This is a genomic window from Paenibacillus sp. 2KB_22 (genome assembly GCF_052115745.1).
GTDB lineage: Bacteria > Bacillota > Bacilli > Paenibacillales > Paenibacillaceae > Paenibacillus.
In genome coordinates, this window is the sequence record NZ_JBFRHG010000004.1 from 115,344 (window position 1) to 173,014 (window position 57,671).

Genomic DNA, 57,671 nt, shown 5'->3' on the forward strand with positions numbered 1-57,671 from the left:
GAGCTAACAAAGAAGAGATCGCTTCTGTCGCATATCCTTTTCCCCAGTGTGATCTGGCAATGTCATACCCAATTTCTGCTTTAAGATTGTCAAAATCCAGTGAATTATAACCACAGGAACCTATGATTTCGTTGGACTGTTGCACAAAGATAGAGAACCGAATGGCCTTATTATCCTGAGAAAGATCATTCAGAAGATTAATCATGGCTATGGCTTGATTTTCATCCGTAAAATGACTGACATTCATAAATTCAGTAACATCCGGATCAGACCAAATCTTAAACAAGCTGGCTGAATCTGATACTTTCATTTTTCGCAAATATAACCGTTCTGTGTGTAACTCTGTAATCAATACTCTTACCTCCATTAGTTTATTAATAGTTGGGTTTAAGATATTGATATCTGCGCATAGTCCAGTCCCTTCCGTGTATGAATCATTTCATTATACAGAGACTTCAGCAATCGTTCACCCTTTCTGTCCACGAATCTGTTCATAGAGCAAAAAAAGAGCTTACCACTTATAACACTTAAAAAGTGTTTCATAGGGGTGCTCTCCTGTCCATTTAACACCTATTCCCTTTAAACATCATTGGCACATCCGTCCACTTCACTTCCAATACCCACCGACCTGGAGCAAATTGTACAAAATAGGTCTATGCTTCGCCTGAACACGTTCCATCTCGGCCACCAGTGCCTTGAAGTGACGTTTGGTCCCCATTGAATCATGCAGACGATAACACATCAGGGGCTCATTGTAATAGAACAGCTCATACATCGGAAACAGTCGCAACCACATCTCGTAGTCATGGGTGTAGCGGAAATCGGTATCGAACATGCCAAACCGCTCAAATGCATCCATCTCTAACATGACAGTACAGCCGTTGATCGGACAACCTTCCAGCAGTACCTGCAACATCTCCAGACGACTTCCCACTTCCGGATGCACCGTATCCAACCATTCACTCTTCTCATTCACATAATGGTAGGCACCATGACAGAATGAAGCCTTGACCTCGCGCATAAACTTCAACTGTTTCTCCACCCGGTCCAGCAGCATCACATCATCTGAACTGAGCCAGACAAAGTAATCCCCTGTTGCCTGTTTGATGCCCTCATTCAATGCTGTCGCGGTTCCACCGTTTTCTTTGTGAATATAATGGATAGAATCCATGAATGGCTCTAGCCGCTCCACATGCTCGGTTGACCCATCATCCACCACGATCACTTCAATATGCGGATACGTCTGGTGAATGGCACTGTGAACAGCCTGCTCGATGTACGCACAATTATAAAAAGGGATGACGATCGATACTTTCGGCTCCATTCGGGGCCCCCTTCCTCCGCTTATCTCTGCATAGCGATTGCTTTCCTATATTTTATGAAAATCCATTCGATCGGTATTGGACATCTGCGGTGTCGCGGAAGCACATTTCAATCTGATACAGGATGCACCACAACTCGGTCGCTAACCTTGGATGCTTAGACCTCCGATAGAAGAACCGTTAGTCGACTTCCCCCACCTTTACTGTCTTAGGGTAAAATGCTGCGCAAAGAGGGCGTCAATCAGCCACCTTGTGGCCTCATAACTGCCCTCCTTACGCTAACCGCCAAGCGCCGCTATACGCTGCAACAACGGATCGCGATATCTCGACCATACCATGGATGCTTCTCTGCCGATGACATCCGCATGACGAACTGATCCCATTCCCCCATGCCACCGATATGCCGTAAGTGGTTCGTTCAGGTATGGGAACCGATGACCATTCAGTATAATCCGCATCCAGAGATCCAGATCATGCGTGTAGGGCAGAAGTTCATCGAACAGCCCAACTCCGCTGAACAGATCCTTGCGAATCATCACCGTGCAGCCATTGACCGGATTGCCGTGGACAAACCGCCGCAGTAAGTCCAGATCCGACATCGGTTCAGGTCCACCATGCATTTTGGTAACGGCCGAATGCTCGTTGATATAGTGAAAGTTCGTATGAGAGACGAGCACATGCTCACGCTGCATAAACTCCAGCTGATAACGGATTTTATCGGGATAAAGAACATCGTCCGAACTAAGCCAAGCTACATAATCACCAGAGGCATGACGGATACCATGATTAAGTGCCGAAGCCGTCCCGCCATTGCTTTTGCCAAGCACATTAATATAAGGGAGATAAGGCTGGAGCAGCTCTGTATGCCGGGTGGAACCGTCATTCACGACAACGATCTCCACATCGGAATACGTCTGGTTCAGCGCACTCTGAATTGCCTGAGGCACATAAGGGCAGTTGTAGAATGGAATGACAATGGATACTCTCGGATTCAACTTGTCGTCCTCCCTTGCTGGGCACGAACATCACTCAGGATATCCTGAAGTGATGTGGCGAATGGAATCATCGGTTGCCAGCCAAGCTTGCGCAGCAGTGATAATTCCTCCTGTTTCCCCGAACCGTCCGGACCAGAAGATGCTCCATCCCAGCGAACAGGGACTTCCGCTTCTGTCATGGACAAGAGCAGATCTGCAATTTCACCTAGACTGCGCTCGACGCCAGACACCACCGGGTACACTGTACCGCTGGATCCTTGTATCAGCAGGGTTGCATACGCTCTGACTGCATCCCGCACATCGAGAAAGTCACGGGTATTGTCCCGTCCGGACAGACGGAATGCCTCCGTTTTGCCCGCCTGCTCACAGGCAACAACATGGCGCGCAAGCAGGGAACAGATGCCTGTAGAAGGACCCGCACCAATCAGATTGCCCGGCTCCGCCAGCATGATCTGTTGTCCGAAGAGCGACATCCACGACAAGGACACCATCTCTTCCAGCGCTTTGCTGAGGCTGTATGGGTGCGGAGGCTGGGGAATCCGGCCAGGTTCCTGCGTATATTTTAACCTCGATCCAACAATAACGGTTCGTGCTGCCGGACAACTGCGAAGCGCATCCAGCAAATACAGCACGGCCATCACATTGGTCTCCAAGACCAGTAACGGATCAGACCATGAATCAGGCACTGAATTTTTGCCAGCGAGATGCAGCACATAGTCGGGCTGCACCTCGCTGATCAGATGACGTACTTGCTGTTTATCGTTCAGATCACAGACATGGACTTGAGTACCTTTACCAAATGAATGTACATCCGGTCTCCGGACTACCGCTGCAACCACTGCACCAACTTCCCGAAAATAAGATACAGCATGTCGCCCGGTAAAACCGGAGGCGCCTGTAATCAGTACTTTCTTGCCCGTCAGCTCTGCTCCATCCATAATGCCAACTCCTTCAGCATTGTAGAATAATCCGGCAGGTCTGTCTTCACATCCTCGCGAGTGGACACCAGCGTACGGTCCTGCACAACACTGTCATCACGTACAATCGTCACATCCTGCTTATTCCAGGTCTGCTTGAACAACACAAGCAGGTCATGCTTGCTGACAGGTGTTGGATGAGCTAGATGGATCAGACCACTAATGGATGAGGCCAGGTAATGGTCAACCCATTTGGCCAGCTCAAGTGTGGTTACACCGTTCCAGAATACGCGGGTATACCCGCCGACTTCACCTGTGCGGGACATAAACCATTGCATCAGACCAATGCCGCCTTGCCGAATTTCGGGTCCAATGATGGACGTACGGATCGTCAGATGACCTTCATCCTGAACTTCACCAAGTGCTTTGGTAATGGCGTAAGCTGAAGTCCCATCCGTAACATCATCTTCCCGGTATGCTCCCCGATCCCCGCTGAACACACAGTCTGTGCTGATATGAATCAGGCGTGCACCAATCGTATCCGCAACCCGCCGCAGACGATGCGGCAGAAACCCGTTAATATGATAGGCCGTAATTTTGTCCTCATCTGCAAAGCTGTTCAACACACCTACTGCATTAATAATCACATCCGGGTGCACCGCTTCTACCAATCGATCAACCATGAAGCTGTCGTTCACATCCAGGAGCAGACCATTGGGGTCCGTTACATCACGAGTTGTGTAGAAGACGCTGTGCACACCTTGACGGCGGAAATAGTCGACCAGAATATGGCCGGCCATTCCGTTTCCACCAAGTATCAGCAGTTTCATGACAAGAATCCTCCGCGCTTGAGAATTTCACGAATCTCCTCTTTGGTCATCAGTTGGTGTTCAGAACTGAAGCTGTTAAAGGAGACCGGGGGACAATTGGTATAATGTTCACGCAGACCTGGTATACCCAGGGTAGGAAGAATAACCAGGTACTGCTCATCGTAGACAACGGTGGTCATGCTCTCGAATTCACTCATCAATATTTCATGGATTTTCTCACCTGGACGAATGCCTCGTTCCACAATGCTCACATTCTCCACACCGGAATCCTCAATTAACACTTCCGCGAGATCAACGATTTTGCAGGTTGGCATCGTCATGACAAAGATCTCTCCGCCGACACTTTCCACCGAAGCTTTGAATAACAGGGTAATTGCATCCTTCAGCGTGAGAAAGAACCGAGTCATGCTCATATCCGTGATGGAGACCTGCCCTTTCTGCCGGATCTGATTCTTGAACAGATGTACCACACTACCGTTCGTTCCCAGTACATTCCCACCCCGTACCGTAACAAACTTGGTATCACTGTGTAACAAGTTGGCATATACAATTAATTTCTCGCCGATCGCTTTGGTCATGCCGTAGAAGTTGGACGGATTGGCAGCCTTGTCAGTTGAGATATAGATTACTTTCTCCACCTTGTTTTCAATCGCAGCTTCAATCACGTTTTGTGTACCAATCACATTGGTTTTGAGTGCTTCGTACGGCTGGTCTTCACACACCGGAACATGCTTGAGCGCCGCCAGATGAAATACATAGTCCACATGCTGGCAAGCCGCCGTCAAGGCATCCTTGTCACGAATATCTCCAATCCGGAAATGAAGACGTGGGTCTTCAAATTCACGACTCATAGCCACTTGGCTGGACTCGTTCCGGGAATATACAATAATTTCTTTGGGCTGCTGGGGCAGCAGTTGAGCCACAAGTTCATAACCCCATGATCCCGTACCGCCAGTCACGAGTATACGCTTATTTTCAAACATGCATTTTCCCTCCAAGCAGAAATTTAACCACTTTACCGGATACATCTGTTGCTTTGTAACCTTGCGGGCAATCCCAATCAGTAGACATCTGCGTCATGACTTTTACGCAATCAGCGATGCGTGTCGCGTCCAGACCGGAGACCACATTGCTGCCGCAATCCACCGTTTCCGGCCGTTCTGTCGTTCGACGCATGGTTACGGTCGGAACGCCCATAATGCAGCACTCCTCCTGCACAGTACCACTGTCCGTGAGCGCACAACGTGCATGACGTTCGAGCATTACAAAGTCGAAGAATCCAAACGGCTCGTGAAACTCCACCAGCGGGTTCATCTCCAGTTGCAGATGCTCCGCAATCCGGATCGCGGTACGCGGATGAATACTGCAGATCACACGCAACCCGTGTTCCTCTGCGACCTGGTTCAGTCCTTTCATAATCTCCAGCAAATGAGGGGCATGATCCACATTCTCGGCTCGATGCGCAGTAACCAGGAAGTATTGCCCGGACTTCAGCTTGAGCTTTTTGAGTATTTTGCTGGAACTTACTTGCGCGTCGTAGTGCTGCATCACTTCATAGATGGGATTTCCCGTGAGCACGATGCGCCTGCTTGGTACACCTTCGCTGACCAAATGTTTCTTGCTCTGTTCCGTGTAAGGCATATTAACAGTGGAGATGGCATCAATAACCTTGCGATTCTTCTCTTCAGGCACATCCAGGTCGAAGCAACGATTGCCTGCTTCCATATGAATAACAGGAACACCCATGCGCTCAGCCAATATTGCACATAATGCACTATTGGTATCACCGAGCAGCAGCAATTTATCGGGCTTCTCCTGCAATATCAGATCTTCCATCTGCGTAAACATCGAGGACAGCTGTCGTCCCAGAGAGGCCGCTTCATCCTGAAGAATGTAATCCGGTGCGCGCAGGCCCATTTCCTTGAAAAAGAGACCACTGAGACTTTCCGTGAAGTTCTGTCCCGTGTGCACCAGAATATGTTTGGAAGCGTACTGGTCCAGCTTGGAGATGATCAGGCTGAGCCGTATGATCTCAGGTCTCGTACCCAGCACCGTCATGATCTTCATCGTAATCCCTGCCTTCATCTTGTATTGGAACCCTTGCGCCCTACTCGGCTACGTCCCGCCTTGGCAGATTTGCGTCTGCGGCTAGCCGATTTCCCCATATGCGGACGCGGTCCCTTCGTTGTACGGGTTCTCCCCTTCCGTCGGCCAGTTCCGGAAGTACGTTTCAGTCCCTCACGGTCTCGGCGAGAATGAGGTGCAAGTGACTTGCGACGGCGTTTCCGCGTTTTGCCCCTCTGTTGTATCAGCTTTGCAGCTGGGCCAGTACCTGAGGCAACAGGAGCATCGTGACCCAAGGCGATCGGAGGTAATGAGGAAAGTGGCAACGCCTGTATGACAGTTAGCGGGAATAACAGTGCCCGAACCGTGACCGGCTCCAGAACCAGTACCGTGCGTAGTCCTCCCTCCCCATGGGTGTACACAGGTCCATTCGGAGGTTGGATATAAGCAAACCATCCGGGAAAACGCAATAACCACTGTGTCACCATCGTATGCAGTTTCGTCCGGTAGGTTTCAACCCCGTAGAGCCTTTCCGCTTCTGTCCGATTGCGCCACCCCGTATTCGAGGCCAGCTCTGAATCATTCAGCAAGGTTGTCGCCAAGGTGACAAGCGCTTCGGTATCACCCGGCGGGGCCAGAAATGCACCACTGCCTACGGATTCCATTAATTCCTTCAGTCCACCCTGAGCGAAAGCAATGACCGGTTTGGCAAAATAGAGACCCTCCAGTGCGGTCATGCCGAATCCTTCTTTGACCATGCTTGGGATGACCACGATATCCATTGCGGTATACGCCAGAGATACGTTCTCTTCAAATGTAGTGAAGGTAAATCGGCGTGAATACCCTGATTTTTTCACCCGTGATACACACTCGTCGTAATACTTTTTATCCGCTGGTGCCCCGATGATCCAGAAGCGACAGCGCGAATGCGTCTCACAGATCCTCAAGGCCATATCCACAAAAGGTTTCAAACCTTTGGCATCATATATAAAGGAAGAAATATAACCGATACAAGTCTGTGATGCCTTAAAACCAAGTTCCTTGCGCTTGCGCTCGCGCAGATGAACCCAGCGGTCCGGAGCGGGCAGCGCGGGTTCCCAGGTCGGCGAAATGACGGTTAGTTTGTCACTCATGCCAGCTTGATGAAATGGAGCTACCGCTGTCTCGGAGATACCGATAATCCAGTCTGCGTAACGACCAATCATCTGGATCGCCTCGGTTGTATGGTCATTCGTATGAATGATCTCGGTAATCTTCCAGATAACCGGAATCTGAAGCGACTTCGCCGCTATTGCCGGCATCACATTGACACAGGTATTCGTTAACACGAGATCGGGAGCAGTCTCCCGTATTAGGGAGACTGCTTCCTGATATGCTGGTGTGTGGCGAAGATGCTCCGCATCATTTGCAATGCCCAGGTAAGGTGTGTACACACCGTGAAGCATCGGCAGAGTGCATATTTTGACCTGAATGCCGAATCTTCGCGCTAGCCCCGCAAGCTTCCCATCCTGGGGAACAATGAGTACACATTCAAAGATCGTACCGATCTCTCTCATAAAATGAAGCAGCAGCTTCTCTGCACCTGTAATGCTGCGAGTATTGCACACATGGGAAAATAACATCATCTTTGGTTTCGTTGCCATGGCCGCACGGACCCTGTATGCGGATATCCGATACAGGGTACTGTGCACACCTCCTCCCGGCCAGGATTAAGGAAATATGATGGTTAACATTTCATTAATTCTTTTGCCATACGTGTGGTCTTTCAGGGTACGTTCGAGTCCACGAAGGGCAATCTCACGGCGTTCCTTCTCATGCGTAAGATAATATTCCACCTTGTCGAGTAACTCCTGCGGCGAGGAATAGGTCTCAATCTCCACACCCGGTTTGTAGAAACGCGCGATGTCATCCCGTGCGTCGGTCAACTGCAGCGTTGTGGAAGCGGCAATTTCAAACGTTCTCGGGTTCGGTGAGGCTGGCGGGATTTTGAGGTGATTATTATTGACGGAATCATCTTCGTGGGATCGATGCAGGTTAATGACAATTTTGGTGCCATTGTACACATCATTGGTCTCCTGCGGACTCATCCAGCGGCCGAGTTCAATCTTCTCGCCATAGGCAGTATAGTCAGGCAGACGGTCCCACCAGATTCCGTTAAATACTGTATTGTGTGACATCAACTGAGGCATGATCGGATTGAAGAAGTATACCCGGTTCCAGTAGGCCGAGCCGATAAAACTGATTTCCCGTTTTAATGGAGAAGGGGTTGTAATCGGAAAATAATGATTGGTGAATGCGGCAAAAGGGAGGTAGTGAACCGACGCGCAGCCGATTTGTCGATATAGATCGATGCAGTTCAGTTCCAACGTGAATACATGGTCAAAATGTTTGACGATATCAAGCGTCATGTCTGTATAGTACGGGTCATCGGTCAGCCAGATTGCCGTCTGAATGCCGGCTTGGCGAATCGCATCGATATGCTCGATGGGAATATCCATTCCATCCAACACAAGCACCAGATCAGGACGCGTCTGCAACGCAATTTCAGAAACCGGTTGACGCGGATCCGTGAGGGTTACCTGAGCTACCATTCCCTGTAGCGTGGCCATGATGGCCTCATCCAACGGGGAGTAAGGGAACCCTTTACCCGAAGATACATACAAGACGTGAATTTGCCGGAAAGGCAACGGTTCCTGTGCACAATTCACAATATAGTTGGCGCGACCGCGCAGGTATCCTTCTTCCTTACCTGCGTCATATCCGGCATGTTGCCCATTTTTGCGCGCTTGATCAGCCAGGCTCAGTACAGGTGCATGAACCTTTTTGGTTTTACGGTGTTTGAGAGACATACCGCCACTCCTTTATTTTTTGGGATAGGTTACTCGTTGGTGCTGTACTTCAGATGGGGATTACAGATGTTCCAGCAACTGAGCGATGCGACGAGTGAATGTGTGCTGGTTCATCGTGGTGAGAAGTCCCCGCCATGCCATCACCTGTCGCTCTTCTTCATGCTTCAGATAATAGTGAATCTTGCGCTGAAGCTCTGCTGCGTTGGTGAAGGTCTCGATGTCATATCCCGGCTTATAATAACGGGGCAAATCCGCACGTGCATCCGTAATCTGCATTGTGCCGCAGGCGCTAATCTCATACGTGCGTGGGTTAATGGAGTGACCTTCAAGATGATGGGTGTTGCGATTGTCTTCCCCATTCTCGCAAGTCCGGTGAATGTTAATGACAATCTTGGCGCCATTGTAATAATCTACTGTCTCTCCCGGAGCAATCCATCCTTCGTGGATGAAACGGCCTAGTACATCAAAACGTGCCAGTCGATTCCACTGGCTACCCGCAATGAATACCTTTTTGTCCGCAAGAAAAGGAGCCAGCTCATCAAACAAGGCAATCCGGTTCCAAAATCCGGTACCGATAAAACAAATGTCGTACTGATGCTGCGGTGCCGCGCGACGCGGTTGAAACATCCCCGGATTCACCGCAAGTGGCATATAGATAACCCGGTTCGCTCCATGTCCTTGATAGAATGGCACAGCGGCCTCTTCATGCGTGAACACGACATCATAGTGTTGACACAGGGACACTGTATCTTCGGTGAAATACGGATCATCCACAAACCACACGGCTGTTCGAATACCGAGTGCACGTATGCCCTCCACCTGCTCCAGATGATCCGGGGGAAATACATGCAGACCATTCATAACGAGCACAACATCTGGCCGATGCTGACTGGCTTCCTGCAACATCGTTGCTGGCGATCCAACAACGCATTCACGTACAGACTGCTGCAGGGCCAGGGTGACACCTTCATCAATGGCATCGAACCCTTGCGGAATGTACAGCACCTTCATGTCCCGCAGGGTTGGTTCAAACATCTGCACCCGCTCCATCATGGCTTGACAGCCGCCAAATCTGCGGCCTTCTGCATATCCGCCGCGGTAAGCTGTCTCCGCTTCAGTTAGCGGACGGTGTCTTCGTTTTGCCACATTCTTCACCCTGTCTTCCTTCAGGAGATCTCACTTCCAGACTCTCCCCGAGATTGGTCTTCCCTCTAAAGGATATGCCTCGGGGTCAGATGCATCATGGACGGGTGTCCTGCAAGGCGCAAAATTGGCGCTTGCCCTCCACATCCGCCTGTACGGGCATGTCCGCTTTTGCGGCGATGCAAATAGCCCGGAGGGATCTGTCCCCCGGGCTATCATCATTTGTTAGAAGATGTTCAAATAAGTCCGCTTTTGATTACGAAGGATGCCTATCGGCATCACCAGCATCAAATATGGAAATCAGCCGAAATAAGCGGGAGGCTTACGAAGTACGTTTCCTTTGGAAACATTGCGGTTGCTCACGTAGTCTTCCCTACACTCAGCACTCTTGGATAGGTATCATTCCATGCAGGAATAACCGTGTCTACTCGGTTACTGAGCTTTGTACGCCAGCTGATGTCCGTCCTCGAATCCCTTGGCGAAACCCGCGTTGAATCCCTCGTTGTACGCCTCGTTGTATCCCTGGCTGTACGCACCGTCCGGATTCGGATCGGTAGGGGTAGCCGGGACGATGGGTTGTACGGGCTTCGGACTCCGGTGCCGCCGTACCGTACGTTTCTTTTTTTTGAGCCACGCACTGCGTCCTTTAAGTGGGCGTTTGTGAAGAACACGTTTGGCTCTGAGCGCACGCAGCTTGCGAATCTTGTGCAGACGGGCTCCACGAGTTACCAAAGCTCTTTTGGTTCTCAGTCGTATTTTCTTCTTCTTTAACATGTCATCATTCCTCCTGTATGTCCCGAACGATACGTATCGCACACCCGGGGTCTTTGAGCCACGGCAAGCCAGGCTCCCCATGCTGGATTCGGGCCAGCCTGATTCCCGTAACCATACGAGACATTTCTCCCTGATAACGACTCAGCAGACGAATGTTCTCGGCCAGACTGCGGGCGGATACTTCCGAATGAGCGGTTACACTGGCTACACTGTCCAGAATGCGTGCCAGCGCCTGCTGACTGTGTGCAATGGATTCAATGAGGGCCAGTTTAGCTTCCTGCTCACGCCGCATCAGACTCATTTTCCCATGTCTCCCAGATCCATGCCGCCAAACATGCCACCGTCCATACCGCCGCCATCTTCGCTATCGTTCTGTACCATCACCGCTTTGAGATTGTTGCACAGTCCGGTCTCCATTCGGGTTAATCCTTCCAGCAACTCCACCAGCTGATCATGCATTTTGAGTGGCTCGCCTACCTGATCCCCGTGCGTCAGAAAGGTATCCCCATTCAGATGATTCAGCGTCCAGTTCCGTACCTTCTCGGCCTCAATCGCTTTTGCCTCCAGGATTAGGGCAATATTCCACTGCATCTTGGCTGCTGCGTCCAGCATCAGAATGAGGCTCTGTTCTCTACTCATGTTCCATCACCCGCCTTCCGGGCTTATTCTTCCTCTTGAACTGCAATCTCCCGCATGACTTGGGTCAGCGTTTCGGCTACCGCCTCTTCCAGATCTGCAAGGCCTCCCAAGTAAGAAATAATGCTTTTGTTGATTTGCCCAGAGCTATCCAGCAGACCCTCAACGCCATCCAACTCCGGTTCGATATCTGGCAAATGATTGATGATTTCAGACATGCGTACAGCGACTTGGCGTTTGGCATCCAGCACACGTGCGATCTGCTGGTGAGAATGTGCAATATGTGTGATGATTTCATCGATTTTGCTCTGCATGGTCCTCCTCCTTACCGTCACGGCCTGCTTCACCCATAGAAAAACCCGGCCTATCAGCATTTGCCTGTTACAGCATATGCCGGGCCGGGATCGTCAGTTACTACAGCTTGCGCCTATATCGTCAGATGACATAACTCCAGTCAGAAGAATACCGACTGAGGAATTGGCGAGTACGTTCCTGCTTGGGACGCACAAATACCTCTTCCGGGGTTCCTTCCTCTACAACGGAACCTCCATCCATGAAAACAACCCGATTGGCCACCTCACGGGCAAACCCCATTTCATGGGTGACTACAATCATGGTAATCCCCTCTTGAGCAATGGAGCGGATGACAGACAACACCTCACCCACAAGCTCAGGGTCTAGCGCCGAGGTCGGTTCATCAAACAAAATCACTTCGGGATTCAGTGCCAGTGCCCTAGCGATGCCCACCCGTTGCTGTTGTCCACCGGACAACATACTCGGGTATTCATTGATTTTGGCAGACAGTCCGACTTGTTCAAGCACACGCAAGGCACGAGTACGGGCATCGGCTTTGGACATTTTCTGGGCAATGATCAACCCTTCCGTGACGTTATCCAGCACAGTCTTATGTTTGAACAGATTATAATGCTGAAACACCATCGCCGTTTTTCGTCTCAACTGCACAATGTCATGTTTGCGTGCATGCTTGCAATCTACGGTCAATCCACTGATCTGAACCTCACCCTCATCGGCACGTTCCAGAAAATTGACGCAGCGCAGCAGCGTTGTTTTGCCTGATCCACTCGGTCCAAGGATTGCAACGACATCACCCTGTTCCACGGTCAGATCAATTCCCTTCAATACTTCCTGCTTGCCAAATGTTTTGTGTATGTTCGTTAGTGTAATCATGACACGCCTCCTTTGCTGTACACTGCAACTCGACGCTCAAGCAAAGCGGTGATCCGCTCGGCAATGATGGTCAGCCCCCAGTAGATAAACGCGGCGGCGATAAAGGCCTCCAGAAATTTCAGACTGACGGATGCCACCACATCCGCTTTACCGAGGATGTCCATCTGAGATACGGTAAAAGCGAGTGTTGATCCATGCAGGAACCCAACAAACATGCTGCACAGATTAGGCAAGACCGCCCCGATCGCTTGAGGGATGATGATGCGCCTCAAAGCCTGGAATGTGCTCATACCCACAGCGTGAGCGGCTTCCATCTGGCCGATATCTACAGCGAGAATACCTGAACGGATAATCTCGGACATATAGGCACCCGCGGTGAGCGAGAAGGCAATCAGTACAAATACGAGAATTGGGATCGATGAGGATTGGAAAGCCCAACCGTAACGTTCCGCCAGCTTATCAATGATCATCGGAATACCATAATAGATGAGGAATAGATGCATCAGCATCGGTGTTCCACGCAGGAAAGAAACGTAGAATTCAGCAATACGGTGAATCCACCGCACACGATATATACGGATCAGAGCCGTAGCGAGACCGATTCCGAAGCCTGCAATCAACGGCACAATCGTAATGACGAGTGTCAGTGGCAATGCCTTCAGAATTTGAAAAAAAGAGGTATAGATAAAATGGAGATCAATCGACATATACTCACCCCGCTATTCGTTTCAGTGCGAGTTCAAAAAGTCTGGTTTTCAGTACCGAGAAGATGGAATGAAGTTAGAAATGGAGTAGCGGAGCGTAGGGAAAACTACGTGAGCAACCGCAATGTTTCCAAAGAAACATACTTCGTAAGCCTCCCACTTATTTCGGCTGAATCTCAACTTCGATGCTGATGATGCCACCAGGCATGATTCGTAATCAAAAGCGGACTTTTTGAACAACCTCTTTCAGGCGTTTGGCTCGAATTGCCGGTTTGTGTACGACCCTCTTGCGTTCATGACGTTGGAGTCTGCGTTCTGCAACGGCAAATCCTTTTTCAAGCACAATAACAATGACATAATAGACCACAGACAGACTGATATACACTTCAAGTGCATGCGATGTAGCCGAAATTAACGTCTGCCCTCTGCCGACCATATCCATAACACCGATGGAGAAGGCCAGAGAAGTATCCTTCAATGAGCCGATTAACGTATTGGCCATGTTTGGAAAAGCAACAATTAGTGCCTGCGGAACGACAATCCGCCGAAAGGACTGGAATGTCGTCATCCCCGCAGCATAGGCTGCTTCCGTCTGACCTTTATCCACACTGCGCACTGCTCCGCGAAAGATCTCGGCAAAGGATGCCGCATCACTAAGCGCATAGGTGACAATGACAAATAACAACGGGTCGGTTCTTGACAGGTCGATGCCAATCGGTTTGAGCAACTCGGGAAATCCGTAATACACCAGGAACAATTTGATCAGGATCGGTGTGCCCCGCATGAATGAGACGTACAGGGTAGCCAGCTGGCTTAGTACCGGAATCCGATACAGCCGGGGAACGGCCAGAAGCACGCCGCCCACCAGTCCCAGCACGATGGAACCACCCAGTACAATCAGTGTTATATGCAAATATCGTAGCAGTTCCGGGATGAAATCCAGAACCAATGACAGATCAAATGATTTTCCCATTACCGCTGCACACCTCTCTCAGACTACTCTTCAACCGTATAGTCAGCTCCAAGCCACTCTGTGCTCAGTTTGCCTAATGTTCCATCTTCTTTGATCGATTTTAGTGCTTCATCCACTTTGGTTTTGAGCTCCTGCTCATCTTTGTTCAGAATGAAGTACACTTTGGAGTTGGAGAGCGCATCTCCCACCGTTTTCAACTGAGCATCAACCGCTTTATTCTGATAATCAATGGCAAATTGAGTGCTGATGGTTGCATCGACCCGGCCTGTTTTGATCTGGGTAATGGTATCCTCACCTGCTCCGGAATATACGATATCAATCCCGTTACCGTTCGCTGCATTCCATTTCTCAGCAAGTACAGCCGCATTACTCGTAGCACCAACAATCAATTTTTTACCCTTCAGATCCTCAATCGATTTTACTTCCTCATTTTTCTGACTGACGACAATTTTATTTGGGAAAATATTATAGGCTTCATCATTAAACAGGAACTTGGCCTGTCGCTCATCATTTACTTCCATCTGGTGCGCGATCAGGTCAATTTTTTTCGTTTCCAGACTCAACAGCAGGTTTTTGAAATCCATGGTGCTGAATTCGAATTCATACTCAGGCAAACGTTTATCGATCTCCCGGATCAGTTCCACATCATAACCTGTTAACTTGCCATTCTCATCAATGAAGCAGACATTCGGGAACTGTGTACCTGTTCCTACAATGATTTTTTTCACTTTTGTGTCGCCTGCTGCCGAAGCAGATTCTGACTCATTGCTTGCAGTACCTGTGCTGCATCCAGCCAGGACCGCCAGCATTGTAATGAACAGCAGTGCTGTCCGGAATTGTTGAATCCCCCGTTTTTTAACCATTCCCAATCTCCTCCACAGGCTGTTATCACAGCGAATATGATGTGTACTCCCATTCCTATATCCTATTAACAAACCATTCTTACTTGTATAGTCGGAATTAGGTTGAACAAAGAATATCATTACAAGTTCTCTTTGGGCAATAACTAAACTAATAGGACATCCTGATAAGGTTATAGAACTTCTCTATAGTAGACGAAAAAGCCATCCCCAATATCCATTGGCGGATGGCTTTTTCATGTATGACTCTCGTTAGATTATATCCTGTTGGCGTTACACCACTTCGTACTTTACTCTCTCATCTATCTGCGACTTGCCCATTTAATTTTACGCGCAACTTCCACTCGTTGTAATTGCAAGAGACCGATCCGTTCCTCGAACTTCTTGCGTTCATCCATGGAATGAGCGGCATGAATCTGATGGCACAGACCTGTTAATTTGCTGTTAATATAATCAAAGCGTGTCCATAATTCCTCTTCAGGTGTGCGCTGCTGCTCCGTTGCCGTCTGAAATATTTTGAGTTGGTGGATTAAGGATTGCTGCCATTCCTGATCTTGAATTTGGATGGCAAAATGCAAAAGATCCAGATAGTCATCGATTTGCAACGAAACGCCGCAATCAGGTTTAGTGTTCATCGTCGTCTCTCCTTATTTCAGTACTTGGCTGGAATCAATTACTTCTATCTTACAGGAACAAGCCCACTGAAAGCGAGTGATGAATGATTAAATTTTGGTATTTTTTTTATTTTTTTATGTTAAAACAGCTTTACATTTCCATTCGTTCCAATTCGGTTAACATTTGATATTGATGCATATGAAATATATGATAAAAACCCGCGTTAAGGAAGAACTTTTTCCCTTAAAACGGGTTTTACGTCATGATATATATCGTACACATATTTAAATCTCAGTCGTTTTTACCATCTCGCTGCTGTCTGGTCATCAATAACATGATAAACGAGATGATGATAATGGAAACAGTCCACGCCCAAGCCATAGTCTGATTGCCTGAATCCACAGCGACATAGATTGCCGTGGGTACCGTTTGTGTTTTGCCCGGAATATTGCCTGCAATCATCAGTGTGGCTCCAAATTCCCCGAGTGCCCGGGCAAAGCCAAGGATGAAGGCAGTCATCAGTGCTCGCCCTGCGAGCGGCAAGGAAATGTAACGAAAGACCTGCCACTCATTCGCCCCAATCGAACGACCTGCATCTTCCAGATCCCGATCCACACCACTGAATCCCGATTTCATCGTCTGATACACAAGTGGAAAAGCAACCACCACCGCAGCAATCACCGCAGCCCACCAAGTGAAAATAACCGGTGCGGAGAATATGGCTTCAATCCATTGTCCAAGCAGACTTTTACGCCCCAGTATGACAAGTAACAGAAATCCGACCACCGTTGGTGGGAGAACTAGTGGCAGCATAAATGCCGTTTCCAGCAGAATCTTTCCCCGAAATGAAGTACGTGACATCTTCCAGGCTATCGCGATTCCGAACACAGTGGCCACCACGCTGGATAACAGCGCAACCTGAAGCGACAGGCGCACCGGTGACCAGAATACGGACCAGTCTATGGCGTTCATATTCATTCCGGAATTGTGAATCCATATTTCGCGAAGATATCCAGTACTTCAGGGGTTTGCAAATACGCATAGAATTGTTCGGCCTCTGTGCGGTGTTTCGTTCCTTCAATAATGCCTATCGGATAATTGGCGGGTGTGTAGCTGTTCTTGTCCACCTCAAACGCAATTTTCACCTGATCTGAAGTAAGAGCATCCGTTTTATATACAAATCCGGCATCTGCATTACCTGTCTCTACATATTGAAGAACCTGTCTAACGTCTTTCCCCTGCACTAGCTTGCTTTCCAGTTCATCCCACAGCTTGGCATTGGTCAGAGCTTCCTTGGCATAGGTTCCCGCAGGCACACTTTCCGGAATCCCAATCGCTACCGTCTTGATGGAGTCATTGGTGAGATCCGTTTCGCCGGTTACGGTATTGGTCCCATCTGCTGGCACAATCGCCACCAGTGAATTCTGTAGCAGATTCTTCTGATCGCCCGATGCAATCAGATTCTCATCCACTAGCGCATTCATATTTTTCGTTGCCGCCGATACAAAGATATCAGCCGGGGCGCCCTGTTCAATCTGCTGTTGCAAGGCACCCGAGGCGCCAAAGTTGAAATTAAGTTCTATATAAGGATTAGCTAGCTCATAATTGGTTTCAATCTCTTTCATCGCATCGGTCAGACTGGCAGCCGCAGAGATCGTCAGATCTACCGTTTCCTGAGGATCACTGTTGCCCGCTGATGAACTTTCACCTGATGCCGCTGGTGTTGAAGTCGTTCCTTCTGCACCCGTGGATGTATCCGTAGTGCTCGTGCTTGCGCCACAACCAGCCAATACTAAAGCCAGTCCCAGTGACATACTTCCCAAAATATATCCGATTCTCTTTCTCATTCATGTCTCCCCCAACGTTATCTTTGGTTATAATTAGATATAATTAATTATATCTAATTATACACAAGACCAAAAAAATGGGAAGGTGATTTCAATCACAATTGATTTTTGTTACCTGTCTTCTGCGTTTCTTGCGTGTTCTCAGGTTTATGGCATCCCTCAATTAATGGTATAGTACAAGAAACATTCCATTACGATAAATGATCGGATCATTACCTTTGAAGGAGGATCTTCACTTATGACGGAGGAGCAATCCTACACAACCGAAGAAATATCCAAGCTGCTCAAAATATCGAAACTGACGGTCTATGACCTGATCAAAAAGGGAGACCTTGTCGCATACCGTGTGGGTAAACAAATGCGGATTGATGCAACGGATCTGGAGGCATATAAGCGTCGATCCAAGCAACTCCAGTCCTCAGGTCAGCGTATCCCGAATCCGGTTCAGACCTCGGGATCAGGGACTCAGCAAGTTCATGGTGATTCTCAAGAAAATTCCTTACAAGCGACTTCACCCGTTGGGTCTGCATATGCGACTACATCAGCGAGTTCTACCCATACAATGACTTCTGCACCACGGCATCTGGTCATAACAGGTCAGGATGTCAGTCTGGATATCCTAATGCGCCATATAGAAAAACAAACCCGGGACATCCGTCCGCTACGCTCGTTCATGGGCAGTCTGGACGGGCTTATCTCGATGTATCGTGGTGAGTCCGATCTGGTCAGCACTCATCTGCTCGACGGGGATACGGGTGAGTATAATCTGCCGTATATTCGCAAGATTCTGACGGGACGGTCCTATGTTGTGGTGAACCTGCTATCACGTCCTGCCGGACTGTATGTACAGCGTGGCAACCCACAGAACTTGCAGCATTGGACGGATCTGAATAAGGCTGAACTCAGACTAGCTAATCGGGAGAAAGGTTCTGGCGCGCGAGTATTGCTGGATGAGCAACTTCGGTTGCATGGGATTTCTGCCGCAGGCCTGATCGGATATGAATTGGAAGAAACCAGTCACATGGGCGTGGCTGCCAAAGTCAGTTCTGGCGAAGCCGATGTCGGAGTTGGCATTGAGAAAGCTGCACGACTTGTGGGCCAGGTTGATTTTGTCCCTCTCGTTCAGGAACGCTATGATCTGGTCATGCTGAGGAAGCAAGGTAATGAAGTCTGGACAGAATCAGTACTTCGAATTCTCCAATCACCGGAGTTCAGGCAGGAACTGCAATCATTCGAGGGCTATGATGTATCGCGAACAGGTGAAATTTTGTACGAAGCATAGGTATACCAAATGCAGTCCATAACAGCCCATGCTTAACGTGTGTTACACATCGCATCATGCATATACCAAACGCCTTGCAATGGATGCAAGGCGTTTTTGGGTTCTTTCTATATATAAGTCTGATATGGATCAATGGATTTTTTAATATGGCAAATCGATCTCAAAAATGAACACACCATACGCGGGCATGTTGATCTCATTCTGAAGTGTTGTACCCGACAGCAACTCTTTGGCTTGCTTTTTAAGCTGGATAGCCACTTGGTGATCCGAGTAGTTGAGTAAAAATACATAAGCTTTATCCTTACTGGAACGGATTCCGAGCTCAACTTCGGACGGTGCCTCTACCAGGTCACCCACAGGTGAGACTAGCCCGATTTCATCAAGAAGAGCATCGACGACCGGTTCATTGTAAGCCGCCCCATAATACCATACCTGCCCCTGGCCTACCCCACGCTTGGTCAATGCAGGACTACCTGCATAATATTCGGATGCATACTCGGCTACGACCTCTACGTCGGGATGCTCCACATGAAGAACTTCATTAAATCCGGCTGTTGGCGTTCCTTCCTGAAGTCGCTCACTCTCCCCAGTCCATTGCAGTTCGGCTGCTGGAATGGTTCCTTTGATTAAGGTGAAATCTTCCACGGTTACACCACACAACTCAGCGACAGCCCCCGGGAACGGTCTCATATAACAATGCCCCTTAATATCCTTATAACCGGTGCGTGCGCCGAAAAACAGGGTGCCCCCCTGACTGACATAGGCTTGCAGAAGTTCTGCTGTCTCGTCTGTCATGATGGCCGGGTGAGCATAGATGATCACCTTATATTCGGATAACGCCTCCAGTGTTGTCGTTGATTGCAGGGTTACCAGATCCGTCGGAATATGACGATACTGGAGCTGCTTATACCAGGAGCGTACACTCTGTTGCTGAAGCGGACCGTGCCACTCGTCCAACTCTCCGTCCCAGATGTTATCGTAATCCTGCAGGATCGCAACATTGGCTTGATATGTAGTGCCCGCAATAGCGCGCCCTATCTTGGCAAACTCTTCGCCGACTTGTGCAACCTCGCGTACCCTTCTGTTGGGTTGATTATGGTAATCATTGATGCCATGCCAGTACATCTCGGTGCCAAATGTTGCCGTCCGCCAGCGGAAGTAGACGAGCAGATCTGTTCCGTGAAGAACAGATTGATATGACCATAATCGGATCTGCCCCGGTCTTGGCGTGCCCATGCCTATACTATCGACCCAGCCTCCTGGCCCAGACTGCTGTTCCATGACGCAGAAGTTCGGTGACATGTTGCGTACGTTCGACATTTTCATGCTCCAGGCCCGGTCCTGTAATGAGTTATCGTCTGTCCCTGGGAAGATCGTGGCAAACTGCGGATACGAATCATAGGAGAAGAAATCCAACAGGTCTTCTGTCATTTCATGATTATCCAAGTGTCCAAACGTACCGTTCGTTGTGATCCAATGTTTCGGATCCAGTTCCCGAATGATGTCCACCTGAAGCTTGGCAAATGAAATGGTATTAGCTGAGATGAATCTCTTTTCATCCAATGCCAAATGAGGATTTGGCGATGGACTAACCATATTTCGGGTAAGGTGGACTTGCTCCCAGTCGGTATAGGTCTGACTCCAGAAAACGGTTCCCCAAGCCTGGTTCAGGTTCTCCAACGATTCATAACGATCCTTAAGCCATTCACGGAAAGCGACATGGTCCGCCTCAGCATAGAAAACATCCATATGACAATTGAATTCGTTATCGATCTGCCAGCCAATAAGAGCCGGATGATCTTTATAGGCAATCACCATATTACGCACGATTTTTTCACATTGCTGTCTGTAGATGGGGCTGCTGTAGTTGGTATGGCGCCGCATGCCGTGTTGATACAATACGCCGTCCTTATTTGCATTTAATACTTCAGGGTATTTTGAGGTTAACCATGCTGGTGGAGTTGCTGTCGGTGTTCCCAAAATAACGCTTAAACCATATTGATGTGCCAGATCCAGCGCCTTCTGGAAAAAACTAAAATCGAACTGGTCTTCTTCCGGTTCAAAGATGGACCATGCGAATTCAGCCATTCGAATAACTGTAATATTCATCTCTCGCATTCTGCGGAAATCGTCCTCCCACAACGCTTCCGACCAATGCTCAGGGTAATAACAGACCCCCATTTTCAATTCATCCATATGTATTGATTTTGCCATCTTTAATTGCCCCCTTAACCTGCCATATTGCCTCCATTCTATTGGAACCTTCACATATAATAAATGACAAGATTATGCGACTTATAATAAAATATTGTCATTGCTATAGATTCAAATCACAATTGGCTGAATCTATTTGAATTGATTACATAAAAATATTGCGTTCAAATGGAGGATGCACGTGAAAGAACATATCTTTCTTCCCAAGCCGATTTTCCCCAGACATGTATGCTTTCCCGATTTTATTGGAGGGTACAGTGACTTTCCGAAGCATCGTGTGCATCGAGAATATGGCACCACTGAAATTAACTTGGATCAATGCTACAATCTGCACCTTGTACTCAGCGGCAAAGGATTCCTTGATACTGGAACCACACGATATGAGTTAATGCAAGGGCAGGGATTCCTCTATGGTCCCGGTCTCAGACAAACCTACTACTCCGATTCGGATGAGCCTTGGAGTATTCGTTGGATTCATTTCTACGGCGTTCGTCTCGAAGAATTGTTAAATGGAAAAGGCGTTGACGAGCCATGGATTTTTCAATGTTCCAACTTCCCGGTGGTTACCGCGCTCATGGATCGATTGCTGGAGGTAGGCAGAGGCTATCAAGTGGAAGACGAACACAGTGTGGCAGCTACTCTATATGAGCTTCTGACCCGATTGCAATCCGCAGCGAGCCAAATCAATGTTTCGCTCAATCACACTTCAGAGCGAATTCGTGAAGCTGGGAATTATATTCGTTCCCATAGTAACGAGCACATCACACTTGACCACGCTGCCGGGATTGCCGGATACAGTACAACATACTTTAGCCGCAAGTTCAGTCAGACGTTTGGCATCTCCTTCCCGGAATTCCTCTTGGAATCCAGGCTACTCCATGCGAAGCAGCTGCTCGCGACAACGAACCTTTCCATTAAACAAATTACGCTGGAAACGGGATTCTCACAGTCAAGCTACTTCATCCGTTGTTTTAAAACCCAGGAAAACGTAACGCCTATGCAATTCAGAATGATGCACAATCATTCGTTATAGGCACGGCATGCATTCCTTGATCAAGGAATGCAAAAGAAGACTCTGCACATAACATGCAGAGTCTTCTTCGGTCATTTTTTCAGGAATGTTCATTCGTATCTTCATCCTAGTCGGCCTCACTCACGCCAGAACAGCCCTGCCTCATCCCGTTCAACCTGTTCAAGCATATCCTCAAAATCAGAACAAGGTGTAATAATATCTACCGGGTTCCAGCTGCTTTGTTCATCTCTGGCATACACTTTCCACTGATTTTCTTCCCAGTAGAATCGGGCAATGTGCATCTTATCCCATTGATACCGTTCCTCGGCGGGTCTTTCTTCGGTCAGGATCAGTTCATTGTCATTCATCTCATATGTCAACTTCACCATCGTACGCAGTGGCGCAGGTACCTTCTCATGAATATATCCGTTCATTACGGACTGAATTCTTCGTAACGTAAACAAGTCCAACATGAAGATGCACACCCTTTCAGCAAAATAACACCCTGCTCTACACACCGCATGTAGCCAAACACACAACAATCTGCCTTCATGCAAAGAGGGTCAGCCACATCCCTTGATCATTTTACCAGCTGGATTTAGTTACACCTGGAATCTGTCCTTGATGGGCCAGTTCTCTGAACTTGATTCGAGACACCTTGAACTTGCGTAGATAACCCCGCGGGCGGCCCGTCACTTCGCAACGGTTCTTCAGTCTGGTCGGAGATGCATTACGCGGCAATTTCTGCAAGGCTTCGTAATCCCCTTTTTCCTTCAATTCCCGGCGCAGATCCGCATATTTCGCCACGATCGCTTGGCGTTGCTTCTCACGTACCACTTTTGATTTTTTAGCCATGAAATCCAGCTCCTTTATCCCTTGAATTTAGTTTACATGGTGATACCGCTCTACTCCAAATACAGAACATCATCTTCCGACTTATACAGCTTCCACAGGCCATGGTAGGGGATTATCAAAATGGCCCCAGTCGGCCAGCATTTCTTCATCACTGAGCAAGCACTGGTCCAGCTCATCTTCAATACTGACACGTTCCATGTCGATTCCAATCATGACAAGCTCCGTCTGGCGATCTCCCCACTGGGCATCCCATTTCTCCAGAACATCCGGCTCGTTACGCAAAATTTCTTCTTTGTCTGCTTCCGGCAAAGCCGCGACCCAATGTCCCGCAGGACCAAATTGAATGGATGGTCCTGCCTGACTCAGGCTTGCAGCAACATCTCCTTGGGCGGCAAGCCATACCAAGCCTTTGGCACGTACCACTTCTTCCGGCCAGTAACTCATGAATTCAGCCAGACGGGAAGGGTGGAATGGCTTTCTGCGGCGATAAACGAAGGAAGCAATGCCATATTCCTCCGTTTCCGGTGTATGCGACTCCTTCTCCAGCTCCTGAATCCATCCAGCGGACATGCTCACCTTTTCAAAATCAAAACGGCCTGTATTCAGAATCTCAGACGGATTCACCTGTCCATTCTCAGTGCGAATGATTTTGGCATTAGGCTGTAGCTTGCGGATGATGCCTTCCAGCTTGTTCAGCTCGGTGTCATCGACCAGATCACATTTGTTCAGCAGCAGTACATCACAGGTTTCGATCTGATCAATCAACAAGTCTACGACGTCACGTGTGTCCTCATCTCCGGTCGCCTGATTACGATCCAGAAGACTCTGTCCTGATCCAAAATCATGCCAGAATCGATTGGCATCCACCACAGTTACCAGACAGTCCAGTCTGGCCAGGCTAGTCAGGTCAATGCCCGACTCCTCATCCGCATATGTAAAGGTCTGTGCGACAGGTACAGGTTCACTGATACCAGTGGATTCGATCAAAATATAATCATACTTGCCTTCATTCACCAACTTCTCAATCTCCTGCATCAGATCATCCCGCAAGGTGCAGCAGATACAACCGTTCGATAACTCCACCAGCTTCTCTTCGGTTCGAGACAAGCTTGCCTCCCCCTTAACCAGCGCAGCATCGATATTAACCTCACTCATGTCGTTGACGATTACGGCAACCTTAAGCCCTTGTCTGTTGTTCAACACGTGATTTAAAACGGTTGTTTTCCCTGAACCGAGGTAACCACTTAGTACGGTTACCGGAATTTGCTTTTGTGTCATAGAAATCTACTCCTTATATGTGCAGTCTGCGTAATCCAGACTTTAATAGTAATTATTACGATTAACAACATTGACTATAATCCTGTTGCACAGTCGTTGTCAAACTATTTTTACGAAATACTCCAGGAAAATGGATATGAGAAACATCTATCAACGTACTTTCAGAGAAGGTAGACCGTCTTCAGTTGAAGTTTTTCTTAAGATAATTGAACTGTTCAGATCCTTTGAAAACTTATAAATTTTAAGATATAAAAAAGACCCATGATCTGTCTCCTGCCGCTTGTATCCTGATGATACGTGCCGGAAAATTCAGTTCATGAGCCTTTACTTTACTATTCAGCTTGCTGCCACAGATCTAGCCTTATTGCCCGCTTCCATCCGTTGCCTGAACACCAGCACCAGAACCATCGCTGCAATAGACAGCAACGTACAGATCATGAACATGGTCGAATATGAACTCACCTGCACAATAAACCCCATTGCCAGTCCACCCAGAGAGAATCCGAGGTCATACGAGGACATGAAGATGCCCATGAGTACATATCTGGAATCCGCAGGCAGCACAAAAGACAAGTATGTGGTTAATGTCGGGTACAACAATGCCAGAGCAAAACCGCTAAATACAGCAGAAAGATACACCAGTGGCCCGATGGTCTCCATGAGACTGAGCAACTGGGTTCCCATTGCTGCACACAGCATAAGCCCTGCCATAAGCCAGGTATTCCAGCTGCCGTCAGACGGAATTTTTTTACGCAAAATAAACCTGCACAGAATGACAACCAATCCCTGAATCGTCAGAAACACGCCTGCACTTGCCATTCCGGTGGATACCATATACAAGGGAAGGAAGGTCGCTGTTGCCCCAAAAACGCAGGACGCAAATAACATCACTACACTGCTGATCAGCAGTGGTGTACTGCGCCAAATGCCGCCGAATGAACGAAACATGTCACCCAAGGTATACGATTTGTTCTGCACGGTACTCCGTGGCAGATCCACATTATATCCAATCAGAAGTGGCAGAGCAGCCAGTCCGATCATCAGCAGCGTAAACGCCAGATCACTGGCATTTTCCCAGATTTGTATGGCGAGGATCGGAATAACGAGAGAAGGAACCATCGTAAACAGGGTGTACATGGACAGCCCTTGTGCCCGGTCTTTGTCCTCCAGCTTTTCCACAATGCCTGCCTGCATCGTCATGGAGAAAAAGGCCGTAGCCACCCCTTGCAAGGCCCGCAGCCACAGATACGTCTCCACACCAAAAACAACAAATAACAGCAGCGTTCCGGCATGCAAAAGCAATAACCATTGCATCACACGCAGCGGCCCATGCTTGCCAAGCAACTGGGCTGCGAAAGGTCTCAAGAGCATACAGGTGAACATATACGCCCCCATCATCAGACCAATCTCTGCCTGATTCAATCCGGCGGCTTCACTTCGCAAAGGCAGAATAATCGTCAAAGCCGAATTCGCCGCAAAAAACAAAAAGGCCAGCATATAAAACCGGATAAACGAAAAGGATACCGGATTTAATTTTCCATTGGATGTTGCAGTCATCGAAGACTTCAAACGTTCGTCACCACTTTCTCTTCTGGCAGTCAACTCACAGATGTACCTGTCACGGGTCTACGCCGTTCATAGGCAAAAACGATCATTACCGCTCCTAGGATAGCACACATCCTGTACATAAATGAATAGGAAGAGAAGTCAGCGACGGGTCCCATAATCACACCACCTAGAGAAATACCCAGATCCGCCATCGCGATAAATAACCCGATCAGAACGTTCCGGTTCAGCTTAGGCAACACAAAAGATAAATAGGTCGTGAGTGTCGGATACAGGATCGCCTGACCGATTCCCATGAATACAGCGCCCACATAGAAAAAGACCACCCCGCCTGTCACGGCATAACTGACACATTGCGCAGCTACGGCGAGCAGACACATGGTGCCCATCATGAAAGGAGAATGCCAACTGCCATCAGACGGAATCCTTTTCCTAAGCATGATTCGAGCCAGCACCACCGTCCCGGCCTGAAGCATCAGATACACACCCGCATTCCCATTTGGTACTTGACTCGCATACAGCGGGATAAAGGTGGTAATCGCACCAAACACAACGGAAGCGGCGAGCATTAACACACTGCATCGAAACAGAAACGGATTCTTCACCAACTGACCAAAGGATTCCCACATACTGACGTTCTGCTCCGAAAGGTTCTCAGCAGGCTGCTCCTTGTTTGGTTCCATTTTGGCGGTGTATCCGAAGATGCCCGTACAGACGGCAATGCCGATCAGAACGACTGTAAAATAATCCATGCCTCCCGCCTGCCATATCCCCAATGCGAGCACTGGCCCCACGATGCCTGGTATATAACTGAATAGTGAATAATAAGAAATCCCCTGAGACCGGTCTTTCTCCGGAAGGGCATCGATAATGCCAATCTGCAAAGCCATGGAGAAGAACGCAGTCGATACCCCCTGCAGTATCCGAGCGACCAAATAACCTCCGAGTCCCGTAAAGGTATACAATATCAGCGCAAACCCATTGATAATCAGAATCAAACGCAATATTTTGATTGGTCCGTGCTTTTGAATAATCCGACCTGCCCAAGGTCTGAAGAACATCGTTGTAAACATATAGGCACCCATGATCAGCCCAATGGTGGTACTGCTTGCGCCAAGATATTCCCCCTGCAACGGGATCAATACATTAAGAATGGCATTGGCACTGAAATAAAGAAGGACCAAGATGTACAAACGCAAAAAAGGCCAAGACATCGCTCCACTCACAATGGGTACTCCCCCTAAAATGGTATTAAATGGTTTAATAATTGCTTCGCATAGTCGGACTGCACGTCCTTGAGTTGCTTGGTCGGAACGATCTCTACAACCTGCCCCGCTCTGAAAATAATTACCCTGTCGCAGATATAGGCTGCCGCCTGTATATCATGGGTGATAAAGACATAGCTCAGCTTGTAGATTCCCTTCAGTTCTTTCAACAACTGCAGTACCTGAATCTGAACAGACACATCCAGTGAACTGATCGCTTCATCGAATACGATGAGTTTAGGGGCTGTGGAGATTGCTCTTGCAATACACACTCTTTGCGCCTCGCCACCGGATAGTTCATGCGGATATTTGGATCTATAGGAAGGGTCCAGTCCAACTTGGTTCAACAACAGATCCACTTTCTCTGAGTAACCCTGATCCTTTCGCAGCTTTTGCCGAGCTTGCATCGGTTCCATAATGGCATCTTCAACCGTAAGAAACGGATTGATGGAAGACGTGTAATTTTGAAAAACAGCGCTGATATTACCCATCCGTATACGCCGATCCTGTACGTCTTTACCATCCAGCAAGATCGTTCCACGATCCGGCCGTTCAATGCCCAGAACCAATCGTCCCAACGTGGATTTCCCGCTTCCACTCTCCCCGATGATGCCTAAACATTCGCCATGCTGACATTCAAAGGTCACCTGTTTCAATACTTGTTTTTTGTGCTTGGAGAACAGTCCGCCCTGGTTATATGACTTTTCGATCCCTTCCACCTTTAGCATCTATACGTCCCCCTGCATCAACGCCTTAAAATGATTGCTCAGCTCCAGTCGGGTAGAGACCAGATACTGCGTATAGGCATGCTTCGGTTCTGTCAAAACAGAATGCATGCTGCCGCGCTCGACGATCTTGCCGTCTTTCATAACCATTACATCATCTGCAATCTTCTGCACGACGCCGAGATCATGGGAGATGAACATCATAGAACAGCCCATATGCTCGCGTAATTGAATCAATTGCTCCACCACTTCATATTGGGAGATCGTATCCAGTGCCGTTGTTGGCTCATCCGCAATAATCAGATCGGGCTCAAGCACCAATGCCAGTGCAATCATGATTCGTTGCAGCATCCCACCGGACAGCTGATGCGGGTATTGATTTAGAATTTCGCGCGGATGTCTGAGCATGACGCTTTCCATGGCATGCATGATTTTTCGTTCAATATCGCGGGTGTTCCAGCCAAAATGCTGCTGAAGCGTCTCCCGAATATGCACACCAATGACACAGGAAGGATCAAATGCACTCATGCCATTTTGCAAAATCATACACAGTTGCTTGCCCCGCTTACGTCGCATCTCCGGTTCCGAAAGCCGGTTCAGGTCTTCGCCCTGAAATAACATCGTTCCCGATTGGCGAATCCATGGCTTGTTTAATCGCATCAGAGCCCTGCATGTGACAGACTTGCCACTTCCACTTTCGCCGACGATGGCCATACAGCTTCCCTGTCTGACTTCAAATGAACTGTTATGGATAATCACTTTACCTGTATGGGTATCCCATACTTTCAACTGTTCAACCTCGACTATATTCATAAGCCGTCTTTCTCACCTCACTTTCGTAAGACTTGTCAGACTTACCTTGAGAGGTCATCAGTTTGGGGTCCAGAGCCACTTGAAGCGCATCCGATAGAAAATTAAAAGCAGACACAACCACTACAATAGCCAGTCCCGGGGCCAGCATCAATTCAGGTCTGGAGAACATGACTTCCCTCGCCTCATTGAGCATCATCCCCCACTCCGCATGCGGAGCCTGAATGCCAAGCCCCAGAAAGGAAAGGCCGGAGATCTGCAACATCATCGAACACATGGAACCACTGGCAATGACGGCAATATCGGCAAAAGTAACTGGAATAATATGTTTGGTTATAATTCTCAGATTGGGTGTACCAGAGGCTTTGGCGAATTTTACATAGTCCATATCCGAGAACTGCATGACAGATGTGCGGATAACGCGGGCAAACCAGGCCCATTTCATGCACACAAAGGCAATCAAAATATTCTCCAGTCCTGCACCCAAAATGCCAACCACCGCCAGTGTCATCACGTATCCGGGAAAAGACAGCATAATATCACAGACTCGCATGATCCATGCATCCACTTTTCCCTTGAAGTAACCCGCGACGAATCCAACAATGGCCCCGATCAGAACAGACAGACTAAGTGCAACCAGAACCCATAACACACTTGGGCGGATGCCATAGATAAGCCGGGATAATACACATCTGCCCAGATGATCATTGCCTAATAGATACTCCCAGGACGAGGAGGCATAACGAAGCTTCATGTTCACCTGCCCAGGGTCATGCGGTGCGATAAGCGGGGCCAGAATGCCCACCATAAGCGTGACAACAATCACCACCAAAGAGGTCATAGCAAGCTTGTCTTTACTCCAATTTTTCAGTATTCGCATCAGAATTCCTTTCTCAAACGAGGATTCATCGCCGCATTAATGATGTCGGATAACGTGTTAAACACTACAAAGGTGACAGCCAACATCAGAACATACGCCTGTATAATGGGAAAATCCCTGCTTAAAATGGATTTCACGCTGAGCCTACCGAGCCCCGGCCAGGCAAAGACATTTTCGATGACCACCGTACTGCCCAGCACGATCGGGATTGCCATACAGAAGATGGACACGGCCACCTGTAATGAATTTCTTAGAATGTGCAGGGTTACTTTCTTCTCGCTCAGACCACTTGCTCGTGCATATAACACGTAGTCCTCATTCATATTGCTCAGCATGGAACTTCGCACCGTTCTGAAATAAATGCCTGTATAACTCACCGTGATTACAATAACGGGAAGAATGTAGCTTCGATACGAGTCCATGCCACTGGTAGGCAGCAGATCCAGCTTGACGGAAAAATACCAGATCATCATGGCTGCAAGCCAGTAGGATGGCATGGCGGTAAGGAAAAATGATACACCTCTGACCGATCGATCCAGCAGCTTGCCTTCTCTCATCGCACAGATCACACCCAGCAGAATGGACAGCGCAATAATGAATACCGATGAGACAAGTGTTAACTTCAATGTGTTCATAAAAGCAGGCCCCATCAATGACCACACGGGTTCACCTGATACATAAGAGTTGCCAAAGTCCAACTGCACAACAGCCATGATCCAGTTCACATACTGGATCATGAACGGCTGATCGAACCCCAATGCCTGGTTGGTCTGGGCAATTAATTCCTCTGTAATCTGCGGAACTTCCTGTGCCTGTAAGACAACAACCGCCGGGTCCAAGGGAGATAGATTAATCAGAACAAACGTTATAAATGAAATGATAATCAGTAAAGGGATGGTTAACAGAATCCTTTTGACGATATAACTTCCCATATCCATCTCCGCTCTATTTAAAATTCATTTTTTCAAAAGGTAGTTCATATTGGGTCTGTTTGAATGAGATTCCATCAAGACTCTCAGGAGCGACTACGGTGACACGTCCGTTGGTAATCGGGATGAAGACTGCTTCATCATGGACGATCTTCATAATGTCTGCATACAGGGATTGGCGTGAAGCCTCATCCGTGGAGACCATGACCGCATCGATTTTCTGATATAGTTCATCTGCTTCGGCAATTCCGCTCGTCGTATGCTTGTATGCTGAATCTGATGTAAATGCAGCAATGGTACTCTGTGGATCATAGGCGAGTCCCCAGGTTTGATTAAAGAGCAGATCATATTCTCCGGTGGCTCTCCGATTCGCGATGGAAGTGGACTCTTCACCCACGATCTCAAGCTGAACACCCAGCTCTTTCATGGAATACTGGATCAATTCGGCCTGTATTTTCTGTGAAGACGAGTTGCTGTCATAGTATAGTTTCATGGCTAAAGGCTGACCGTTCTTTTTTCTCACCCCTTCACCGTCTGCCATTGTCCACCCTGCTTGGTCCAGAAGCTTTTTAGCCATTTCCGGATCATATTGCCGTTTCTTCAGGTCTACCTTGGCGTAATTGACATTGGTTGAAAATAGCGTGTCCGCTACGGTTTGTGTGCCATTAAAAATATCTTTACTGATCGTTTCCCGATCAATGGCAAACCAAAGCGCTTCCCGAACTGCCGTTTCCTGAACCGGACTATTCTCTCGACTGCTGTTGGCAACAATCATACTCGTATTCATCGCTTCACTTCGGACCACTTGATAATCACCGGATTCAGCCAATTGGTCCATAGCCTCGACATCAATGCTGTCTGCTCCCCGGTCATCGGTGAACACAAAGTTGATTTCTCCCTTTTGTAATGCCAGGAATGTTGTTTCACCTGCCGGAAGAACCTTGGATGTGATTTTCTTGATTGCAGGCGCACCACCCCAATAGTCTTCATTAGCTTCAAACGTGGCATTCTCTTCAACTTTATGAGCAGTAAGCTTGTAAGGTCCTGTGCCGTGGAAACCACTTACTCCGTCTTTGGTGCCGCCATCCTTGAAATCCTTGGGGGATATGAAGACGTAAGGTCTTGTCATGGACAGTTCCACCAGAGCTGGATAATAAGATTCCGACAATGTCAGTTCCACCGTATGTTCATCGACAACCTTTACACCCGTGATTTTGGTAGACAGCTTGATCCAGGCATGTTTTTCAGCATTCGCCTGAACAGCATCGATATTTTGTTTGACCGCTTCTGCGTTGAACGGCTCCCCATCATGGAATTTCACATCTTGTCGCAGATGAAAGGTATAAGTCTTGCCATCCTCCGAGATATCCCATGATTCTGCCAGCAACGGCTTGATTCCGTCAGGCGTGTTTTCCACCAGAGACTCGTATAGCATCCCTTGTGCAGGCATGGAACCGGTGTACAGATGGGGGTTCATATCATTAATATCTTTGGCAGAAGCATAGATGAGTTCTGTTTGTACCTGACTATTAACGGACTGGGTTTGTGCGCCCTCTTTCTCTTTCGGGCTCTGTCCGCATCCGGCGAGCAGCGCAATGGCAGACACCAGCAATAGTATGGATGTATAAGTAAGACCCTTTTTCACAACATTTCCTCCCGATGAGCAAATAAAATTCAAACATTACACGAGACCACTACGTGGTCAGAACAACCTTCCGATCGCCGTTATCCCCAGATTTTTTGATCTCTTTTCCAAAGAGAAAATCCGGGGATAAATGCGAACGCTCCGCTTCTTCAGGTTCTTTCTGCCCACTCCGTTACTGTGTAAAACAAAATTTAATTTGCATTAATTAAATGTAACTAGACCCTACTACTTACAAGCCCGGTGCAGATCATGCGAATGTCTTCGTCAAAAGATTGGATGACAAAAGCATTGGACAAGCGTTGATTCGGGTGTACGTCTGCCACTTCCTGAAGCTTCGCTTCATAGGTGGCGATGAATTGATCAATCGTTGGGCTGCTCACATCCAGATGTCTGGCAATGCCCTGAATGATTTTGATGCGATAGTAATCTTCCTTGGGCATCCGCGGGATATCTAGCTCTCCTTCGCGGTTTATGAACGTGTGACGAAATGGCACCGCTGAGAAGTCGAAATATTTGCCTTCCGAATCGGGTTCAGAGAATGGATCAATCAATAGTGAAGTGTACCGTATGTATAATAGATACTCTTGATGAATAACCTGAAGCTGATTGAAATTCTCGATATCCTGGCGCGATATACTCTCTAATCGAACCGGATAATTGTCATCCGTCATGAATTGAAGCAGGTTGACTCCCTGGATATGGAGCCGGTCCGTAATATCCATAATCTCCTGCCACTGTGCCCGCATTTTGCGAATCAAAACTTGTGTAATTGGACCTTCAGGGTACATCTTGTATACGTATTTCTGAATATCCGAGGCTCCAAAGATGGCTTCCATTGAGAAGTCATTCATGAACAAGGGGGGATGTACGTACAACGAAATATTTCTCGTTTCCGCCTCCAATGGAGATTGCATCACTTCCAGTGCAACACCCAAATGCTCATACACCTGGCGTAGCCTACTAACCTGTTCAGATGGGTAACGAGTGGAACCAATATAGACCTTTTTCTTGACCCCCGTAGTAATCACATGATTCGACGGATGTTCGTGCATCCAACGGGTATCACCGAGGTAGGTAGAGAAACTGATTACTTCTGGCGTTGCATTCCGCTCTCTCATATAATGGCTCACGAGACGATTCGATCCAAACGTTGGAGAGACCAAAATGATACATTCAAGTTGTTTGATGAATCGTTCACTCATTTGTTCCAATACATCGATATAAGCATCCGTAGTTACAGCCAAAATGAGTGTGTCCCATTCACCGTGAATGGTGTCATATCCCTTGAACACATGATCAACAAAACATTTACCTTCGAGCGGTTGATGTTTCTCATTTTGAATGCTGACCTCAACACGCCCATTGCTCTGTTCAAGGGTTTCGAATACGGACGCTGAACGAACCGATGGTCTCCCCGCAATACCAATGCAGCAGTTGAGATGATCTTTGAGTGTTACTGCAAGCTGAATGGATGCAGGTCCGGTTCCGAGTATCAGAATTCGCTGAAGATTGCTCATATTAACCTCCTTTATTTAAAGTTCACCTGGACTCCACCTGAATTGACTTGGATGGCTATGCTTTCTGATACAACGCAATATCGAACACATCATCCGGGCGCAGGATCTGGTCTACCAGCTTCCACTTGTTACTGTCCGTCGCTCTCATCGGATAATTAAATAAGGACTTTAACTGGTCACCATATCTCATGGCTACAACCACCTGTGCATTTGTCAGGGCATGCAGTTGATCAAGCAGATCATATTTAGGGGCCACGGTAGAGCTGAAAATGATATGTGTTGCTTCTTTGGTATACACCAGATTTTCCAGCAATGTTGACTCCAAATGGATCTTCAAGCCTGCGCCCAGCGTCTCCACCACCTTCTGCCCGAGTGTAATGGATTCTTCATCAATATCGATCCCGACGACTTCTGCACCTGATCGCTTGGCGATGAGTAATGGTGTCATGGGGAAGGAACCGGAGCCTACCAGCAATACTTTGGAATCAGAGGTAACATGGAAGCTGCCGAATTCTTTATCGATACACTCTTCAATGTTTTTGAAATAATCGGCAATCTGCACATCCCCGTTGTCTAGGGCGTGTCTGGAAGCTCCGAAGGAAGCAGATTTTGCCGAATTTTCGTTCCAAGCAAGGAAGTTTACCGCAGGCGTGCCGGGGCACGTCAAGGGAAAGTGACGCAGCAGGGGGCGAAAAGGCGGTAAAAGATGCACTTCAGCGAGTTTCGAGACACGCCCTAACTTCAATGCACGATATTTCTCCATGATCGCCACACACTGAGCGGATTTATTTCTTAACTGCCATATAAGCGAATCAAGTTCTTCCAGCTCCGAATGCCCCAACTGTTCCCAGGCTGCCTTATTCTCCCGATCGGTCACAAAGAGGGAGTAGTCGTTGATCACAGCCTCCAGCTCCGCACTATGCTGAATCGTATGATCATACTTGCTCGCGAGCTTATCGAATTTCTCTGCAAACTCACTCAAACATGTCTGAAAATGGACCAATGTGATCATTTCTTTTCCCCCTATATGTTGTCTCAATCACTATCATGTACCTCATACGTTTACAACGCTCCATTCTGCTGGAGCATCTATGAAGGCTTTGCCTTGTGCCACAATGCCAACCGATCCCTCAATCGTAATACTCTCAAGTTCGGCGCCATTCCACTGGACCATCACTTTGATGGCACCACCAGGCTGCTTGATGTACTGCGTAATCTGCCTCTGCTGGCTCCATGCGAGATAGGCTCCCACGGAGGCCGTACCCGAACCACACCCTCTCTCCCAGATCAGACTATCCAACTCCGGAACATAGATGAGTGGGGCCATTTCTTCCGAGTGCGATTGATATAACAAGATACCAATCAGCTTATCTCCCAGGGTTAGTCCCAGTAATCTTGCAAGGGTCTGTGCCCTCTTCTTCATCGTATCGTCGAAGTCATCGACTTCAATCACGATATGGATGAACTCGGCGTACCGGATGATCACCATATCCAGCTCGATGCCTTCGTACCGAATGGTTCGTTGTTCAATCTGCTTCGGAACCGGCATGGTTACCTGGCAGTCATATTCATTCTGCTGCTTCTTCACATGGCACATGATCAATTGATCGGTTCCAGAAACTTCCAGCACGATGTCCATAGATTCCTCTTGTGCCAGTCCTGCTTCAAATGCGTGGTGTGCTGCAAGTGCCATACAGGCATTGCCACAGAATTCTCCTCCGGCCATCTCCAGACGGGCCACAGCTTCCGGTCTCCTCGTTGGTTCAATGAATCCCACTTGCTCAGCGTAAACGTTATCATACGACATTAAGCGGGTAGCAATATGACTGTATTGCTCGGTCGCATGATCCGTTTTAACCAGAATCGTCATGTTTTGAGTGGGACTGAACTTGATAAAATCGATCTCCCGTTTCATCGCAGTAGCTACTCCTGTTCTTCTTTTTTTGTTTAATAGTAATTATTACGATTAAGGTCGAGAAAAATATAGCACATCCTTTTGGGGAGCGTCAACAAATATTTCCATTTAGAAAAGACTGCACCTCATTCGTTCCTTCATTTCCACTGCTGCAAAAAAAACCAAACAGAGCTGACGCTTCTGCGCCAGCCCTGTATAAATACACCGTCGGATAAGATTCAACGAATCGGTGTTCCTACCTCGCTCTTGCTATAAAAAGAAATACAAAAAACGGTTGCCGCAGAACGGAACCGTTTCGATCTGGATAGGATCCAGAGATTCATTGTACCTATCACTCTTAATATACCTGCACATTGTGCAGTTCTTGCTCATTACGTAATGCTTGCTCAGCTAATGCAGCCAGAAGATGTGCTCCCAGCGGCAATGCCCGTTCATCCACATCAAAGCCAGGGTGATGCCACTCATGCGGGCCAGAGGTACCCAGGAAGAGGAAGAGGCCCGGAACTTCTTTTTGATAAAAAGAGAAGTCCTCTCCTGCCGGAGAAGGCAGTGGTCTAACGCTATTTAATCCAATCTCACTTGCAACTTGTTCCGCCGCAGATGCGAGAGATTCATCGTTGACCACGGCAGGTGGTCCCTGAATCCAGCGAACTGTAGCCCGTGTGCCATAAGCTGCCGCCACACCGGCGACCACCTGATTGAAACGCTCGCGAATCCGTGCACGCACTTTCTCATCAAAGGTACGTACTGTGCCATCGAGTATCGCTTCATCCGGAATGACGTTCCAGGCTGTGCCGCTGTGGAGCTTGGTGACGCTGATGACGGCACTCTCCTGTGCGCCCACATTACGACTCACAATCGCCTGTAGAGCCGTAACAATATGTGCGGCAACCACGATCGGATCAATGCCTGCTTCAGGCACGGCTGCATGGGTGCCTACACCTTCCACTTTGACAACAAAACCGTCTGCCGCCGCCATCAACGCGCCTTCCCGAATGCCCACCGTACCCACCTGAAGATCAGGTTTGTTATGCAAACCAAATACCGCCCGAACCTCGGACAATGCACCGCTCTGGATCACTTGCCGTGCACCTGTAGCTTTTTCCTCCGATGGTTGGAATAACAACCGTACTTTTCCCGGCAAACTGGACTCGCGCTGCTTCAACAATCGTGCAGCACCAATCAGAATCGCCGTGTGTGCGTCATGTCCGCACGCGTGCATCTTTCCATCTACCTGGGAGGCAAATTCCAGCTTTGTCTCTTCCTGAATGGGCAGCGCATCGATGTCCGCTCTTAGGGCAACAACAGGTCCGTCCCCTTGGCCTACTTCAGCGACAAGCCCTGTCCGCAGCACATATTCGTCTGCAATACGGACGCCTTCCTCTTCCAGCCAGCTGCGAATGGCTGCCGTAGTCTCCTTTTCCTCGCCAGACAATTCCGGGTTGCGATGCAGGTGTCGCCGAATGGTGATTAAACGTTCCGCGAACGCTTCCTCCCGTTCACCGTGAAGCTCATGCTCGGGGCCCTGTACTTGCTCTTTAGTCTGATGCTTGGGCTGTTCCAGATCACTTTTCATCACATGGCCTCCCATTCGTATATATTCACTGTCTACTTCTATCCGATTGCTGCTTCTTCCTTGGATTCCAGTGCAAATTCGCTTAGTCCCTGCTCTGCCAGAATTTCACGCAACAATTCAAATGAACGAATTCGCTTGGCAAAGTCCCGTGTAGCTGTAGTCACAATGAACTCTTCCACCGCAAAATCCTGCTGGAACTTCAGCAGCGCCTGACCTACGGTTTCCTTCGTACCCCGGGTCACACTTGGCTCCAGAATCTCGATTCGATACCTTTCGTTCGATTGACGTCCGAATTCTTCCGCCTGTTCCACAGAACCAACCGTCAGCACCTTTCCACTCTCCAGATGGATCTTCACCAGCATATGCTCGCTCGCAAGTCCTTCCGCTTCTTCCTCACTTTCGGCCACAATTAACGATATGGCTAATGCAGCGTAAGGCTCCCGCCCCTGGGAACGATTGAATTGTTCACGATATACACGGATCGCTTGAAGCGCTACCTCTATATTACTGTTAATGAACAGTGAAAAGACATACGGGAGTCCCAGTTCCGCAGCCATGCCTGCACTATCGACACTGGCTCCAAGCACATACAGTTCCGCTGGAATGGCGGACACAGGTGAAGCGCTGAGACCTGCAAGTGGATGCGATTGATCTTCAAGCGGCTCGTTGTGAATGTATCGTTTCACCTGAACAATTTTCTCTTGAAGAGATGCGGCTTCCTGAATACCTTCCTGCAACGCCTGTGTCGAACGCGGTAACCCACCTGGTGCACGACCGATTCCCAGGTCAACTCTTCCTGGTCCGAGCGCTGAGAGGATATTGAAATTCTCGGCGACTTTGTATGGACTGTAATGCTGGAGCATCACTCCGCCAGACCCCAGCCGAATCCGCTTCGTATGCGCAAGCAAGTGGGAGATGAGTACCTCGGGGGAGGAACCTGCAACATGCCCCGAATCATGGTGCTCCGATACCCAGAACCGATGGAATCCAAGCTGCTCTGCCCGCTGTGCCAGCTCAATTGTATGCCGAAAAGCATCCACCGCCGTTTCCCCTTCATAGATGGGAGTCTGATCCAAAATGCCAACACGAATACTCATCTTCTTCTCCTCCTTGATTGTGCTGAACTGTACTCCCTTGGTCCAAGGGAAAAATCCGTTGATAAATGCGTACGCTTCACTTCTTCAGATTGGTTCTGCACTCTCCGTTTTGGTGTAAAAGTCAGATTCAACGTTAGACGCTCTATAATTGTCGCAGCAGTTCCCCGAAGGGCTCCGCCAATGGCGAATATTCTTCCTTTAACGTGACAACGCTGATCTGCAGCGATACACCTGCGACCTCATGTACCTGAATGGGGAACAGCTCCTGATTCTGCACTTCCTTCTTCACCGTGAGTCCCGGGAGAAAAGCAATGCCTGCCCCTTGCATAACCAGTTTCTTCGCTGTCTCCGAATTGTCGACATGGTATGTAATATTCGGCGGATGTTCCAGCGAGTCGAAAGCCCGGTGAATGCGAAGCCAGTCCAGTGAACCACATTCAAAAAAGACCAGTTGCTCATGCCGGATCGCTTCCATGCTGACATGCCCGCTCTCAATGAATGGATGTCCTTTGTACACATAGAGCTGGATTGGATCTTCATAAAAAGCAACCGTACGGATCGCAGGATGCATGACCTTGCGCACAAAAGCAAGATCGATCTCCTGGCCAAGCAGTTTGGCAATCAGCTGATCCGTCGTTGCTGTCGTCAATTTGATGTTAATCTCGGGGTAAGCTTCCTTGATCTTGGGTAGAAAATCGGGAATGACATAATTGGATACCGATACTGTACTCCCCAGTCGAAGCGCATCCGGTGTTGTCCGGCGTTGCTGAATCTTCTGCTTGCCCTTCTGAATCACTTGCAGCACTTGCTGCGCATATGGCAGGAATTTACGGCCTTCCTCTGTCAGCACAATTTGCTTGCCAAGCCGATCAAACAACTTGCAGCCCAGCTCCCTTTCCAGTGACTGAATGCGAGCTGTAACCGAAGGTTGGGACAAGAAGAGTACTTCGGCAGCCTTATTGAAGCTTCCATAATGATTGATATATACAAATGCTTCAATATTCTCGATATTCATAAGTGCCTCCGTATCCACGTCCGCAGACGTTTGATCTTATATTGATTTATCCAATATACTTACTTGGTTTTATGATATCGTAATGCCATCCTTTTCCAGTGTCAATCTCAATTCATCCAGCGAGCGATCCAGACGTGTAGTAATATCTGCCGAGAGTACGAATTGTCCATCATCCAGTCGTTCAATTCCCTGATCCACAGCATACACACCCCCCAGGATATGTCTTCCACCAAGGGCCGCCAGGACAGGCTTCAATGCATAATCAATGGCGAGTAGATGAGCAATAGAGCCACCGATAACGAGTGGAAGTGTCAACTTGCCCCGTAGCCCTTCTTGTGGAATCAGATCCAGGAACAGCTTGAGGACTCCCGAGTACGATGCCTTGTATACCGGTGTAGCTACAATAACTGCATCCGCCGCTTCTACGATAGCAAGTGCATCCCGAATGAATGAGCTGTCGAACCGGGCTTGCACCAGATCCTCAGCGGGTAGATCCGCAACATGAATGACTTCAACGGTGATGCCTGCCTCCGTTAATTTTTGGCTGCTGTAATCCGTCAGACCTGTCAAACGCGAACGCTTGGAAGGTGATCCGGCAATAATGACGACATGTGGCATAACGTATTCCTCCTTGGTATAGCGGTCAAGCCGCTCCTTTTACTTTGGGGTCCAACCGATCGCGAATATCGTCTCCAATCAGATTAACCGCCAGTACAAACAAAGTGATCGCAAGCCCCGGGAACGTACAGATCCACCAGGCAACCGTCAGATAACCTCTCCCTTGGGATAGCAATGCACCCCAATCCGGAATTTCTTTCAACACCCCAAGCCCAAGAAAACTCAGTCCTGAACCCGTTAAGATCGATGTCCCTACGCCCAGCGTAGCCATGACCAGCAACGGTGACAACGAATGCGGCAGTACATGTTTCCAGAAAATACGCGTATTGGAACCGCCCAGTGAACGTGTCGCTGTAATGAAAGGCAGACCTTTGACCGATATGACCTGCCCACGCATGACCCGTGCGTACCCCGGAATGGAGGAAATGGCAACAGCCAGTGCAATATTCATCAGTCCGGGCCCGAGAGCAGCTGCAACAGACAATGCAAGAAGCACGCCGGGTACAGCCATCAGAATATCGACAGCCCGCATGGTGATGGTATCAACAATTCCTCCGGCGTAACCGGAGATAATACCAAGCGCACTACCAACAATGCCTCCCACAAGCACCGAAGCAAATCCAATAAGCAATGAATCCCTGCTTCCATGCACAACCACACTGAAGATATCCCTGCCAAAATAGTCCGTCCCGAACAGGTGTGCAGCAGAGGGAGCCTGCAGAATGGCATCCGTCATCATCTGAGTTGGATTATAGGGCGCAATCCAGCCTGGCACAATCGCACATGCCACGGTAAATACCACTACCAGCAATGCTGCATAAAAGAATAATCGGGATACCGCGAATGAGACGCGATAACGCCAAGGGCGGCGATTCCACAGACGGATACGTCCTACACTGCCCGCCCATGCTTTTTTGTCACCGGCCAAAGGTTTCATGCTCATGAGCAACAACGCCTCCTTCCATATTCCTTGTCAGGACTCTTCTGACTGTTCCATCCAATATCATGTTCGGACTGCACGCCGAACCCGGGGGTCAATGTACGAATACGAGATATCCACCAGCAAGTTCAAGACGACATAGATAATTGATGTGAAAAAGACGACACCTTGCACCACGGGCAGATCCTTGGCCATTAGCGCATCTGCAATAATACGGCCGATTCCTTGTCTGGAGAAGACGGTCTCCACCACAACGGTTCCAGCAAGCAGATCACCGATCAGCATGCCGATTACTGTTACGGCAGGGATCAGTGCATTACGCAGTGCATGACCATACATGATGGCTCGTTCCGAAAGTCCTTTGGCTCGTAACGCCACAATAAACGGTTCATTGATCACTTCCAGCATGCTGTTTCGTACCATCCGTACAATAAATCCTGCACCCACGAGACCCAGCGTAGCCGCGGGAAGAACCAGTGAACTGAAGCCGTCTGAACCCATGGCCGGGAACCAGCCCAGCTGTACCGAGAATAACAGGATGAGTAATATCCCCGTCCAGAAGGTTGGCATGGAGATGCCGAACAGCCCAACGAGCCGGGCGACGAAATCAATCACGCCATTGCGATGAATGGCAGACAATACACCGAGTGTAATTCCGATTGTGATGGCAATGATTGAGCTGAGTGCGGTCAAAGCCAGTGTCGCTGGGAAATGTTCCAGGATTTTTGGCAAAACCGGATCTGAATTAATCATCGATTTGCCGAAATCGCCGCGCAGCATATCACCAAAATAGTTCGCAAACTGGATGTAAAACGGCTGATCCAGTCCAAGCTGAACCCGCAGATTCTCAATCATCTCCGGGGTAACCGAGGACGGGTCCAGCATGAGCAGCACCGGATCACCCGGCAGAAGATACATGATGCAGTACACCAGCACCGAAGCTCCGAATATAACCAGAAGCGATGTTGCAAGTCGTGACAGTATCGTTTGAACCATACCGGGATATCTCCTTCCTGTATCTGGATTGGTCGTTCCTATAGTGCGTGTTCAAAAAGACCAGTTTTCAGTACCGAGAAGATGGAATGAAGCTAGAAATGGAGTAGCGGAGCGTAGGAAACTACGTGAGCAACGGACATTTCGGCTGAATTTCATATTCGATGCTGACCATGCCATTAGGCATGACTCGTAATCAAAAGTGGACTTTTTGAACAACCTCTGTTAGGGCTGAATGCGGACGTCGTTAAAGAGTGGATAACCCAGTGAATCGAATTTGATGCCTTCGACCTTTTTGGATGCTGCTACGGTATACGGGAATACATAGATCGGCAGAATTACCGCTTGCTCAATCAGATATTGCTGAATTTCATTGTAGATCTCGACACGTTTATCCGCGTCACTCTCAACCGCTCCCTGCTCCAACAGTTCATCGATCTTCGGATCAGACAAACCGGATAAGGTTGGACGCTGCCCTTCTGCACTCGTATGATAGAAAGCATATAAGGCATTCGGATCGGAGTTGACCTGGCTATTGCCGTAGAGATCATAATCCCAGTTCTGATAGATGACCGTTGCTACGTCTTTTGTAATTTCCACTTCAACAGCGATGCCTACCTGCTTCAACTGCTGCTGAATAATGGCGGCAATGTCATTGCGTTTCTCCCGATTGGGCGAACCATCGACATAACGCAGGGTCAGCTTCTGGCCGTCTTTTGCACGAATACCGTCAGCACCCTTCACCCAGCCTTGTTCATCGAGCAGCTGATTAGCTTTGTTGATGTCCGGGTTAATGCTTCCTTCCAGCGATGCATCATAACCGAGGATACCAGGGGACAGTGCAGACCACGCTCGTTCGTAGTTGCCCAGATACAATGTTTTGACAATCGATTCCACATCTACGGCGGATTGCACTGCCTGCCTTACTTTCACATCATCCCAAGGCGCTTTGCGCAGATTGAAAAAGAGTGTATATGGCAATCCCACCGTGTTAGCCTGCAACAGTTGCTGGTTCGGGTCGTTTTTCAATGCAGCGATATTTTGCGGCGGAACGGTCTCGGCAGCGAGTACCTGGCCACTCTGAACACTTCCGATGCGTGTCGCTTCTTCCGGTACAATTTTGAATGTGATCGTATCCACATGTGGCGCAGCTTTATTTTCAACCGTCTCAGGTCCCCAGTTGTAATCCTTGTTTTTGGCAACGACGATATCCGCATTTTCATCCCATTTCACAAAGGTATACGGACCTGTCCCCACCGGATTTTTACCCAGCTGATCGCCATATTTTTGGGCAGCCGCAGGGGATACGATTCCCAGCAGTGCCTGACTCAAATTGCCGAGAAAAGCTTGCGATGGTGATTCCAGATTTACCTTGATGGTATATTCATCAATGACCTCGGAGGAGCTATAGGGTCTAATCAGGGCTAGAGAATTGGCAGCTTTGGTGGCCGGATCAATCACTCGGTCCAGATTGTATTTCACGGCTTCCGCATTAAACGGCGTACCATCATGGAACTTCACGCCTTCACGCAGCTTGAACGTATAACTCTTGCCGTCCTCGGATACGCTCCATTCCGTGGCGAGCCAAGGTTTGATGGAGCCATCAGGCAGCTGCACAACCAGATTATCGTAGATCGTCCGGATGGCGCGTACCGTTACGGCAAGCCCACTGCGATGAGGGTCCAGCGTATCCGGTGAAGTCGCGAGTGCAAAAGTCAGATTGCCGCCTTCCGCTGGCCCGGTCTGATCCCCGCCCGAAGCCTGAGCAGCACCGTTCGTACTGCCTCCCGCCGCTGCTCCGCAACCGGATAATACCATCACCAATACTGCTGCCAATGCCATATATTTCATCCATGAGATAGACCTGTTCATATCGCTTCCCCCTCTGTGTATACAGGTGTCATTATAATGATGCTTATACAATACTTGATATATCCTATCAGTTAAGTCGGTTTTAAGGTAGTGTAAATGGTTGAGTCCATGGCTTATAAGTTAAACTCTAGACTTTACACGTTAACGAAGAGATCAGAAGCAATCCGAAGAAGCAACGCGTTTGTGTAAATTGAATAGTGTTCATCTCAATTATGCCAAATCAGATACAACTTGCTCCCTGGCAGCCGTATAACGGTTAACCGGAATTTTCACCCCAAGGTTACCTCGCAATGTATCGTGTTCATAGTCCGTACGATACAAGCCGCGCTCTTGCAGAATCGGAACAACCAGTTCTACGAAATCAGACAATCCACTTGGCAGTTCGGAAGCAATAATGAAGCCATCTGCCGCTTCCGTCTCGAACCATTCCTGAATTTTGTCAGCGACCTGCTCTGGTGTGCCCAGAAATTTGCTGCGTGGTGTTGCTGCCCGCAGAGCCACTTCACGCAAAGTCAATCCTTGCTCCTTGGCATCCTTCTTAATCTTGTCCGTGCCACTTCGGAAGCTGTTGCTTCCAATTCCGTTCAGCTCCGGGAAAGGCTCATCGAGTGCATATTGGGAGAAATCATGATGTTCGAAGAAACGGCCCAGGTAATCCAATGCTTTGTCAATCGTGACCAGGCTTGCGATTTCCTGATATTTCTGTTCAGCTTCCTCTTCTGTCCGTCCAACAATAGGATTGATACCTGGCAGAATGAAAATATCCTGTGAAGAACGTCCATAGGAAGCGGCCCGTGTTTTGACATCCTTATAGAATGCCTGAGCATCTTCAATCGTATCGTGTCCGGTAAAGACAGCATCCGCTTCTTGCGCAGCTAGGTTTTTGCCATCTTCCGAAGAACCCGCCTGGAATATCACCGGCTGTCCTTGCCGTGAACGCGCAATGTTGAGCGGACCCTGTACGGAGAAGAATTCTCCTTCATGATTAAGGGTGTGCAGCTTGGATGGGTCGAAGAATACACCGCTCTCTTTGTCTCTTACAAAGGCATCATCTTCCCACGAGTCCCATAATCCTTTGGTTACCTGCAGATATTCTGTAGCAATGCGGTAACGTTCCGGATGCGTAGGGTGGTTGCTCTTACTGTAGTTTTTCGCTGTACCTTCCAGCGGAGAGGTCACGACGTTCCAGCCTGCACGGCCATCACTGATCTGATCAAGGGAACCGAACTGTCTGGCTACGGTGAACGGATCACTATAGGATGTCGAGAGGGTACCCACCAGTCCAATCCGTGAAGTAACAGCAGCCAAAGCGGAGAGGATACTGATTGGTTCGAAGCGATTCAGGAAATGAGGAATGGATTTCTCGGTAATATACAGACCGTCTGCGATAAATACAAGATCGAACTTGCCTTCTTCCGCTTTTAGCGTCTGACGTTTGTAGAACTCAAAGTTAACGCTGGCATCTGCCTGTACTTCCGGGTGTCTCCATGTCGTATTGCTGCCTCCAACGCCGTGTACAATCGCTCCGAATTTCAAACTGCGTTTCGCTGTCATGTGCATTCCGCCTTCCTTGGATTAAAATCTTCAAAGAGAGTTAGCAAGGGCCATTCTGAAGGGTTTACGTATGCGAATTAACTAAAAATTAACTATTCCTATGAGTTTGGTTTGTTTTAATTTCACAAATCTTATCACTGCCCCGTAAAAGGGTCAACAGCGCGACTAATAGATTTTTTCTATATGAGCATTGAAGATGTGAATTAGAATCATTTACATCTCACGAAAGTTCTGAGTGTTGAACGTTCCAACTGCTGTACAACACCCTATTGCGTCATGCAGCAGCCGGAAACGCTTGATCCACAGGTAGATATTGATTTCCGTTAGACCGCTGCTGCTTCGTCCGGTTGTGCCAGAAGTTCAGCCAGCTTTTCCAGATCAGGTTCCAGCAAGGCTTCAAACTTGCCGTCCCCTCCCACTTCAATAACGGGTACATGCCGAATGCCATATTTTGCTTCAAGCACATCTCGGAGCACGTCATTACCCTGCACTTCAATGTTCTCGAAAGGCTGGTTTCGCTCTGTCAGAAATGCTTTCACTTCCCCGCAGAAATGACAGCCTGTTTTGCTCCACAGCACGACTTTTTTGGTTGATGATGACATCGACATACCTCCTGGTAGGTTTTTAAAATTATGATCCGGGTGCTTAAATCCGAACGCCCTAGACCTTCAATTCCCATCTGTTAAATAAGAATTATGGCTATAAATGTACTCCTGCGCCCCTCGTGCGTCAATGGATCTGCTAATAGAATAAACCTATAGCTAAATAGAAAGATTAAATTTTAAATTTGAAAGATGAATGATTTTACAGGAAAGAATCGCTCTGCTTCAGTAGTCCAGCTACCCACTCATATGTAATATTCGGATGCGGAATGAATCAGAGCGATTACACAGGATATCGCTGCATCTTCCATTCCGCATCATGCTGCTGATCCGGATAAACAGATCGCCTGACATTACAGATCCGGGTTCAAGAGCTGAGGTGGGGCGATAATGGGCCATCCTTCTTCCATCGAATTCAGTTGGTCCGCAGACACGCTGATTATATGCCCGGAATGTATACCCCAACGTTCTGCGGCATAGACCGATACAAATCGTCTCCGCTTGCCTCCGCTGATCTGATATCGAATCTCGGGTGCATCCACTGTGGCGACAATACTTCCTTCTGCCCAGACCTGGGGAGAACCCTGAACCACTTTGTTCTGCAACTGATGTGCCTCCATCGGCCAGCCTTGCACTTCCCCCGCTAATATCAGTGCTTCTCCGGCGGGCATGGCGAGCAGGTCCGGTTTGGCAACCTGAACAGGAGATATTCCACGCGGTACAGGGATGTTCAGCTTACGCCGCCGACCGCCAGTTAACGTATAGACATCACCTTTGGCATCCGACAGGAACGAGCCTTCCGGGTAGAAATCACAACTGCGTCTAAACTGTAGTACCGGATCTTGGCTACCCTGCGTCGAGATTCGCTGACGTGGATCAATCGGGCTTGTGTCTCTGTCCTCTAGTTGACCGGATGAGGTACCAGAGAATTGTTGCTTCGCCAACCGGGACGTCTCGGCAACCAGCGCATGAGGATCTCCCCACTTTTGACTATAAAACTGCTCGTTATCCTTGTTCACTACTGCAAAGTCCTGCTCACCCAATGCTTTCATGCTGACACTTCCAAAGTGATGGATAAAGGCATCACCGGCTACCGCAAGCTGGTATCCTGCCAGCTTCACCCGGATGATCCAATCGTCATCTTCAAAATTCCCCACTGCGTAACCTTCGTCCAGATAACCTACCCGTTCCAGCAGCTCCCGCGAGAACAGCCAGCAGAATCCGACCAGCCGATCAGTGATTCGATGTTTGTCTGCATCCGGACGATTCTGTGCGGCGGCAAAAGACCACATCTCTCCTACCTCACGATATGGAACCTCGATCTGCTGATCCCCGCCAATATAGTTGGTCACCGGACCTACCACACCAATCTTCGGATCACTGGCAAGACAAGTCATCATGTTATCCAGCCAGCCCGGAGTAACCAGCGTATCGTTGTTCAGCACAATGATATGTCGTCCTCTCGCCATCATCAGCCCATGATTGACGCCTCCGGCAAACCCCCGATTTTGATCCAAGGCAGCAACCCTCACCATGCCGCCTTTGCGGAGCATGGCCTTGGCAGTTCCATCCTTGGAGCCATTATCCACGACAATGATTTCGAAGGGGGCAGGGGTATGCTTTTCGATACTGGACACACATTGCAGCACATACTCCCGCTGATTGTACGTGGGAATAATGATGCTAACTCCTTCAAAAACAAGACCAAATGAACTCTGTCCCTGGCGGATACCTTCGTCATATCCTCTACGATAACCCTGTTTGTAAAGCCTGGCCCTGGCTGTGCGGCTGCTTTTACCATTACGTCTGGATCTCCGCGTTGAGCGACGACCTGCTGCATGCAGGACGGCCTTGGCAGGTCGCGAGACATCGCGCTGTGTGGCAGGGCGGGCCGCTTTTTTCCCGCTACTTATGCTGCCATTCCGGTTATTTTCACTGTGGCTGTTGTCACTACGAGTGCTGATATTTGGCGTGATGTTGTGATGACTGTGACCATTTCGACGGATGACGTTTCGAGCATTAACCTTGTTGCTGCGGCCATGACGTTCTCCCCCGCGCTGTTGATCGGGTGTGCTCATATTGCTCCCTCCATTTCCACTCGTCCGTGAGGCCAATGTGCATTTGACCAGCCCCCGGACGGTCCACTAGAGTTGAAGCTCTCCTTTTACCAGTTTGTCAGCCAAATGTCCAAAATCAAGAGCGACCTTGCCGAGTTCACCCGCAATTCGCCGACACAGAATGACCGCCGGAATACCCGCTGCCACCAATGCGATATCGAAGGCATGTTCTGCGGTTAGCTGCATCACCCTCGGAATATCCATGACTCCCGCCACGGAACCAATGATGCCTGTGACATGAATCCCCCGGTTATGCAGCAGTGCTCCAAGCTCTGCAGCCTGGCTGCCGATAAGCAGAACGCGCCGTCCTTGCAGCACCGGCAGCAATAACCCGGACTGGTGCAGACTGTAATTGATCGTGGAGCTGGTCAACTTCAGCCGGGACCAGTCGATTCCGAAGTAGCGCAATACAGGGAAGAGCAGCCCCTGGAATGTGGGCGCCCGAGAGATCGGGACGCCAACCCAGTCGGCGGCCTGTATGGCTTCCGCAAGCATCGCGCGGATGTCTGGCGTTGAGCATGGCACCCCTGCATAGGGCAGAAACGGTGCCAGCTCCTGCACTTCTTGGCCTGGCAGCACCGTATCGGCTGCCAGGGTGAGCAGTTCGCCATCTCCGAGGCGAACAACAGACAAGGGGCGCTGCGCATCCAGCGCCGCCGCGATGTGTCCAGCCATCTCATGCGGGCTGGACAGCCGGGTCAGGCTGGGCGCGTATTGGCGGAAGCCCGCCGCGATCAGATCTGCCGCAGCCACGGCTGGCAGAATGTGATCCGGCGGGATGTGCTGCGCCACCAGCGCCTCCCCGCCGGCGAATACGCCGTCGCGGTAGCCCTCGGCGTAGCCGCCGGGCACGGCCTCCGCCTGCACTGCGTGCTCCGCGGGCGGAGGCGGCAAGCCCTTTGCGCTGCCCGCCTTCGCGGCAGCAGCGCCATCCCGCCCCGCAGGAGCGACACCCTTCGGATGTGTCGCCTGGCGCGGGGCGGGGCCAGCACCGCTGGCAGGCATCGCCTGTGGCGTGCTGGCTTGCGGTGCTGGCAAGGGCGCACGGCGCATCGCCGTGCGCTGCTTGGCGCGGGAAGCGGCACGCCGGCCCCGCGCTGGTGCAGGCCTGCGCCCAGCAGTGGCCTGGCGCAGGCCGGCTTTGCCTTTGCGGGTGCGGCTGGATCTTGCCGCTTTGCTCGCGCTCGCTGGGCCAACTTTGCCTGCTCTGCCAACAACACTGCCTGTGCTGCTCGCTTTGCCTGCACGGACCTTATGCGCTGCGCCAGCAGATGTACCCGCTTTCGTCTGGGTACTGCGTTTCCCTGACTTAACACCTCTGACTCCAGTAGGCCCGGTACCTGCTACTGCCGGAGTACCACTGCCCATAAATACGGCCGGGTGGATGCCCCGGGGCTTACCCGAGACGGTGGCCCTAGCGGCCCCGGTGCGTGTCACTACTCTCACGCCATTCCCTCCTTTAGCATGCACGAGGATTGTCGCTGCGCAAAGCGCCGGAGCATCCTTCCAGCTCCGGCGCAGAGTGTTCTGCTCCCATGGGGCACCGCACAGCGGCAGCATCAGGCGCATTCATTTTAGGGCAATTGTCCTTTCATACGGACAGCTGCTTCCTGGAGCGAATCAAATGTACCTGCATCACTCCAGTATTTCTGCAAAATGTCGTATTCCAGTCCGCCAGCAGACGCGTAGTGATTATTCACATCCGTAATTTCAAGTTCTCCGCGCGCAGATGGCGAGATATTGCGAATCAGGTTAAATACATGATCATCATACATGTATATTCCCGTCACACAATAAGAGGTTTTTGGCTGGCTTGGCTTCTCCTCAATGTACGAGATTCGCTGCGGATGCTGTGGATCAAAGACAGGCACCCCGTAACGTCGTGCATCATCCACCTCTTTGAGCAGGACCCGCGCTGTACCAGCAGGTTGCTGCATGTAGCGGTCCACATAAGGCTTCAGATCATCGCTGAAGAGATTATCACCGAGAAGCACAACAAATTTTTCGCCAGGAAGAATAAAAGAGGTCGCCAGATCCAATGCTTCCGCAATCCCGCCTGCCTTTTCCTGAATACGATAAGTCAACTTGACCCCATGATCCGCTCCGCCACCAAGATACTCTGTATATAGCCCGGCGGAATGTTTGTTAATCACAATCAATAATTCATCAATGCCTGCCTGGCGGAGCCTGTCGATGCCGTACATAATCATCGGATGTTTACCGACTGGAAGCAGATGTTTGTTAATGAGCCGGGTCAGCGGATACAGTCTAGTTCCTGTTCCGCCGGCAAGAATTACACCTTTCATTCCACGTTCCCTCCTTCATCGGATATGTCCATATATTCAAGCGGATCGACATGCCATTTGTTCATAAAAATGGAACGATTACGCTCAAGCAGCTGTTTCCACGCTACCGGATCTGTCTTCTGGAAGCTGGCACTTCCCTGATGATGCACAAGAACATCTCCACATACCAGCAAGCGATATCCCTGCAATCTTGCTCTATAACAATAATCGTCATCCTCATAGTGTCCCGGAGAATATGCCTCGTCAAGCAGTCCAACCGATTCCACTACATTTCGTTTCATCAGCATGCACAGACCGACGATCCGGCGTACTTCCCTCCACCTTGAAGAATCCGCAACATTATTGGAATTGGCCAACTCCTGAAAATGTTCCATGTTCCGAAACGCCAGTTCAATCTGCTGGATGCCGCTTGCATAATTCGTAACAGGACCCGTGATCCCAATACTTTCGTCACTGTACAGAGCCGTTCGCAGGTTCTCCAGCCAACGGGGCGTGACCGTAACATCATTGTTTAACAGCAACAGCTCATCCCCGCAAGCTGCACGAAGTCCAGCGTTACACGCTGCCGGAAATCCACGATTGTCCGGAAACCTTACAAATCGAATTCGCTCCAACGCGCAATATTCAGCCGTTCCATCCGTCGAACCGTTATCTACAACGATAATTTCATACGACGCAGGATCGCCCGAGTATTGACGTATGGCATCGATGCAGGGCCTGATCAGATCCAGACCGTTGTACGTTGGGATAATCATACTCGTCAGTGTCATCTGGCGTTCCTCCTGTAAGCCACTTCTGCACGGGAGAGCGTATGTGCCTGAGTTGAATTCCAACCCGTACCCAGCAATGTAGCCAGTGCCTCCAGATGATCACCGATGATCAATCTGGCGACATCATTCCCACTTCCCGTGTTACCAGGACGCAAACGATTGGAACGAATAACATCCACCTGACTTGGTGCGGATACGCTCATACCATGCTGAATAGCCAGACTTTGTGCCTTAGGTGGAACGGCCAGTGATGCTGGCTTCACAGTCTGAATCATACGACGAGACAAGGCATGGGGCACGGCTGTCATGGAATTGGAACCAAGATCTGCCCGGCCTAATGTTCGGTTCAGATATGCCTTGATCCGGCTTACCTCATCCTGCCCTGCAAACGCAGGAAGCAAAGACGTCAGATTATTCAACGCTACATCCTGTCCGCGATCAACTGCATACAGAAATGGTGCAAGCTCTTCAGCCGAGACGACCATATCTCCATCCACAAAGAGTACCGACTCCGCGTCCGTCATCTTGGCTCCAAGTGCACGCCCAACATCATGTCCTGCCCGATCCGGTTCGTAGACTACTGTAAGTCCAGGCTGCTTCAGTACCTGTTTCAAACTGTCATCTGTCGTTCCATTCAGTACGACAATGATATCCGTCAGAGGCAACCGCTTTAGTTGCACTAGCACCTGCCCCAGTGTGTGTTCCTCATTACAGGCACAGACAACGGCAGCAGCCGAATGACGAAGGGGTAGCGGCACAATCTGGAATGAATGTCCCGAGGCATGGGCATAACCCTGCATAAATGCCTTACCTGCCTTCAGGGCTAGATCGAAGTTGCTTAGCTCCGTAACGTTCGCAGCGTGTGCATTCCACACGAGACGTGCGTGTTTGTCTGATGCTGTGTTGTTCGCCTTCGCCTCGTTTCCTGCAACTTGCCCCGCTTTCCACATCAAGTGCAGATCCACTTGGCCAGACGTTGATCGGCTTCTTCTTGTTTTTTGAATAGCTACATGCTTCTTGTTCCCATGACGCTTGTTAATGACTGTTCTTCCCGCTGTCGTTCGTCTAGTTGTTGTCCGCCTGCGGCGGGCAATTCCTGAACGTCCCTTCATTTCCTCACCTCCAGCATGCTGCATCATCCGATGCGACATGCTTACCTCGCCAGGTTGCGAACACGTTTCAGATCGGTATACCCTCCGCGGGGGCCGAGCGTATCCGTAATCCACTTGATCGCTGCCATATGATCATTCAGCACCACTTGACTTAGCGGATCAGGTCCGCTTCGCTTCTTGATTCGTACTGCATTCATTCTACCCACAGGTACGTGATGAACAGCGCGTACCCGAAGTCCGCCGATCACGGCCTTGGCTTGTGCGAGTGGCGGAACTTCCAGTGAGGATATCCCCATGACCTCAAGTCCTTTTCGGCTTATTGCATGTGGAATAGCTGTCATGGATGCCCCCCGGAGATCGGATCTTGCGAGTATGCTGTTCAACATGTGTTTGGCCTCCACGACCGGATGAACAGGATGACGAGTAACTGGCCCATGGTAGTCGTTAAGTGCCACATCCGTTCCCTTCAGCACAGCTTTCACATAAGGTGCAAGGTGCTCTGCGGGAATGGCGATATCTGCATCAGTAAAAAGCAATACCTGACCACAGGCCGCCTCTGCGCCTACTTTTCGTCCTCCATCATGCCCCAGCGCTTCTGCATACGTAAGCACTCGTGCTCCAGCCCGTTTGGCTGCATTAGCCGTACCGTCTGTTGAACCATTCACAATGACAAGCACTTCAGCATCACGGCATATCCGCCGCGCTTCACGCACAACTGCGCCAATCGTTTTCTCCTCATTCATAGCAGGGATAATCACCGAGAGCAGCGTGCGCTGAGAACCATCCCTTTGTGCAGGAGCATCACTCATGCCATTTTCCGCTCCATTCTCTACTCCATCCTTAGCCTGTGACATCAGCTGTCTGGATGGAATAACGAACCTATAGGCCTTTGTACCCTTTTTGTGTCCAGACTTCCATCTTCGTTTCTTCAGCACTGTTTTTCTGCGTGTCACATTTGAGCGGGTTGCATAACGTGCTGTGGTACGGGTTTTGCGCAACAGTTTCACCTCCCGCATTCAATCATCGGCATGCCAAGGGAGTACACGTTATTCTATGTATTCGTGGAGCAGTGGAAACGGCGTATGTCCTTGTACGAAGCAGGTTCTCCCTGTGAACACAAGGGTACAGGCCTTGATTTTAGACAAAATACGTCAAAATATGTGAAAATCGCTACCTCTCCCCTACTTCAGACACAATTTTAGAAAAAATCTAAATTTGCATCTTTTCCAAAGTTTTACACTGTGATAATATACGTTCCAAGCAGTTTTATTTACAAAAATAACCTTGTTATGAACATAAGTTCCCATTTATCTTTGTGACTAAATTTATTGACCTTAGGTTGATTAGATGATGACCTCATTCACAGAACCTGTTAAACCGATTCATTCTACTCTTGAGAGGAGTGATGCCGTTCAGAACACACTGCCTTCGTCATTTACGCAAACCCGGATTGAACACCCCAGTTTTCCGTGAACGAATCTTCTACCTGCGCAATTGGACAACCCCCGGCTTTCTGAAAGAGGAACACAATAGACGATTAAACCTTCGGGCTGAACTGAATAAACGGTTATCCTTTCGTTTGGTGTCGTACTTAACACCTCCCGAACCAAGGCCAAGCCGATTTTGTTCCAATCGTTTCTTGTCTCATTCCACGCTTCAGGTTCAGCCCCACGCTCCGCGCTGCCTAAGTTGCAGACGGAATTCCAACCGAGATTGGCATGATAGTTATCCAACAAAAAATAAGTTAAAGAATGGGAGAGTTTACTATGAAATTCGCCAAAGTTATGCCAACAATTCTTGGAGGAGCTCTTTTGCTCGCTTCCGTATCCTCTGCTACTGCAGCTCCATTGTCTGATCAATCCATTCCACTTCAGGCCCCTTATGCCTCTGAGGAGGGTATTCCATTGAACAGTGGAACAGATGACACCATCTTTAATTACCTTGGACAGCAGGAACAATTCCTGAATTCCGATGTGAAATCCCAGCTCAAAATTGTCAAAAGAAACACAGATACATCTGGCGTAAGACACTTCCGCCTGAAACAATATATTAAAGGTATCCCGGTTTATGGTGCAGAACAAACGGTCCACCTGGACAAAACCGGTGCCGTGAGTTCAGCACTTGGCGATCTTCCACCGATTGAAGAACAGGCCATTCCGAATGATGGTGTAGCCGAGATCAGCGGAGATGACGCGATTCGCATTGCAACCGAAGAAGCAACCTCACGGATTGGAGAGCTTGGTGCCGCGGAGATCACACCTCAAGCTGAATTGAACATCTATCATCATGAAGAAGATGGTCAGACGTATCTGGTTTACATTACGGAAGTAAACGTACTGGAACCTGCCCCTCTACGGACCAAATATTTCATCAATGCAGTGGATGGCAGTATCGTATCCCAGTTTGACCTCATTAATTTTGCCACTGGAACAGGCACAGGTGTACTCGGTGATACCAAAACCCTGACAACCACCCAATCCGGCAGCACCTTCCAATTGAAAGACACCACTCGCGGCAATGGCATCCAAACATACACGGCGAACAATGGCTCCTCGCTGCCAGGTACTCTGCTCACGGATTCGGATAATGTATGGACCGATCGTGCAGGTGTGGATGCTCACGCCCATGCAGCTGCTACGTATGATTTCTACAAAAACAAATTCAACCGTAACGGTATTAATGGTAACGGATTGCTGATCAGATCCACCGTGCACTACGGCTCCAATTACAATAATGCCTTCTGGAACGGGGCGCAGATTGTCTTTGGTGACGGAGATGGAACGACGTTCCGATCCCTGTCTGGTGATCTCGATGTTGTCGGTCATGAATTGACGCATGGTGTCATTGAATATACAGCCAATCTGGAGTATCGTAATGAACCAGGTGCACTCAACGAAGCCTTTGCCGATATTTTCGGAAATACGATTCAGAGTAAAAACTGGCTGCTCGGTGATGATATCTACACACCTAACATTCCAGGAGATGCACTGCGCTCCCTCTCCAACCCTACATTGTATGGTCAACCTGACAAATACAGTGATCGCTACACAGGCACACAGGATAACGGGGGTGTCCATATCAACAGTGGTATCATTAACAAAGCCTATTACCTTGCTGCTCAAGGCGGAACGCATAATGGTGTGACTGTTACCGGAATCGGCCGGGATAAAGCGATCCAGATTTTCTACAGCACACTGGTGAACTACCTGACACCAACGTCCAAATTTGCCGCTGCCAAAACAGCTACCATTCAAGCAGCCAAAGATCTGTACGGAGCGAATTCTGCTGAAGCTACTGCCATTACCAAAGCGTATCAAGCTGTAGGCCTGTAAAATCCTACTTTATCGTGATTGAACTTATAATGTACTTATCCTTATGGTAACAAAACGTTCAGACACCCCCACCGTCCGAACGGATTAAGCTTAGTTCAACGAAAAGCGGTGTCCCGGACAACTCTGGACACCGCTTTTGTCATTCATTATTACCCATGCAACAACCTGCACTATTCCTGCGAAGGCCCCGCAGCAATCCATGACAACAATCCGTACGTATGCTTGCAATCTGCCGTACGTGACACTTCAAGTACCGCTTCGTCCTCACTCTGCGAGAGCAGGGAAATCTGGAATCCCCGATCATTGCTCATGCCCACAATTACATAATGTTCTGAAGCAAATGACTCTTCAAAAACAACGGTTACCTCTGTGCTTGCTTCACTCTCTGGCAGGACAAAAGCTTCCATGCCGAATTGTTGTACAACCGGTTGCTTGCTTACGCTGCGAACGGGTTGGAACGCCAGATGTTTGGCCTGAACTGCGCCCGATTGCAACTGGCTGCTGCCTACGGCATCGTTACACAGATGCTCCTGTGTAACCGATTGTTCACTTAACATAAACGCCGTAGTTCCAGCGTTCTCCTGTGACTGTTCCAGCTCTGGTTGCTGAGCCTGATCTTCCTGCTCTGTGGTGAACAAAACTGCCGATGGTTCGCCAATCTGATCACTTGGAGATATCAGCTCTTGTTGTTGCTCCAGCTCCTGATTAGGTGTCTCGTGAATTTGTGTTACTTCCAGAACAGCACCGGGTATTCCCTCGACGATTGCCTGCTGTGGTTGCTGTACAACCTCATTTTCTGTTTGAAGCAATCCCTCTTGTCTTTTGATCGCTGCCAACTGTTCCAGCGTTTCTCCACTGAACTGACGAATCGCATTCCATATCTCTTCGCTCAAATGCGCTGGACCTACAATTCCCGCATTCAAGTGGTTAGAGGTAATACTCTGCTCACTCAGTTTGCTGCCGTTCACGCTGCCATCGGCCAATTTGGCACTTGTGACGGACCCATTTTGCAGATGAACCCCGCTTACTGATTCCTCTTCCAGATGGATTGTGCGAATGCTGCGTTCTTGAATATGATCCGCATAAATCGTTCCATCCTGAATATGCCGAGATTGCACACTTTTGTCTGCCATATGGATAGCCGATACCGCACCTTCAAGCAATTTATTACCATTTACACTGCCGTCCGCCATTTTGGCACTTGTTATGGAACCATTGTGCAGATGAATCGCACTTACCGATTCCGCTTTGAGGTGAGAGATCCCGATGCTACGCTCCTGAATATGGTCAGCATGTATGGCTCTCTCTTGGATATGACGGGATTGCACACTTCCATTGGCAATATGGCAATCCGACACCGCATCTTCAAGCAGTTTGCTGCTGCTCACACTGCCATCGGCCAGTTTGGCACCCGTTACGGACCCATCTTGCAGATGAATGGCACTTATTGCTTCCTCCTCCAGATGGGACGTACCAATGCTATACTCCTGAATATGATCAGCCAGGATCGCTCCTGCCTGGATATGGCGAGTTTGCACACTTTCGGATGCGATATGGCTCCCCAGTACAGCATCTTCGAGCAATTTGCTGCCGGTTATGCTGCCGTCAGCCAATTTGGCACTTGTGACGGACCCATTTTGCAGATGAACGGCACTTACCGCTTCCTCTTCCAGATGGGCTGTGCCTATGCTTCGCTCCTGAATATGATCAGCATGAACGGCTCCTGCCTGAATATGCCCGGATTGCACACTTTCCAATGCAATATGAATCCCAGATACCGTACCTTCGAGTAACTTGCTGCCGGTTATACTGCTATCCGCCAGTTTGGCACTCGTAACAGATCCATTTTGCAAATGAATAGCACTTACCGCTTCCTCTTCCAAATGTGCTGTGCCAATGCTCCGCTCTTGAATATGATCAGCATGAATGGCTCCTGCCTGAATCTGACGGGATTGCACACTATCGTCTGCCATGTGGATATCCGATACCGCTCCTTCAAGCAACTTGCTGCCGGTTACACTGCCGTCGGCCAACTTGGTACTTGTTACAGATCCATTTTGCAGATGAATGGCACTTACCGCTTCTTCTTCCAAGTGAAGCATGCCGATGCTGTGCTCCTGAATATGGTCAGCAAGGATCGCTCCTTCCTGGATATGG

At 49.1% G+C, this 57,671-nt stretch carries 54 protein-coding genes (2 of these 54 cut by a window edge); 3 read left to right on the forward strand and 51 right to left on the reverse strand.

Annotated elements, in window-relative coordinates; translation table 11 throughout:
• From AB4111_RS22915 to modA, 21 genes are all read right to left on the reverse strand, one after another.
• Window positions 1-352, reverse strand: partial view of a GNAT family N-acetyltransferase gene (locus tag AB4111_RS22915; protein WP_442033365.1) — the 5' portion only. The gene continues 179 nt to the left of window position 1, outside the view; only the first 352 of its 531 coding nucleotides appear in the window; it begins with the start codon at window positions 350-352; its stop codon lies off the left edge, out of view.
• Between the two features lie 255 nt (window positions 353-607).
• The gene (locus AB4111_RS22920; RefSeq protein ID WP_442033366.1) at window positions 608-1,324 is read right to left on the reverse strand and encodes a glycosyltransferase; all 717 of its coding nucleotides are present in this window, start codon (window positions 1,322-1,324) and stop codon (window positions 608-610) included.
• 276 nt (window positions 1,325-1,600) lie between these two features.
• Window positions 1,601-2,317, reverse strand: a complete 717-nt coding sequence (locus AB4111_RS22925) for a glycosyltransferase (protein WP_442033367.1) — start codon at window positions 2,315-2,317, stop codon at window positions 1,601-1,603.
• Window positions 2,314-3,255: an NAD-dependent epimerase/dehydratase family protein gene (locus AB4111_RS22930; protein ID WP_442033368.1), complete on the reverse strand. Its 942-nt coding sequence runs from the start codon at window positions 3,253-3,255 to the stop codon at window positions 2,314-2,316. Before AB4111_RS22930 ends, AB4111_RS22925 begins: the two co-directional genes overlap by 4 nt.
• Window positions 3,237-4,064, reverse strand: a complete 828-nt coding sequence (locus tag AB4111_RS22935; protein ID WP_253440481.1) for a dTDP-4-dehydrorhamnose reductase family protein — start codon at window positions 4,062-4,064, stop codon at window positions 3,237-3,239. The genes AB4111_RS22930 and AB4111_RS22935 overlap by 19 nt, the downstream gene beginning before the upstream one ends.
• The gene (locus AB4111_RS22940; RefSeq protein WP_017692517.1) at window positions 4,061-5,047 is read right to left on the reverse strand and encodes a polysaccharide biosynthesis protein; all 987 of its coding nucleotides are present in this window, start codon (window positions 5,045-5,047) and stop codon (window positions 4,061-4,063) included. The genes AB4111_RS22935 and AB4111_RS22940 overlap by 4 nt, the downstream gene beginning before the upstream one ends.
• Complete coding sequence (gene wecB / locus AB4111_RS22945) at window positions 5,040-6,131, reverse strand: non-hydrolyzing UDP-N-acetylglucosamine 2-epimerase (RefSeq protein ID WP_442033369.1); 1,092 nt, start codon at window positions 6,129-6,131, stop codon at window positions 5,040-5,042. Before wecB ends, AB4111_RS22940 begins: the two co-directional genes overlap by 8 nt.
• A 14-nt stretch (window positions 6,132-6,145) precedes the next feature.
• Window positions 6,146-7,771 (reverse strand): glycosyltransferase family 4 protein, encoded by a 1,626-nt coding sequence (locus tag AB4111_RS22950; RefSeq protein WP_442033370.1) that lies wholly within the window; start codon window positions 7,769-7,771, stop codon window positions 6,146-6,148.
• 66 nt (window positions 7,772-7,837) lie between these two features.
• Entirely contained in the window at window positions 7,838-8,977 is a 1,140-nt protein-coding gene (locus AB4111_RS22955) for a CgeB family protein (protein WP_253440489.1), read from the reverse strand.
• A gap of 60 nt (window positions 8,978-9,037) precedes the next feature.
• Window positions 9,038-10,132: a CgeB family protein gene (locus tag AB4111_RS22960; RefSeq protein WP_442033371.1), complete on the reverse strand. Its 1,095-nt coding sequence runs from the start codon at window positions 10,130-10,132 to the stop codon at window positions 9,038-9,040.
• A gap of 420 nt (window positions 10,133-10,552) precedes the next feature.
• Window positions 10,553-10,894, reverse strand: a complete 342-nt coding sequence (locus tag AB4111_RS22965; protein WP_442033372.1) for a hypothetical protein — start codon at window positions 10,892-10,894, stop codon at window positions 10,553-10,555.
• Between the two features lie 4 nt (window positions 10,895-10,898).
• Window positions 10,899-11,195 carry a hypothetical protein gene (locus AB4111_RS22970; RefSeq protein ID WP_442033373.1) on the reverse strand — a complete coding sequence of 99 codons (297 nt, stop codon included), beginning with the start codon at window positions 11,193-11,195 and terminating at the stop codon, window positions 10,899-10,901.
• The gene (locus tag AB4111_RS22975; protein WP_017692510.1) at window positions 11,192-11,533 is read right to left on the reverse strand and encodes a hypothetical protein; all 342 of its coding nucleotides are present in this window, start codon (window positions 11,531-11,533) and stop codon (window positions 11,192-11,194) included. Before AB4111_RS22975 ends, AB4111_RS22970 begins: the two co-directional genes overlap by 4 nt.
• Before the next feature lie 23 nt (window positions 11,534-11,556).
• Window positions 11,557-11,844, reverse strand: coding sequence for a nucleoside-diphosphate sugar epimerase (locus tag AB4111_RS22980; protein ID WP_253440501.1), 288 nt, complete (start codon window positions 11,842-11,844; stop codon window positions 11,557-11,559).
• A gap of 121 nt (window positions 11,845-11,965) precedes the next feature.
• Window positions 11,966-12,718 (reverse strand): amino acid ABC transporter ATP-binding protein, encoded by a 753-nt coding sequence (locus AB4111_RS22985; RefSeq protein WP_017692508.1) that lies wholly within the window; start codon window positions 12,716-12,718, stop codon window positions 11,966-11,968.
• The gene (locus tag AB4111_RS22990; protein ID WP_442033374.1) at window positions 12,715-13,425 is read right to left on the reverse strand and encodes an amino acid ABC transporter permease; all 711 of its coding nucleotides are present in this window, start codon (window positions 13,423-13,425) and stop codon (window positions 12,715-12,717) included. The genes AB4111_RS22985 and AB4111_RS22990 overlap by 4 nt, the downstream gene beginning before the upstream one ends.
• Window positions 13,426-13,639: 214 nt before the next feature.
• Window positions 13,640-14,395: an amino acid ABC transporter permease gene (locus AB4111_RS22995; protein WP_442033375.1), complete on the reverse strand. Its 756-nt coding sequence runs from the start codon at window positions 14,393-14,395 to the stop codon at window positions 13,640-13,642.
• Between the two features lie 23 nt (window positions 14,396-14,418).
• On the reverse strand, window positions 14,419-15,258 hold the full coding sequence (locus tag AB4111_RS23000; RefSeq protein WP_442033376.1) for a transporter substrate-binding domain-containing protein: 840 nt from the start codon (window positions 15,256-15,258) through the stop codon (window positions 14,419-14,421).
• 299 nt (window positions 15,259-15,557) lie between these two features.
• Window positions 15,558-15,890, reverse strand: coding sequence for a hypothetical protein (locus AB4111_RS23005; RefSeq protein WP_253440509.1), 333 nt, complete (start codon window positions 15,888-15,890; stop codon window positions 15,558-15,560).
• A 271-nt stretch (window positions 15,891-16,161) separates the two neighbouring features.
• On the reverse strand, window positions 16,162-16,848 hold the full coding sequence (gene modB / locus AB4111_RS23010) for a molybdate ABC transporter permease subunit (RefSeq protein ID WP_253440512.1): 687 nt from the start codon (window positions 16,846-16,848) through the stop codon (window positions 16,162-16,164).
• Window positions 16,845-17,717: a molybdate ABC transporter substrate-binding protein gene (modA, locus tag AB4111_RS23015; RefSeq protein ID WP_442033377.1), complete on the reverse strand. Its 873-nt coding sequence runs from the start codon at window positions 17,715-17,717 to the stop codon at window positions 16,845-16,847. Before modA ends, modB begins: the two co-directional genes overlap by 4 nt.
• Before the next feature lie 238 nt (window positions 17,718-17,955).
• Between modA and AB4111_RS23020 the strand changes: the two genes are divergently transcribed.
• Window positions 17,956-18,999, forward strand: coding sequence for a substrate-binding domain-containing protein (locus tag AB4111_RS23020; RefSeq protein WP_442033378.1), 1,044 nt, complete (start codon window positions 17,956-17,958; stop codon window positions 18,997-18,999).
• 141 nt (window positions 19,000-19,140) lie between these two features.
• Here AB4111_RS23020 and AB4111_RS23025 read toward each other — a convergent pair whose 3' ends face one another.
• On the reverse strand, window positions 19,141-21,213 hold the full coding sequence (locus tag AB4111_RS23025; RefSeq protein ID WP_442033379.1) for a beta-galactosidase: 2,073 nt from the start codon (window positions 21,211-21,213) through the stop codon (window positions 19,141-19,143).
• 175 nt (window positions 21,214-21,388) lie between these two features.
• Between AB4111_RS23025 and AB4111_RS23030 the strand changes: the two genes are divergently transcribed.
• On the forward strand, window positions 21,389-22,246 hold the full coding sequence (locus tag AB4111_RS23030; RefSeq protein ID WP_442033380.1) for an AraC family transcriptional regulator: 858 nt from the start codon (window positions 21,389-21,391) through the stop codon (window positions 22,244-22,246).
• A gap of 116 nt (window positions 22,247-22,362) precedes the next feature.
• Here AB4111_RS23030 and AB4111_RS23035 read toward each other — a convergent pair whose 3' ends face one another.
• From AB4111_RS23035 to AB4111_RS23170, 28 genes are all read right to left on the reverse strand, one after another.
• Entirely contained in the window at window positions 22,363-22,698 is a 336-nt protein-coding gene (locus AB4111_RS23035) for a DUF3024 domain-containing protein (RefSeq protein WP_339237327.1), read from the reverse strand.
• A gap of 112 nt (window positions 22,699-22,810) precedes the next feature.
• The gene (rpsN, locus tag AB4111_RS23040) at window positions 22,811-23,080 is read right to left on the reverse strand and encodes a 30S ribosomal protein S14 (RefSeq protein WP_036605831.1); all 270 of its coding nucleotides are present in this window, start codon (window positions 23,078-23,080) and stop codon (window positions 22,811-22,813) included.
• A gap of 81 nt (window positions 23,081-23,161) precedes the next feature.
• Window positions 23,162-24,358, reverse strand: coding sequence for a GTP-binding protein (locus AB4111_RS23045; protein WP_442033381.1), 1,197 nt, complete (start codon window positions 24,356-24,358; stop codon window positions 23,162-23,164).
• Window positions 24,359-24,694: 336 nt separating this feature from the next.
• On the reverse strand, window positions 24,695-25,960 hold the full coding sequence (gene cntE, locus AB4111_RS23050) for a staphylopine family metallophore export MFS transporter CntE (RefSeq protein ID WP_442033382.1): 1,266 nt from the start codon (window positions 25,958-25,960) through the stop codon (window positions 24,695-24,697).
• Window positions 25,957-27,150: a staphylopine family metallophore export MFS transporter CntE gene (cntE, locus tag AB4111_RS23055; RefSeq protein WP_442033383.1), complete on the reverse strand. Its 1,194-nt coding sequence runs from the start codon at window positions 27,148-27,150 to the stop codon at window positions 25,957-25,959. The genes cntE (AB4111_RS23050) and cntE (AB4111_RS23055) overlap by 4 nt, the downstream gene beginning before the upstream one ends.
• A gap of 14 nt (window positions 27,151-27,164) precedes the next feature.
• Window positions 27,165-27,917, reverse strand: coding sequence for an ABC transporter ATP-binding protein (locus AB4111_RS23060; RefSeq protein WP_442033384.1), 753 nt, complete (start codon window positions 27,915-27,917; stop codon window positions 27,165-27,167).
• Window positions 27,918-28,727, reverse strand: coding sequence for a staphylopine uptake ABC transporter ATP-binding protein CntD (gene cntD, locus AB4111_RS23065; RefSeq protein ID WP_442033385.1), 810 nt, complete (start codon window positions 28,725-28,727; stop codon window positions 27,918-27,920).
• Window positions 28,708-29,604, reverse strand: coding sequence for a staphylopine uptake ABC transporter permease subunit CntC (cntC, locus tag AB4111_RS23070; protein WP_442033386.1), 897 nt, complete (start codon window positions 29,602-29,604; stop codon window positions 28,708-28,710). The genes cntD and cntC overlap by 20 nt, the downstream gene beginning before the upstream one ends.
• Window positions 29,604-30,536: a nickel/cobalt ABC transporter permease gene (opp1B, locus tag AB4111_RS23075; RefSeq protein ID WP_442033387.1), complete on the reverse strand. Its 933-nt coding sequence runs from the start codon at window positions 30,534-30,536 to the stop codon at window positions 29,604-29,606. The genes cntC and opp1B overlap by 1 nt, the downstream gene beginning before the upstream one ends.
• A 13-nt stretch (window positions 30,537-30,549) precedes the next feature.
• Window positions 30,550-32,178 carry a staphylopine-dependent metal ABC transporter substrate-binding lipoprotein gene (gene cntA / locus AB4111_RS23080; protein ID WP_442033388.1) on the reverse strand — a complete coding sequence of 543 codons (1,629 nt, stop codon included), beginning with the start codon at window positions 32,176-32,178 and terminating at the stop codon, window positions 30,550-30,552.
• A 215-nt stretch (window positions 32,179-32,393) separates the two neighbouring features.
• On the reverse strand, window positions 32,394-33,695 hold the full coding sequence (locus AB4111_RS23085; protein ID WP_442033389.1) for an opine metallophore biosynthesis dehydrogenase: 1,302 nt from the start codon (window positions 33,693-33,695) through the stop codon (window positions 32,394-32,396).
• A gap of 55 nt (window positions 33,696-33,750) precedes the next feature.
• Window positions 33,751-34,707: an SAM-dependent methyltransferase gene (locus tag AB4111_RS23090; protein WP_442033390.1), complete on the reverse strand. Its 957-nt coding sequence runs from the start codon at window positions 34,705-34,707 to the stop codon at window positions 33,751-33,753.
• Between the two features lie 42 nt (window positions 34,708-34,749).
• A complete protein-coding gene (locus AB4111_RS23095) occupies window positions 34,750-35,610 on the reverse strand; it encodes a diaminopimelate epimerase (protein WP_442033391.1) in 861 nt (286 codons plus the stop codon).
• A gap of 337 nt (window positions 35,611-35,947) precedes the next feature.
• Window positions 35,948-37,186, reverse strand: coding sequence for an amidohydrolase (locus AB4111_RS23100; RefSeq protein WP_442033392.1), 1,239 nt, complete (start codon window positions 37,184-37,186; stop codon window positions 35,948-35,950).
• 38 nt (window positions 37,187-37,224) lie between these two features.
• Window positions 37,225-38,283, reverse strand: coding sequence for an LLM class flavin-dependent oxidoreductase (locus tag AB4111_RS23105; protein ID WP_442033393.1), 1,059 nt, complete (start codon window positions 38,281-38,283; stop codon window positions 37,225-37,227).
• A 142-nt stretch (window positions 38,284-38,425) separates the two neighbouring features.
• On the reverse strand, window positions 38,426-39,298 hold the full coding sequence (locus AB4111_RS23110) for a LysR family transcriptional regulator (RefSeq protein ID WP_339305856.1): 873 nt from the start codon (window positions 39,296-39,298) through the stop codon (window positions 38,426-38,428).
• A 69-nt stretch (window positions 39,299-39,367) separates the two neighbouring features.
• Window positions 39,368-39,916, reverse strand: a complete 549-nt coding sequence (ssuE, locus tag AB4111_RS23115; RefSeq protein ID WP_442033394.1) for an NADPH-dependent FMN reductase — start codon at window positions 39,914-39,916, stop codon at window positions 39,368-39,370.
• A gap of 25 nt (window positions 39,917-39,941) precedes the next feature.
• The gene (locus tag AB4111_RS23120) at window positions 39,942-40,859 is read right to left on the reverse strand and encodes an ABC transporter permease (protein WP_442033395.1); all 918 of its coding nucleotides are present in this window, start codon (window positions 40,857-40,859) and stop codon (window positions 39,942-39,944) included.
• Window positions 40,860-40,919: 60 nt separating this feature from the next.
• The gene (locus AB4111_RS23125) at window positions 40,920-41,852 is read right to left on the reverse strand and encodes an ABC transporter permease (protein WP_442033396.1); all 933 of its coding nucleotides are present in this window, start codon (window positions 41,850-41,852) and stop codon (window positions 40,920-40,922) included.
• 222 nt (window positions 41,853-42,074) lie between these two features.
• Window positions 42,075-43,721: an ABC transporter substrate-binding protein gene (locus AB4111_RS23130; protein WP_442033397.1), complete on the reverse strand. Its 1,647-nt coding sequence runs from the start codon at window positions 43,719-43,721 to the stop codon at window positions 42,075-42,077.
• Window positions 43,722-43,931: 210 nt separating this feature from the next.
• Window positions 43,932-45,275, reverse strand: coding sequence for an LLM class flavin-dependent oxidoreductase (locus AB4111_RS23135; protein ID WP_442033398.1), 1,344 nt, complete (start codon window positions 45,273-45,275; stop codon window positions 43,932-43,934).
• A 323-nt stretch (window positions 45,276-45,598) separates the two neighbouring features.
• Entirely contained in the window at window positions 45,599-45,877 is a 279-nt protein-coding gene (locus AB4111_RS23140; protein WP_253440555.1) for a glutaredoxin family protein, read from the reverse strand.
• A gap of 353 nt (window positions 45,878-46,230) precedes the next feature.
• Window positions 46,231-47,955 (reverse strand): glycosyltransferase family 2 protein, encoded by a 1,725-nt coding sequence (locus tag AB4111_RS23145; RefSeq protein WP_442033399.1) that lies wholly within the window; start codon window positions 47,953-47,955, stop codon window positions 46,231-46,233.
• 66 nt (window positions 47,956-48,021) lie between these two features.
• Complete coding sequence (locus AB4111_RS23150) at window positions 48,022-49,563, reverse strand: GT-D fold domain-containing protein (RefSeq protein ID WP_442033400.1); 1,542 nt, start codon at window positions 49,561-49,563, stop codon at window positions 48,022-48,024.
• Between the two features lie 5 nt (window positions 49,564-49,568).
• Window positions 49,569-50,300 carry a sugar phosphate nucleotidyltransferase gene (locus AB4111_RS23155; RefSeq protein WP_442033401.1) on the reverse strand — a complete coding sequence of 244 codons (732 nt, stop codon included), beginning with the start codon at window positions 50,298-50,300 and terminating at the stop codon, window positions 49,569-49,571.
• Window positions 50,297-51,070 carry a glycosyltransferase family 2 protein gene (locus AB4111_RS23160; RefSeq protein WP_442033402.1) on the reverse strand — a complete coding sequence of 258 codons (774 nt, stop codon included), beginning with the start codon at window positions 51,068-51,070 and terminating at the stop codon, window positions 50,297-50,299. Before AB4111_RS23160 ends, AB4111_RS23155 begins: the two co-directional genes overlap by 4 nt.
• Complete coding sequence (locus tag AB4111_RS23165) at window positions 51,067-52,182, reverse strand: glycosyltransferase family A protein (protein WP_442033403.1); 1,116 nt, start codon at window positions 52,180-52,182, stop codon at window positions 51,067-51,069. The genes AB4111_RS23160 and AB4111_RS23165 overlap by 4 nt, the downstream gene beginning before the upstream one ends.
• A 41-nt stretch (window positions 52,183-52,223) precedes the next feature.
• On the reverse strand, window positions 52,224-53,180 hold the full coding sequence (locus AB4111_RS23170) for a glycosyltransferase family 2 protein (RefSeq protein WP_442033404.1): 957 nt from the start codon (window positions 53,178-53,180) through the stop codon (window positions 52,224-52,226).
• A 768-nt stretch (window positions 53,181-53,948) separates the two neighbouring features.
• On the opposite strand from AB4111_RS23170, the gene AB4111_RS23175 reads away from it, so the two are divergent.
• Window positions 53,949-55,514 carry a M4 family metallopeptidase gene (locus AB4111_RS23175; protein ID WP_442033405.1) on the forward strand — a complete coding sequence of 522 codons (1,566 nt, stop codon included), beginning with the start codon at window positions 53,949-53,951 and terminating at the stop codon, window positions 55,512-55,514.
• Window positions 55,515-55,684: 170 nt separating this feature from the next.
• Here the strand turns inward: AB4111_RS23175 and AB4111_RS23180 are convergent, their stop codons facing one another.
• On the reverse strand, window positions 55,685-57,671 hold the final stretch of the coding sequence (locus AB4111_RS23180) for a WIAG-tail domain (RefSeq protein ID WP_442033406.1). It continues 3,248 nt past the right edge of the window; only the last 1,987 of its 5,235 coding nucleotides appear in the window; its start codon lies beyond the right edge, outside the window — the gene reads right to left on this strand; the stop codon is at window positions 55,685-55,687.

Excerpts from the sequence above, each read along its gene's own strand:
- AB4111_RS23105 (WP_442033393.1), bottom strand. The coding sequence starts at position 38,283 with ATGAGTATTCGTGTTGGCATTTTGGATCAGACTCCCATCTATGAAGGG.
- AB4111_RS23025 (WP_442033379.1), bottom strand. The coding sequence starts at position 21,213 with ATGGCAAAATCAATACATATGGATGAATTGAAAATGGGGGTCTGTTAT.
- AB4111_RS23060 (WP_442033384.1), bottom strand. The coding sequence starts at position 27,917 with ATGCTAAAGGTGGAAGGGATCGAAAAGTCATATAACCAGGGCGGACTG.
- AB4111_RS22950 (WP_442033370.1), bottom strand. The coding sequence starts at position 7,771 with ATGGCAACGAAACCAAAGATGATGTTATTTTCCCATGTGTGCAATACT.
- AB4111_RS23155 (WP_442033401.1), bottom strand. The coding sequence starts at position 50,300 with ATGAAAGGTGTAATTCTTGCCGGCGGAACAGGAACTAGACTGTATCCG.
- AB4111_RS22920 (WP_442033366.1), bottom strand. The coding sequence starts at position 1,324 with ATGGAGCCGAAAGTATCGATCGTCATCCCTTTTTATAATTGTGCGTAC.
- AB4111_RS23160 (WP_442033402.1), bottom strand. The coding sequence starts at position 51,070 with ATGACACTGACGAGTATGATTATCCCAACGTACAACGGTCTGGATCTG.
- AB4111_RS23035 (WP_339237327.1), bottom strand. The coding sequence starts at position 22,698 with ATGTTGGACTTGTTTACGTTACGAAGAATTCAGTCCGTAATGAACGGA.
- AB4111_RS22975 (WP_017692510.1), bottom strand. The coding sequence starts at position 11,533 with ATGAGTAGAGAACAGAGCCTCATTCTGATGCTGGACGCAGCAGCCAAG.
- AB4111_RS23095 (WP_442033391.1), bottom strand. The coding sequence starts at position 35,610 with ATGAAACGGGAGATCGATTTTATCAAGTTCAGTCCCACTCAAAACATG.
- AB4111_RS23090 (WP_442033390.1), bottom strand. The coding sequence starts at position 34,707 with ATGATCACATTGGTCCATTTTCAGACATGTTTGAGTGAGTTTGCAGAG.
- wecB (WP_442033369.1), bottom strand. The coding sequence starts at position 6,131 with ATGAAGATCATGACGGTGCTGGGTACGAGACCTGAGATCATACGGCTC.
- AB4111_RS23140 (WP_253440555.1), bottom strand. The coding sequence starts at position 45,877 with ATGTCATCATCAACCAAAAAAGTCGTGCTGTGGAGCAAAACAGGCTGT.
- AB4111_RS23125 (WP_442033396.1), bottom strand. The coding sequence starts at position 41,852 with ATGGTTCAAACGATACTGTCACGACTTGCAACATCGCTTCTGGTTATA.
- AB4111_RS22965 (WP_442033372.1), bottom strand. The coding sequence starts at position 10,894 with ATGTTAAAGAAGAAGAAAATACGACTGAGAACCAAAAGAGCTTTGGTA.
- AB4111_RS22995 (WP_442033375.1), bottom strand. The coding sequence starts at position 14,395 with ATGGGAAAATCATTTGATCTGTCATTGGTTCTGGATTTCATCCCGGAA.
- AB4111_RS22940 (WP_017692517.1), bottom strand. The coding sequence starts at position 5,047 with ATGTTTGAAAATAAGCGTATACTCGTGACTGGCGGTACGGGATCATGG.
- AB4111_RS23005 (WP_253440509.1), bottom strand. The coding sequence starts at position 15,890 with ATGAACACTAAACCTGATTGCGGCGTTTCGTTGCAAATCGATGACTAT.
- AB4111_RS22985 (WP_017692508.1), bottom strand. The coding sequence starts at position 12,718 with ATGATTACACTAACGAACATACACAAAACATTTGGCAAGCAGGAAGTA.
- AB4111_RS22935 (WP_253440481.1), bottom strand. The coding sequence starts at position 4,064 with ATGAAACTGCTGATACTTGGTGGAAACGGAATGGCCGGCCATATTCTG.
- AB4111_RS22990 (WP_442033374.1), bottom strand. The coding sequence starts at position 13,425 with ATGTCGATTGATCTCCATTTTATCTATACCTCTTTTTTTCAAATTCTG.
- AB4111_RS22930 (WP_442033368.1), bottom strand. The coding sequence starts at position 3,255 with ATGGATGGAGCAGAGCTGACGGGCAAGAAAGTACTGATTACAGGCGCC.
- modB (WP_253440512.1), bottom strand. The coding sequence starts at position 16,848 with ATGAATATGAACGCCATAGACTGGTCCGTATTCTGGTCACCGGTGCGC.
- AB4111_RS23030 (WP_442033380.1), top strand. The coding sequence starts at position 21,389 with ATGCACGTGAAAGAACATATCTTTCTTCCCAAGCCGATTTTCCCCAGA.
- AB4111_RS23150 (WP_442033400.1), bottom strand. The coding sequence starts at position 49,563 with ATGCGCCTGATGCTGCCGCTGTGCGGTGCCCCATGGGAGCAGAACACT.
- modA (WP_442033377.1), bottom strand. The coding sequence starts at position 17,717 with ATGAGAAAGAGAATCGGATATATTTTGGGAAGTATGTCACTGGGACTG.
- AB4111_RS23175 (WP_442033405.1), top strand. The coding sequence starts at position 53,949 with ATGAAATTCGCCAAAGTTATGCCAACAATTCTTGGAGGAGCTCTTTTG.
- AB4111_RS23100 (WP_442033392.1), bottom strand. The coding sequence starts at position 37,186 with ATGAAAAGTGATCTGGAACAGCCCAAGCATCAGACTAAAGAGCAAGTA.
- AB4111_RS23165 (WP_442033403.1), bottom strand. The coding sequence starts at position 52,182 with ATGAAGGGACGTTCAGGAATTGCCCGCCGCAGGCGGACAACAACTAGA.
- AB4111_RS23045 (WP_442033381.1), bottom strand. The coding sequence starts at position 24,358 with ATGACACAAAAGCAAATTCCGGTAACCGTACTAAGTGGTTACCTCGGT.
- AB4111_RS23120 (WP_442033395.1), bottom strand. The coding sequence starts at position 40,859 with ATGAGCATGAAACCTTTGGCCGGTGACAAAAAAGCATGGGCGGGCAGT.
- AB4111_RS23110 (WP_339305856.1), bottom strand. The coding sequence starts at position 39,298 with ATGAATATCGAGAATATTGAAGCATTTGTATATATCAATCATTATGGA.
- opp1B (WP_442033387.1), bottom strand. The coding sequence starts at position 30,536 with ATGGGAAGTTATATCGTCAAAAGGATTCTGTTAACCATCCCTTTACTG.
- AB4111_RS23145 (WP_442033399.1), bottom strand. The coding sequence starts at position 47,955 with ATGAGCACACCCGATCAACAGCGCGGGGGAGAACGTCATGGCCGCAGC.
- cntC (WP_442033386.1), bottom strand. The coding sequence starts at position 29,604 with ATGCGAATACTGAAAAATTGGAGTAAAGACAAGCTTGCTATGACCTCT.
- AB4111_RS23000 (WP_442033376.1), bottom strand. The coding sequence starts at position 15,258 with ATGGTTAAAAAACGGGGGATTCAACAATTCCGGACAGCACTGCTGTTC.
- AB4111_RS22980 (WP_253440501.1), bottom strand. The coding sequence starts at position 11,844 with ATGCAGAGCAAAATCGATGAAATCATCACACATATTGCACATTCTCAC.
- cntD (WP_442033385.1), bottom strand. The coding sequence starts at position 28,727 with ATGAATATAGTCGAGGTTGAACAGTTGAAAGTATGGGATACCCATACA.
- AB4111_RS22970 (WP_442033373.1), bottom strand. The coding sequence starts at position 11,195 with ATGAGTCTGATGCGGCGTGAGCAGGAAGCTAAACTGGCCCTCATTGAA.
- AB4111_RS22955 (WP_253440489.1), bottom strand. The coding sequence starts at position 8,977 with ATGTCTCTCAAACACCGTAAAACCAAAAAGGTTCATGCACCTGTACTG.
- AB4111_RS23130 (WP_442033397.1), bottom strand. The coding sequence starts at position 43,721 with ATGAACAGGTCTATCTCATGGATGAAATATATGGCATTGGCAGCAGTA.
- AB4111_RS23085 (WP_442033389.1), bottom strand. The coding sequence starts at position 33,695 with ATGAGCAATCTTCAGCGAATTCTGATACTCGGAACCGGACCTGCATCC.
- AB4111_RS23020 (WP_442033378.1), top strand. The coding sequence starts at position 17,956 with ATGACGGAGGAGCAATCCTACACAACCGAAGAAATATCCAAGCTGCTC.
- ssuE (WP_442033394.1), bottom strand. The coding sequence starts at position 39,916 with ATGCCACATGTCGTCATTATTGCCGGATCACCTTCCAAGCGTTCGCGT.
- rpsN (WP_036605831.1), bottom strand. The coding sequence starts at position 23,080 with ATGGCTAAAAAATCAAAAGTGGTACGTGAGAAGCAACGCCAAGCGATC.
- AB4111_RS23135 (WP_442033398.1), bottom strand. The coding sequence starts at position 45,275 with ATGACAGCGAAACGCAGTTTGAAATTCGGAGCGATTGTACACGGCGTT.